At 47.1% G+C, this 57,671-nt stretch carries 52 protein-coding genes (1 of these 52 running past the window's edge); 27 read left to right on the top strand and 25 right to left on the bottom strand.

What is annotated here, in order from left to right:
* Together EJV45_RS17580 and EJV45_RS17575 are read right to left on the bottom strand one after the other, a co-directional pair.
* On the bottom strand, positions 1 to 600 hold the start of the coding sequence (locus EJV45_RS17580; protein ID WP_240755333.1) for a glycosyltransferase family 1 protein. It extends 615 nt beyond the left edge of the window; 600 of the gene's 1,215 nt are visible here — the first part of the coding sequence; its start codon is at positions 598 to 600; its stop codon lies beyond the left edge, outside the window.
* Between the two features lie 9 nt (positions 601 to 609).
* Positions 610 to 1,428 carry a 2,3,4,5-tetrahydropyridine-2,6-dicarboxylate N-succinyltransferase gene (locus EJV45_RS17575; RefSeq protein ID WP_129717828.1) on the bottom strand — a complete coding sequence of 273 codons (819 nt, stop codon included), beginning with the start codon at positions 1,426 to 1,428 and terminating at the stop codon, positions 610 to 612.
* Positions 1,429 to 1,500: 72 nt separating this feature from the next.
* Here EJV45_RS17575 and EJV45_RS17570 point away from each other — a divergent pair, with 72 nt between their 5' ends.
* A complete protein-coding gene (locus EJV45_RS17570) occupies positions 1,501 to 1,905 on the top strand; it encodes an RNA-binding S4 domain-containing protein (protein ID WP_129717826.1) in 405 nt (134 codons plus the stop codon).
* A 46-nt stretch (positions 1,906 to 1,951) separates the two neighbouring features.
* Here the strand turns inward: EJV45_RS17570 and EJV45_RS17565 are convergent, their stop codons facing one another.
* The 3 genes from EJV45_RS17565 to EJV45_RS17555 form a co-directional block, all read right to left on the bottom strand.
* On the bottom strand, positions 1,952 to 2,704 hold the full coding sequence (locus EJV45_RS17565) for an EcsC family protein (protein ID WP_129717824.1): 753 nt from the start codon (positions 2,702 to 2,704) through the stop codon (positions 1,952 to 1,954).
* 293 nt (positions 2,705 to 2,997) lie between these two features.
* The gene (locus EJV45_RS17560; RefSeq protein ID WP_129717822.1) at positions 2,998 to 3,480 is read right to left on the bottom strand and encodes a nucleoside deaminase; all 483 of its coding nucleotides are present in this window, start codon (positions 3,478 to 3,480) and stop codon (positions 2,998 to 3,000) included.
* A 66-nt stretch (positions 3,481 to 3,546) separates the two neighbouring features.
* Complete coding sequence (locus tag EJV45_RS17555) at positions 3,547 to 4,152, bottom strand: OmpH family outer membrane protein (protein WP_129717820.1); 606 nt, start codon at positions 4,150 to 4,152, stop codon at positions 3,547 to 3,549.
* A gap of 160 nt (positions 4,153 to 4,312) precedes the next feature.
* Between EJV45_RS17555 and gyrB the strand changes: the two genes are divergently transcribed.
* Positions 4,313 to 6,271, top strand: coding sequence for a DNA topoisomerase (ATP-hydrolyzing) subunit B (gyrB, locus tag EJV45_RS17550; RefSeq protein WP_129717818.1), 1,959 nt, complete (start codon positions 4,313 to 4,315; stop codon positions 6,269 to 6,271).
* A 79-nt stretch (positions 6,272 to 6,350) separates the two neighbouring features.
* On the opposite strand, the gene EJV45_RS17545 is transcribed toward gyrB, so the two are convergent.
* From EJV45_RS17545 to mdh, 3 genes are read right to left on the bottom strand one after another with little or no spacing between them, the layout of a single operon-like run.
* Positions 6,351 to 6,887 carry an SRPBCC family protein gene (locus EJV45_RS17545; RefSeq protein WP_129717816.1) on the bottom strand — a complete coding sequence of 179 codons (537 nt, stop codon included), beginning with the start codon at positions 6,885 to 6,887 and terminating at the stop codon, positions 6,351 to 6,353.
* 44 nt (positions 6,888 to 6,931) lie between these two features.
* Positions 6,932 to 7,408 carry an aspartyl protease family protein gene (locus EJV45_RS17540; RefSeq protein WP_129717813.1) on the bottom strand — a complete coding sequence of 159 codons (477 nt, stop codon included), beginning with the start codon at positions 7,406 to 7,408 and terminating at the stop codon, positions 6,932 to 6,934.
* Between the two features lie 4 nt (positions 7,409 to 7,412).
* Positions 7,413 to 8,351 carry a malate dehydrogenase gene (gene mdh / locus EJV45_RS17535; RefSeq protein WP_129717812.1) on the bottom strand — a complete coding sequence of 313 codons (939 nt, stop codon included), beginning with the start codon at positions 8,349 to 8,351 and terminating at the stop codon, positions 7,413 to 7,415.
* A gap of 148 nt (positions 8,352 to 8,499) precedes the next feature.
* Here mdh and EJV45_RS17530 point away from each other — a divergent pair, with 148 nt between their 5' ends.
* The 7 genes from EJV45_RS17530 (at position 8,500) to EJV45_RS17500 (ending at position 21,378) form a co-directional block, all read left to right on the top strand.
* Positions 8,500 to 8,955 (top strand): lipocalin family protein, encoded by a 456-nt coding sequence (locus EJV45_RS17530; RefSeq protein WP_129717810.1) that lies wholly within the window; start codon positions 8,500 to 8,502, stop codon positions 8,953 to 8,955.
* Between the two features lie 131 nt (positions 8,956 to 9,086).
* Entirely contained in the window at positions 9,087 to 13,511 is a 4,425-nt protein-coding gene (gene dnaE, locus EJV45_RS17525; protein ID WP_129717808.1) for a DNA polymerase III subunit alpha, read from the top strand.
* 71 nt (positions 13,512 to 13,582) lie between these two features.
* Positions 13,583 to 13,903 carry a thioredoxin gene (gene trxA / locus EJV45_RS17520; RefSeq protein ID WP_129717806.1) on the top strand — a complete coding sequence of 107 codons (321 nt, stop codon included), beginning with the start codon at positions 13,583 to 13,585 and terminating at the stop codon, positions 13,901 to 13,903.
* Positions 13,904 to 14,013: 110 nt separating this feature from the next.
* Positions 14,014 to 14,934 carry a DUF58 domain-containing protein gene (locus EJV45_RS17515; protein WP_129717804.1) on the top strand — a complete coding sequence of 307 codons (921 nt, stop codon included), beginning with the start codon at positions 14,014 to 14,016 and terminating at the stop codon, positions 14,932 to 14,934.
* A 96-nt stretch (positions 14,935 to 15,030) separates the two neighbouring features.
* The gene (locus EJV45_RS17510; RefSeq protein WP_129717802.1) at positions 15,031 to 16,221 is read left to right on the top strand and encodes an ROK family transcriptional regulator; all 1,191 of its coding nucleotides are present in this window, start codon (positions 15,031 to 15,033) and stop codon (positions 16,219 to 16,221) included.
* A gap of 58 nt (positions 16,222 to 16,279) precedes the next feature.
* On the top strand, positions 16,280 to 19,411 hold the full coding sequence (locus EJV45_RS17505) for a SusC/RagA family TonB-linked outer membrane protein (protein ID WP_129717801.1): 3,132 nt from the start codon (positions 16,280 to 16,282) through the stop codon (positions 19,409 to 19,411).
* A gap of 17 nt (positions 19,412 to 19,428) precedes the next feature.
* Positions 19,429 to 21,378, top strand: coding sequence for a SusD/RagB family nutrient-binding outer membrane lipoprotein (locus tag EJV45_RS17500; RefSeq protein ID WP_129717799.1), 1,950 nt, complete (start codon positions 19,429 to 19,431; stop codon positions 21,376 to 21,378).
* 48 nt (positions 21,379 to 21,426) lie between these two features.
* On the opposite strand, the gene EJV45_RS17495 is transcribed toward EJV45_RS17500, so the two are convergent.
* The 11 genes from EJV45_RS17495 to EJV45_RS17445 form a co-directional block, all read right to left on the bottom strand.
* Positions 21,427 to 22,605: an aspartate aminotransferase family protein gene (locus EJV45_RS17495; protein ID WP_129717797.1), complete on the bottom strand. Its 1,179-nt coding sequence runs from the start codon at positions 22,603 to 22,605 to the stop codon at positions 21,427 to 21,429.
* 48 nt (positions 22,606 to 22,653) lie between these two features.
* Positions 22,654 to 23,103, bottom strand: a complete 450-nt coding sequence (locus EJV45_RS17490; protein ID WP_129717795.1) for a hypothetical protein — start codon at positions 23,101 to 23,103, stop codon at positions 22,654 to 22,656.
* A gap of 10 nt (positions 23,104 to 23,113) precedes the next feature.
* Positions 23,114 to 23,746 carry a hypothetical protein gene (locus EJV45_RS17485; protein ID WP_129717793.1) on the bottom strand — a complete coding sequence of 211 codons (633 nt, stop codon included), beginning with the start codon at positions 23,744 to 23,746 and terminating at the stop codon, positions 23,114 to 23,116.
* Positions 23,747 to 23,779: 33 nt separating this feature from the next.
* Complete coding sequence (locus EJV45_RS17480; RefSeq protein ID WP_129717791.1) at positions 23,780 to 24,340, bottom strand: RNA polymerase sigma factor; 561 nt, start codon at positions 24,338 to 24,340, stop codon at positions 23,780 to 23,782.
* Positions 24,341 to 24,345: 5 nt separating this feature from the next.
* Positions 24,346 to 25,299 carry a transketolase family protein gene (locus tag EJV45_RS17475; RefSeq protein ID WP_129717789.1) on the bottom strand — a complete coding sequence of 318 codons (954 nt, stop codon included), beginning with the start codon at positions 25,297 to 25,299 and terminating at the stop codon, positions 24,346 to 24,348.
* A gap of 41 nt (positions 25,300 to 25,340) precedes the next feature.
* Positions 25,341 to 26,186, bottom strand: a complete 846-nt coding sequence (locus EJV45_RS17470; RefSeq protein WP_129717787.1) for a transketolase — start codon at positions 26,184 to 26,186, stop codon at positions 25,341 to 25,343.
* A gap of 69 nt (positions 26,187 to 26,255) precedes the next feature.
* Complete coding sequence (gene bcp, locus EJV45_RS17465; protein WP_129717785.1) at positions 26,256 to 26,723, bottom strand: thioredoxin-dependent thiol peroxidase; 468 nt, start codon at positions 26,721 to 26,723, stop codon at positions 26,256 to 26,258.
* Positions 26,724 to 26,753: 30 nt separating this feature from the next.
* The gene (locus EJV45_RS17460; protein ID WP_240755332.1) at positions 26,754 to 28,484 is read right to left on the bottom strand and encodes a M23 family metallopeptidase; all 1,731 of its coding nucleotides are present in this window, start codon (positions 28,482 to 28,484) and stop codon (positions 26,754 to 26,756) included.
* A gap of 14 nt (positions 28,485 to 28,498) precedes the next feature.
* The gene (locus EJV45_RS17455; protein ID WP_129717783.1) at positions 28,499 to 29,110 is read right to left on the bottom strand and encodes a fumarylacetoacetate hydrolase family protein; all 612 of its coding nucleotides are present in this window, start codon (positions 29,108 to 29,110) and stop codon (positions 28,499 to 28,501) included.
* Positions 29,111 to 29,230: 120 nt separating this feature from the next.
* The gene (locus EJV45_RS17450) at positions 29,231 to 29,788 is read right to left on the bottom strand and encodes a hypothetical protein (protein WP_129717781.1); all 558 of its coding nucleotides are present in this window, start codon (positions 29,786 to 29,788) and stop codon (positions 29,231 to 29,233) included.
* Between the two features lie 3 nt (positions 29,789 to 29,791).
* Positions 29,792 to 30,307: a T9SS type A sorting domain-containing protein gene (locus tag EJV45_RS17445; protein ID WP_240755331.1), complete on the bottom strand. Its 516-nt coding sequence runs from the start codon at positions 30,305 to 30,307 to the stop codon at positions 29,792 to 29,794.
* A 191-nt stretch (positions 30,308 to 30,498) separates the two neighbouring features.
* On the opposite strand from EJV45_RS17445, the gene EJV45_RS17440 reads away from it, so the two are divergent.
* Positions 30,499 to 32,451, top strand: coding sequence for a KUP/HAK/KT family potassium transporter (locus tag EJV45_RS17440; RefSeq protein ID WP_129717779.1), 1,953 nt, complete (start codon positions 30,499 to 30,501; stop codon positions 32,449 to 32,451).
* Positions 32,452 to 32,715: 264 nt separating this feature from the next.
* On the opposite strand, the gene EJV45_RS17435 is transcribed toward EJV45_RS17440, so the two are convergent.
* The 4 genes from EJV45_RS17435 to yihA form a co-directional block, all read right to left on the bottom strand.
* Entirely contained in the window at positions 32,716 to 34,662 is a 1,947-nt protein-coding gene (locus EJV45_RS17435; protein ID WP_129717777.1) for an amino acid permease, read from the bottom strand.
* A gap of 67 nt (positions 34,663 to 34,729) precedes the next feature.
* A complete protein-coding gene (locus EJV45_RS17430) occupies positions 34,730 to 36,445 on the bottom strand; it encodes a M3 family oligoendopeptidase (RefSeq protein WP_129717775.1) in 1,716 nt (571 codons plus the stop codon).
* Positions 36,446 to 36,448: 3 nt separating this feature from the next.
* On the bottom strand, positions 36,449 to 37,315 hold the full coding sequence (locus EJV45_RS17425) for a UbiA-like polyprenyltransferase (RefSeq protein WP_129718093.1): 867 nt from the start codon (positions 37,313 to 37,315) through the stop codon (positions 36,449 to 36,451).
* A gap of 34 nt (positions 37,316 to 37,349) precedes the next feature.
* Entirely contained in the window at positions 37,350 to 37,964 is a 615-nt protein-coding gene (gene yihA / locus EJV45_RS17420; protein ID WP_129717773.1) for a ribosome biogenesis GTP-binding protein YihA/YsxC, read from the bottom strand.
* A gap of 120 nt (positions 37,965 to 38,084) precedes the next feature.
* Here yihA and ubiE point away from each other — a divergent pair, with 120 nt between their 5' ends.
* The 14 genes from ubiE (at position 38,085) to EJV45_RS17350 (ending at position 51,789) form a co-directional block, all read left to right on the top strand.
* Positions 38,085 to 38,816: a bifunctional demethylmenaquinone methyltransferase/2-methoxy-6-polyprenyl-1,4-benzoquinol methylase UbiE gene (gene ubiE / locus EJV45_RS17415; protein ID WP_129717771.1), complete on the top strand. Its 732-nt coding sequence runs from the start codon at positions 38,085 to 38,087 to the stop codon at positions 38,814 to 38,816.
* Positions 38,813 to 39,556 carry an outer membrane beta-barrel protein gene (locus EJV45_RS17410; RefSeq protein ID WP_129717769.1) on the top strand — a complete coding sequence of 248 codons (744 nt, stop codon included), beginning with the start codon at positions 38,813 to 38,815 and terminating at the stop codon, positions 39,554 to 39,556. Before ubiE ends, EJV45_RS17410 begins: the two co-directional genes overlap by 4 nt.
* Positions 39,557 to 39,605: 49 nt before the next feature.
* Positions 39,606 to 40,364, top strand: a complete 759-nt coding sequence (locus tag EJV45_RS17405; RefSeq protein ID WP_129717766.1) for an SDR family NAD(P)-dependent oxidoreductase — start codon at positions 39,606 to 39,608, stop codon at positions 40,362 to 40,364.
* 76 nt (positions 40,365 to 40,440) lie between these two features.
* Complete coding sequence (locus EJV45_RS17400; protein WP_129717764.1) at positions 40,441 to 40,887, top strand: GatB/YqeY domain-containing protein; 447 nt, start codon at positions 40,441 to 40,443, stop codon at positions 40,885 to 40,887.
* Between the two features lie 150 nt (positions 40,888 to 41,037).
* A complete protein-coding gene (locus EJV45_RS17395; RefSeq protein WP_129717762.1) occupies positions 41,038 to 41,802 on the top strand; it encodes an alpha/beta fold hydrolase in 765 nt (254 codons plus the stop codon).
* Entirely contained in the window at positions 41,802 to 42,464 is a 663-nt protein-coding gene (locus EJV45_RS17390; protein WP_129717760.1) for a CBS domain-containing protein, read from the top strand. The genes EJV45_RS17395 and EJV45_RS17390 overlap by 1 nt, the downstream gene beginning before the upstream one ends.
* Positions 42,465 to 42,583: 119 nt before the next feature.
* Positions 42,584 to 43,465, top strand: coding sequence for an NAD kinase (locus EJV45_RS17385; RefSeq protein WP_129717758.1), 882 nt, complete (start codon positions 42,584 to 42,586; stop codon positions 43,463 to 43,465).
* A gap of 1 nt (position 43,466) precedes the next feature.
* Positions 43,467 to 44,285 carry a DUF6089 family protein gene (locus EJV45_RS17380; protein ID WP_165305097.1) on the top strand — a complete coding sequence of 273 codons (819 nt, stop codon included), beginning with the start codon at positions 43,467 to 43,469 and terminating at the stop codon, positions 44,283 to 44,285.
* 20 nt (positions 44,286 to 44,305) lie between these two features.
* Entirely contained in the window at positions 44,306 to 45,046 is a 741-nt protein-coding gene (locus tag EJV45_RS17375; RefSeq protein ID WP_129717754.1) for an isoprenyl transferase, read from the top strand.
* A gap of 147 nt (positions 45,047 to 45,193) precedes the next feature.
* On the top strand, positions 45,194 to 47,740 hold the full coding sequence (locus EJV45_RS17370) for an outer membrane protein assembly factor (RefSeq protein ID WP_129717752.1): 2,547 nt from the start codon (positions 45,194 to 45,196) through the stop codon (positions 47,738 to 47,740).
* Positions 47,741 to 47,760: 20 nt separating this feature from the next.
* Entirely contained in the window at positions 47,761 to 48,285 is a 525-nt protein-coding gene (locus EJV45_RS17365; RefSeq protein ID WP_129717750.1) for an OmpH family outer membrane protein, read from the top strand.
* A 47-nt stretch (positions 48,286 to 48,332) separates the two neighbouring features.
* The gene (locus EJV45_RS17360; RefSeq protein ID WP_129717748.1) at positions 48,333 to 48,923 is read left to right on the top strand and encodes an OmpH family outer membrane protein; all 591 of its coding nucleotides are present in this window, start codon (positions 48,333 to 48,335) and stop codon (positions 48,921 to 48,923) included.
* Between the two features lie 57 nt (positions 48,924 to 48,980).
* On the top strand, positions 48,981 to 49,808 hold the full coding sequence (murI, locus tag EJV45_RS17355; protein WP_129717746.1) for a glutamate racemase: 828 nt from the start codon (positions 48,981 to 48,983) through the stop codon (positions 49,806 to 49,808).
* Between the two features lie 79 nt (positions 49,809 to 49,887).
* A complete protein-coding gene (locus EJV45_RS17350) occupies positions 49,888 to 51,789 on the top strand; it encodes a class II glutamine amidotransferase (protein ID WP_129717744.1) in 1,902 nt (633 codons plus the stop codon).
* Between the two features lie 73 nt (positions 51,790 to 51,862).
* On the opposite strand, the gene EJV45_RS17345 is transcribed toward EJV45_RS17350, so the two are convergent.
* Positions 51,863 to 53,170, bottom strand: coding sequence for an MFS transporter (locus EJV45_RS17345; protein WP_129717742.1), 1,308 nt, complete (start codon positions 53,168 to 53,170; stop codon positions 51,863 to 51,865).
* 19 nt (positions 53,171 to 53,189) lie between these two features.
* Positions 53,190 to 53,813: a LysE family translocator gene (locus tag EJV45_RS17340; protein ID WP_129717740.1), complete on the bottom strand. Its 624-nt coding sequence runs from the start codon at positions 53,811 to 53,813 to the stop codon at positions 53,190 to 53,192.
* A gap of 152 nt (positions 53,814 to 53,965) precedes the next feature.
* On the opposite strand from EJV45_RS17340, the gene EJV45_RS17335 reads away from it, so the two are divergent.
* The 3 genes from EJV45_RS17335 (at position 53,966) to EJV45_RS17325 (ending at position 57,386) form a co-directional block, all read left to right on the top strand.
* Positions 53,966 to 55,579, top strand: a complete 1,614-nt coding sequence (locus EJV45_RS17335; RefSeq protein WP_129717738.1) for an MFS transporter — start codon at positions 53,966 to 53,968, stop codon at positions 55,577 to 55,579.
* 80 nt (positions 55,580 to 55,659) lie between these two features.
* The gene (locus tag EJV45_RS17330) at positions 55,660 to 56,934 is read left to right on the top strand and encodes a sugar MFS transporter (protein WP_129717736.1); all 1,275 of its coding nucleotides are present in this window, start codon (positions 55,660 to 55,662) and stop codon (positions 56,932 to 56,934) included.
* The gene (locus EJV45_RS17325; protein ID WP_129717734.1) at positions 56,931 to 57,386 is read left to right on the top strand and encodes a dCMP deaminase family protein; all 456 of its coding nucleotides are present in this window, start codon (positions 56,931 to 56,933) and stop codon (positions 57,384 to 57,386) included. Before EJV45_RS17330 ends, EJV45_RS17325 begins: the two co-directional genes overlap by 4 nt.
* The last annotated feature ends 285 nt before the right edge of the window (positions 57,387 to 57,671 follow it).

The raw sequence follows: 57,671 nt of genomic DNA, 5'->3' as shown, positions 1-57,671 counted from the left end.
GCAGCTTTGGTAGATCACTTCAACCCGGGAGGGATCAACATGATAAAATGATACGATATCGGCCTTTGTGCGTTCGCTGATCGCGATGATCTTGTCTGCATGCTGACAGGCATAGCGGCTTTTAAGTTTATAAATCAGCCTGTCTACCGGTTTATACCATTCAGGAAAACGAAGAAAGATCAGATCGTGTATCGTGACAACTGTGCGGATACGTGTTTTATTGATTCCGAAAGGTATTTCATGACTAAGACCATGAAAGACCTGCACCCGGTCACGAATCAGATCGCGAATGATCCCGAAACTTCGCCAGAAGAGACTTTTTGAACCCGGAAGCTTTAAAACGATGTTGTGCTGCGCCAGAAAGCGGGTCACGGCGTCATTGTCACTTCTTCTGTTCGTATAAACGAGGTATTTGTTCGCCGGGAAGTTTTTAGCCAGAACGCTGATCAGCCAGCGGCTGTAATTGCCGAGTCCTGTGGTATTGTTGGCGGCACGCTTTCCATCATACCCGATGATCAGGCTATTGAAACCAGAAAGTTCAGCTCCGGTTGCCGGAGCTGAACTTTCAGTAAAATGATATGAATCTGGCCGGGTTTCCACGCTGCCGGATTATACTGCTACGTTGTGATCTCTTAATGCGTTATTAAGCGAGGTCTTTTTGTCTGTAGACTCCTTGCGCTGACCAATAATAAGCGCACATGGCACCTGATATTCGCCTGCAGGGAACTTTTTCGTATAACTGCCCGGAATAACAACCGAACGGGCAGGAACCACACCTTTATATTCAACTGGCTCGGCGCCGGTTACGTCAATGATTTTTGTAGATGCCGTCAGAACCACGTTTGCCCCTAAAACAGCCTCTTTTTCAACGCGCACACCCTCTACAACAATAGCACGGGAGCCAACGAAACAATCGTCTTCAATGATGACAGGTGCCGCCTGAACAGGTTCCAGGACACCACCTATACCAACACCTCCTGAAAGGTGAACCCTTTTGCCGATCTGTGCACATGAACCGACTGTAGCCCAGGTATCGACCATGGTACCTTCATCTACATAAGCACCGATATTTACGTAAGAGGGCATCATGATCACGCCTTTCGCAAGGTACGCACCGTAACGGGCAAGGCCGTGTGGTACTACGCGAACGCCTCTATCCTTGTAATCGGTCTTCAATTCCATCTTATCATGGAATACAAACGGACCAACCTTTATTTCTTTCATCTCCCGGATAGGGAAATACAGGATAACGGCTTTTTTAATCCACTCATTAACGCCCCAAGAATTCAGTACCGGCTCAGCTACGCGGATTTCTCCCTTGTCAAGCTGCATAATGATGGTTTCTATGGCCTCGCAGTATTCACTGTATTCGAGCAGGGAACGGTCTTCCCAGGCGGCTTCAATGAGTTTCTTTAAATCTGATAACATTTCAATTTTTTTGCACAAAATAAATCAAAATTCTCTATTGCGCGGCTATTTTGTTCCGTAATTTTGAGTTTTATGGCAGAACAGGAAAAACTCAGAATAGACAAATACCTCTGGGCTATACGCATCTTCAAGACCCGCAGTCTGGCAACAGAGGCGTGCAAAGCAGGTCGGGTAAAATTGAAGGGGCAAAACATCAAACCCTCGGCAATCGTAAAAGTGGGCGACGTTTATCAGGTTTCGAAGGGGATAGAAAAGAAGGTGATCGAGGTCGTGGAACTTTCGTATAACCGTACCGACTCGCCAACGGCACTCAGCAAGTACAAAGACCTGACCCCGCCGGAAGAAACGCATGGGTTCAAATCGATGTTCCATGCGCCGGTGCTCAAACGCGATCGCGGAAGCGGCAGGCCGACCAAGAAGGATCGCCGGGAAACCGACGGCCTGATCGGCGGAATGTTTGACGAGGAAGAAGATTAAAATTTACGCAAGACCGGGAGGGATGGTCCAGCCTTGCATTCAGCCGTCAGGATTTAGCGGAGGCATGCAGCAGCTTTAACCGTTCAAAATGGCGCATGCGGTAAGCCATCATCGCTGTACGCCCCAGCTTGTTCAGCAGCCGGTAATTCACCACTGCACCCACTGCTGCTCCAACACCGGGTATCAGCTGGGCCATTTTTGCCAGGTCAATATAATCGCGGTACTCCTGCTGAAATTTTCGCCAGTCAAATTGCTCAGAATTCTCGGGTAGCAGCGTAGGGCGCGTGTCCCAGTTCTGCATGCGTGCAAAAACCTGATGTGTTCCTTCTTTGCTGGAAAATGCAAGCTGGAAAATGTGAAGAATGAACAGCCTCTCCTTGAAATCTTTGACATCATAACCATACAGCGAAGCAAGTTCAAAAAGCAGCTTGATCTTGATGCCGATCAGAATGGGGAAATCCGCCAGGCTCATCAGGAAACCGCCGGCGCCGGTTATGCCACCTTCAGCTGCGCCCGTCTTGCGATAACTCTCAATTTTCTGCTTTACCAGCGCTTCACGGTGTACCAGGCTGATCTCTTGCGGCGGATTACTGGTCGTTGTATACTTCGAGCCAAACAGTACAAGCTGTACCATCGATTTGACGGCGGTCGTTATGCCGCTATGAACCTTTTCAGGTATATATCCATTGAGTTTCTGCTGGACCTTTTTTGTTACCTGGTCATAAAGTCCGGGTTTTTTCAGCAGTTTAAACTGCCATTCCATTAGTTCCGTCCTGATTTTTTCTTCGTAGCTCATCATAATAGAAATAACGAACGCCGAAGGCTAATGTTGAAGAATTTCTGAAACCTGTTTCGGTGGAGTCAGGGTCATTCCCCACAATCATACCTTCCGACAATCATACTTGCACGAATTAGACGGTTAAAAAGAAAAAATGTTACCTGTTAACCTATTGACGGGATGATGATAAAAGTGTAGATTTAGGCTAATGATCTTCGCCGGTAATCAATACGGGCCATTAAACGGGGAAGTTATGGCCGCTGAACGCAAACAACAAACTATAGAGGTGAATGGCCGGCGGTGTGCCGGCCTTTCTAATAGTGAGGCCGGCTTTCTGCCCTTACCCATTCCTGAAAAGCCTGGTTTGCCTCGGTGCGCATCAGCTGCACGATTTCCAGCCGGCGTTCTGACATGGGTTTTTCGAGTTCCTCGTAAATAAACTGGTCATCAAAACCAATTGCGGCAGCGTCTTCTTTTGTATTTCCATAGTAGATTGTCTGGATCCGTGCCCAATAAATTGCGCCTAAACACATCGGGCATGGCTCGCAGCTTGTATAGATTACGCAGCCGCTGAGGTCGAAGGTGCCCAGTTCAGTACAGGCCAGGCGAATTGCAGCTACTTCGGCATGGGCCGTCGGATCATTCGTGCTGGTTACCTTGTTGGCACTGCGTGCCACCACCGCTCCGTCTTTTACGATCACAGCGCCAAAAGGGCCGCCCTTCAGGCTGCTTACGTTCTGTTCGGCCAGTTCAAGGGCCATTCTCATAAATTTTTCGTGGTTCAGGGTGTCTTGCATGGCTCAGCAACAACAAAAAAAATGCCCCGAATACGGGGCATTGTGTACGTTAACCGGCAAACCGGTTTATTTTTTTGCCTTTTTATAATCTTCGTTAAGGCCTTTGATCACTTCAGACGTTACGTCAAGACTTTCGTCGGCAAAAAGAATGGTTCCGTTACCGCGTGTGTAACTCATCACCATTTTGTAACCTTTGTCTTTTGCGTACTTTTTTAAATAGTCTGCAACGCGGTCGTAAAGCTTTTCGTTTTCCTGGGCCTGCTCATTCTGGAATGCTGCACCGGCATTCTGTTGATAAGCCTGCAGTTCCTGTTGTTTACGCGCAAGACGCTCTTCAGTTGCTTTGCGCTGATCTGCAGAAAGTGTTTGTGCCTGCTGCTGGTATTGCGCCACTTCGCGCTGAAAGGCCTGACCCTTTGCAGTAAGGTCTGACTGTGCATTCTTCGATTTGCCGTCAAATTTCGACTTCAGGTCTTTGTAATAGTCATATTTGTTCAGCAGTGAATCAGAGTTTACGAATACGATCTTATCTGAAGCTGAAACGGGTGCGGCACCCTCAGTTTTGGCAGTCGTAGAGGTAGTTTTAGGCGTTTCGTTTTTGCATGCAGCAAACGCAGAAATCATTGCGGCAGCGGCAAAAATACCGAACACATTCAGGGTTCTTCTTTTCATTCTCTTCAATAAATTTCAACAAATATAAAAATCAAATTCAAGTATCCGAGAAAATGCACTGAATTGTGCGAAAGGCCCTTCCAGGTCAAATAAATTATCCACATCGTAGGCCGTCTGGCGTATTTTTCGTATTTTTGATACTTATTGTTTATACACATTTATGAGCGAAGAAAAAGATCCGATGTCAACATATTCGGCAGATAATATCCAGGTTCTGGAAGGTTTGGAAGCGGTGCGAAAGCGCCCTTCGATGTATATAGGCGATACCGGAGTGAAGGGTCTGCACCACCTGGTTTATGAGGTGGTAGACAACTCGATCGATGAAGCCCTTGCCGGCTACTGTACCGACATTCTGGTTACCATTCATGAAGGCAATTCAATTACTGTAGAAGATAACGGACGCGGTATACCTACCGGCATTAACAAAAAAGAAGGCAAATCGGCCCTCGAGATCGTTATGACGGTGTTACACGCGGGTGGTAAGTTCGATAAAGACACCTACAAGGTTTCCGGCGGTTTGCACGGTGTGGGTGTAAGTTGTGTGAATGCATTATCTACACATGTAAAGACAGTTGTTCACCGCGAGGGAAAGATATTTACCCAGGAATATGAGCGCGGGAAACCGCTGTTTGACGTAAAGGAAATTGGCGTATCTGACCGTACCGGTACCATTCAGACTTTTCAGCCGGATGCAGAAATCTTTACCCAGACAACTGAATACAAATATGACACACTTGCAGCGCGTCTGCGGGAGCTGGCGTTTTTGAACAAAGGTATCAGGCTTACGCTGACAGATGAACGTGAAAAAACCGAAGAGGGTGCGTTTCTTTCTGAGACGTTTTTCTCTGAGGGCGGTCTGCGCGAATTTGTTAAATTCCTGGACGGCACGAGGGTTCCGATCATTCCTGAGCCGATCTATGTAGAGGGCATGCGTCAGGGAATTCCTGTTGAGCTTGCGCTTCAATACAACGACAGCTATAGCGAAAACGTTCACTCGTATGTGAACAACATCAATACGCATGAAGGGGGTACGCATATCGCAGGTTTCCGCCGCGGTTTAACGCGTACATTAAAAACCTATGCAGACAAGTCAGGGCTTTTAAAGAACCTTAAAATCGAGATCACCGGCGATGACTTCCGCGAAGGGCTTACCGCTGTTGTATCTGTTAAAGTAGCAGAACCGCAGTTTGAGGGACAGACCAAAACCAAACTTGGCAACTCTGAAGTGATGGGTGCTGTAGACGTGGCGGTTGGTGAAGCGCTTGGTGCCTATCTGGAAGAGAACCCTAAAGAAGCCAAGATGATCGTACAGAAGGTTGTTCTGGCCGCCACTGCACGTGCCGCTGCAAGGAAAGCGCGTGAAATGGTTCAACGCAAAAGCGTGATGGGTGGTTCGGGCCTTCCGGGAAAACTTGCTGACTGTTCTGACAGCGATCCTGAGCGTTGCGAAATTTTTCTGGTCGAAGGTGATTCAGCGGGTGGTACCGCCAAGCAGGGGCGTGACCGTAATGTACAGGCCATTCTTCCGCTTAAAGGAAAGATTCTGAATGTGGAGAAAGCGATGGAACATAAGATCTATGAAAATGATGAGATCAAAAATATGTTTACCGCGCTTGGTGTAAGTATAGGTACACCTGAAGATGATAAGGCGCTGAACTTAGACAAACTTCGTTATCATAAGATCATTATCATGACGGATGCGGATATCGATGGCTCGCACATCACGACGCTGATCCTGACCTTCTTCTTCCGTTATATGAAACAGCTCATCGAAGCCGGTTACGTATACATCGCTTCGCCACCGCTTTACCTGGTTAAAAAAGGTAAGGAGCAGGAGTACTGCTGGAATGATGACCAGCGTGATGCTGCCATTCAGCGTCTTAAAGGTGCAGGCAAAGAAGACAGTGTACACGTACAGCGTTACAAAGGTCTTGGTGAGATGAACGCAGAACAGCTTTGGGAAACCACCCTGAATCCGGCGACCCGTACGCTGATGCAGGCCACTATTGAAAGCGCTGCAGAATGCGATCATACCTTCTCAATGCTGATGGGCGATGAAGTAGCACCGCGCCGTGAATTTATCGAGAGAAACGCTAAATACGCAAAGATCGACGCATAGCCGTTTGAATCATAAAATAAGAAAGGTTGCCACCGCTAGGAGGCAACCTTTTCTTTTAATCCGACTGTGGCGCAGCATGCTACAGTTTAACCGATTCTGATTTTTCTTTGAGCGACTGAAGTCCGCTTTCAAAGTCTTTACCAATCATGCCGTCCATCATCAGGGACATCCACTTGCTTGCTGTTCCCGAACACTCACCAGACATGGTCCATGTAACCCTGGTGCCTGATCCTGCCGGTGTGAGATCAAAACGCGTGTCTGATTCATTTTCAAAGGGTTTGATAAACCTGAGGTGGATGTTGGTTACTTTGTTCGGTGTAACTTCCGTAATCTTCATCTCCCCGCTGCCGGTTTCTTTTCCCTCCCAGGCATAGGTGTGGCCGGGTCTGGCGGTTTCACCGGATACGGTAACCTTTGCCGTCGGTTCCATTTTTGCCCAGGGATTCCATTGCCTGAAATTGTTAAAGTTGGCAATGTTCTGATATACGACGCTATCTGCCGCTTTTATTTCAGCGCTGCGGCTTACACTGTAAGTTGAGGGAAGCAGAAGTCCGCCGAGAAAAAAGATAATCGCCAGTACGGCGAGAATCGCCACAATAATTTTTAGAGCCTTCATAACAGTTGTTTTGGTTAACTGAAGTTAGGCAATTATGATAATTATTAAAAGTGTAGCGCGGTATCAGTTTCAGTCCCAAAATTAACACCGGGGCCGCCGGCATTTCCCGGCAGCTGTAACGACAGCCTGAGCTTAGGATAATTGATAATTGCCTGGTATTTTGTAAGGATATCGCCTCCAAGTACCGCCACAATAGCCGGGAAGCCAAACTGAACATAAGTGTCTATGACTGATTGAAGATCCAGCGCGATAACCGGGCAGTTGGTTATTTTGAGTTTTCCTATTTTAAGTAGCGGGACTGTGGCCTGCCTTGTTGCGGTTGTGCTGAAAAGCGTCGTTGCACTTATCTCGTCTGCAGTCGCTGTATCAAGCTGGCCTGCAAGGAATGTGCTGTCAAAAACGGTGCGTGAAGCACCTGTGTCGACAACTACAAAATGTGTTTTGCCTAAAACGAAAACTTCCACCAGCAGGTGGAAGCCATCTTCGAGATTAAGAATTTTAAGGGGTGCCGACGTCCGCATGCAATCAGATCAGGTTCATCTCTGCCAGCACCTTGTTCATACCGCGCACAGCATCAGCACTCTTGTTAAGGGCGGCTTGTTCAGTATCGTTCAAAGGAAAATCGACGATCAGTTCCCAGCCATTCCTGCCGATAATTACAGGTACGCCAAGGCAGATGTCAGACTGGCCGTATTCACCTTCAAGCGCTACACAGCAGGTAAACAGTTTTTTCTCGTCGCGTACAATTGCTTCGACTAATGCGGCGCCTGCTGCACCCGGCGCGTACCATGCAGAAGTACCGATCAGCCCTGTAAGCGTTGCGCCGCCAACCATCGTGTCTGCTGCAACTTTCTGCAAGGTCTCCTCATCAAGTAATTCACTGACAGGGAGGCCCTGGTAAGTAGCAAACCGTGTCAGCGGGATCATTGTTGTGTCCCCGTGTCCACCGATCACGAAGCCTTGCAGATCGTTCGGGTTACAGCTCAGTGCCTGGCTCAGGTAGTATTTGAAACGGGAACTGTCAAGCGTTCCGCCCATGCCGATAATCCTGTTTTTCGGCAGGCCCAGAGATTTCAGCGCCAGGTAGGTCATGGTATCCATTGGGTTGCTGATCACGATAAAAATCGCATCAGGTGAGTATTTCAGTATGTTTTCGGCAACGCCTTTTACAATGCCGGCATTGATCCCGATTAATTCCTCGCGGGTCATACCTGGCTTACGCGGCAGTCCCGAAGTAATTACAACCACGCCTGATCCGGCGGTTTTACTGTAGTCGCCGGTTACACCGGTAATTTTTGTGTCGAAACCGAGGAGCGTAGCTGTCTGCATCATATCTATCGATTTGCCCTCTGCGAAACCTTCCTTAATGTCGAGCAGGACCACTTCTTCTGCAAGTTCTTTTCTTGCAATGTTGTCTGCGCATGTTGCGCCGACCGCTCCGGCACCCACAACGGTTACTTTCATATCAGCTAATTTTATGGTGATCGATTATCATTTGATTCCTGCCTAAGGTATACATTCGGCCTTGCTTAAAAAAATGCTTTTTAAAACTTTATAGCTGACAATATCGTTTTGTTTCTGAACCTGAAAATTCTGTAACCAAGACCTTTTAATGGAAAATGCACCTGTTGAGCGTGTGGATGTTGTAGCTTTTGCCGGCAGATGGTACACACTGTATTCAATTCCTTCTTTTTTTGACTCGCACTGGCGCCGTACGGTGCATACACATGTCATTCATCCGGATGGATATTACGCGGTATTTTCGACCTACCAGGTGCAGGGGGAAACGCAGCGAAAATACCTGCGCAGTAAATTAAGGATTATTCGGGGAAGCAACAATGCCCGCCTGAAATCGACTTTTTTCTGGCCGCTCACAACAGACTACTGGATCATTGAGCGGGCCGATGATTACAGTTATGTGGTTATCGGGCACCCCCGAAACAAACACCTTTCAATCCTGAGCCGCCAGCCTTCGCTCGACCGGGACCTGCTGCAGCAAATCGTAGCGCGCTGCAAACAGCGGGGCTATGATACGCGGAAACTGGCTTCGCAAGGGTTTAGCTCCTAGGCACTGGCTGTACGCACGGGCGTTGTCCATGGACTATGATTCTGTTGATAATTTACTGACAAAGCCACGCAGCATATTCCGTACTTTTGGAAAACCGCATCACTTTCTTTTGCGGGTTCTGTAAATAGCCTATGTACCTTATTTTTGATACCGAGACGACGGGTTTGCCGCGTAACTGGAACGCGCCTGTAACCGATACGGACAATTGGCCCCGGTGTATCCAGATTGCCTGGCAGCTGCACGATGAGATGGGCAGGCTGGTCGAGCACCAGGATTATCTGGTCAGGCCTGATGGTTTCAATATTCCCTATGATGCTGAACGTATCCACGGTATATCCACAGAACTTGCCGAAGCCGAAGGAATTCCGCTAGCTGATGTACTGGAAAAATTTTCGGCTGCTTTGCAGAAAGCAAAATTTCTGGTAGGTCAGAATCTGAACTTTGATATCAATATCATGGGCTGCGAGTTTTACCGCGCGGGAGCGGAAAACCTCATGCAGGATATGCCTGTACTCGATACCTGTACGGAAACGACGGCAGAACTGCTCAAACTTCCCGGCGGACGGGGCGGCAGGTTCAAGCTGCCAAACTTGACCGAACTGCACCAGTACCTGTTTGGTGAACCGTTTGCCGAAGCTCACAATGCCACAGCCGATGTTGAGGCAACGACACGTTGTTTTCTTGAGCTGATAAAAAAGGGTGTTTTCAAACCTGACGAGCTTCTTACGGATACAAATTACATCCAGGCGTTCAGGGAACACAATCCGGATGTAATCAAACCGATAGGCTTGAAGGCGGTCAACCTGAAAGCTGCCTCAGAGGCTTTACGACGCAAACAGGCAGCAGAAGCGGGTGGTACAATTACGACAGCACCGGCTGTAAGCGCAGAAACCCTGCAGGAAGCTGCCTTTGTACACTTGCATAACCACACTCAGTTTTCGGTTCTGCAGTCTACTATCAGTGTTCCTGATCTTGTGAAGGCAGCTGTAGCACAGAAAATGCCGGCCGTTGCCATGACCGACAATGCGAATATGATGGGTGCTTTCCATTTCGTAAGCCACGCCCTGAACCATAACAAGGCAGCGGAAGCTAAGAACAAAGAGGCCATTGAGCGTGGAGAAGCGGCCACCGAAGTCATTCTTAAGCCAATTGTTGGTTGTCAGTTTTACGTCTGCGATAATCACCTGGACAAAACGCGCAAAGATGATGGGTTTCAGGTCGTTTTCCTGGCTAAGAATAAAAAGGGCTATCACAACCTGGCTAAAATGTCGTCTGTGGCGTACACAAAGGGCTTTTATTACGTTCCGCGAATAGACAGGAATGTTGTGGAGCAATACAAGGAGGACTTGATCGTACTATCAGGAAACTTGTATGGTGAGGTGCCGAACAAGGTGCTCAACATGGGTGAAAAACAGGCGGAAGATGCACTGTTATGGTGGAAATCGCAGTTTGGGGCTGACTTTTATATTGAGCTGATGCGGCATGGACAGGAAGATGAAGATCGTGTAAATGCGGTGCTTGTTAACCTGGCTAAAAAGCATGCAGTCAAACTTGTCGCAACCAATAATACCTATTATCTCCAGAAAAAAGATGCCAATGCGCATGACATTTTGCTTTGTGTAAAGGATGGGGAAAAACAGGCCACACCAATTGGCCGGGGCCGGGGTTACCGTTATGGTCTGCCCAACCAGGAGTACTATTTCAAATCGGCAGAAGAAATGAAAAAAATCTTTGCCGATACCCCGGAAGCAATTGTCAATATCCAGGAAGTAATCGATAAAATTGAAATCTATAAGCTGGCACGTGAGGTACTTCTTCCAAAATTTGGTATCCCGGAAGAATTCCTGGTTGCGGAAGATGAGCATGACGGCGGCAAGCGCGGTGAAAACAAATATCTCCGTTACCTCACCTATGAAGGGGCGAAACGCAGATACCCCGAAATTACGCCCTCTATCGCCGAACGCCTTGATTTTGAGCTGCAGACCATTGAGAAAACAGGTTACCCCGGGTACTTTTTGATTGTTCAGGATTTTATTGCAGAAGCCCGGAAACTTGATGTTTCGGTCGGACCGGGCCGCGGGTCGGCTGCGGGTTCTGCCGTAGCTTATTGTCTGGGTATCACCAATATTGATCCAATTAAGTATGACCTGCTTTTCGAACGTTTCCTGAATCCTGACAGGGTATCCATGCCCGATATTGATATCGACTTTGATGATGAAGGGCGTGGCCGGGTAATGGACTATGTAATCAGAAAATATGGTTCAAACCAGGTGGCACAGATCATTACCTACGGTACCATGGCTGCCAAGTCATCTATCCGCGACACGGCACGGGTACTTGATCTGCCGCTGTTTGAGGCTGATAAAATTGCCAAGCTCATTCCCAACATGAAGCTTGCGAAGATCTTCAATCTTGAAGAGAAGGCGTTAAAGGAATCGCTTCGGCCTGATGAGTACGAACGGGTTGTGGAACTAAAAAACCTTGCAGGTTCGGGCAATCTGGGCGGCGAAACCATTCAACAGGCAAAAGTTCTCGAGGGCTCGGTGCGCAATACCGGTATACATGCCTGTGGGGTGATCATTACGCCAGATGACATCACCAACTTTGTCCCGGTATCTACGGCGAAGGACTCTGACCTGTTTGTTACGCAGTTTGATAACTCGGTCGTTGAGAGTGCCGGTCTGCTCAAAATGGACTTTTTGGGTTTGAAAACCCTCACCCTGATCAAGGATACCGTTAAGCTTGTCAAACAGCGGTTCAACATTGACCTGGATCCCGATAGTTTTCCGATTGATGACGTGAAGACGTACGAGCTTTTCCAGCGGGGCGAAACCATCGGTATTTTCCAGTATGAGTCGCCCGGCATGCAGAAATACATGAAAGAGCTGAAGCCGACCGTTTTTGATGACCTTATCGCCATGAACGCCTTATACCGGCCGGGGCCCATGGAGTATATTCCCAGTTTCGTACGCCGGAAGAATGGTGAAGAGGAGATCAGCTATGACCTGGATGCCTGCGAAGAGTACCTGAAAGAAACCTACGGCATTACCGTTTACCAGGAGCAGGTGATGCTCTTGTCGCAAAAACTTGCCGGTTTTACAAAAGGTGAGGCTGACGTTTTGCGGAAGGCTATGGGTAAAAAACAAAAAGACGTTCTGGATAAGATGAAACCGAAGTTTGTCTCGCAGGCCGCAGAAAAAGGACATGCCCCAGCTACGCTTGAAAAGATCTGGAAAGACTGGGAAGCGTTCGCATCTTACGCGTTCAACAAGTCTCACTCCACCTGCTACGCATGGATCGCTTATCAGACTGCTTATCTGAAAGCACATTATCCGGCTGAATACATGGCTGCGGTACTTTCCAATAACATGAGCGACATTAAACAGGTTGCCTTTTTTATGGAAGAGTGCAAACAGATGGGTGTAAAGGTTCTTGGTCCGGATGTGAATGAGTCTGATATCAAATTTTCTGTTAACCCGCAGGGCGAAGTTCGCTTCGGTCTGTCTGGCGTAAAGGGAGTAGGAGAAAAGGCGGTTGAAAGCATTATAGAAGAACGGCAGATCAAGGGGAACTATGCGTCCATTTATGATTTTGCCAAACGTTCCAACACACGCATTGTAAACAAAAAAGCCTACGAAAGTTTTGTGTACAGCGGCGCATTTGACGCTTTTGGTTTTCACCGCGCCCAATACTTTCATCTTGGCCCGAACGACAAAATGAACGGTATTGAGAAGCTGATCAAATACGCGAACGACTTTATCAATAATGAGAGCACATCGCAGGCTTCCCTTTTTGGGGGATCAAAAGCGGATATGATTCTTGAGCCGCCATTGCCTGTAGCAAATGAATGGAGTCTGATAGACAGGCTTAAATATGAAAAAGATGCCATCGGTATCTTTTTATCCGGTCACCCGCTGGATAACTATCGCCTTGAGCTTGATAAATTTTGTACACACAGTGTCAGACAGCTGGTAGTTGCCAACAAGGTAAAAATGGGTGATACCAACGAGGAGGTGCTGGCTGAATTTGAAAAGATCCGTAACCGCGAGCTTTGTGTTGGCGGCCTGGTGGCATCAGCCTCGCAGCGTGTAACCAAGACAGGGAAGCCGTTTGGAACTTTTATGTTTGAAGACTATAATGACAGTGCCGAACTGGCTTTATTTGGTGAGGATTTTATAAAATTTAAGTCCTTTCTTACCGAAGGATACTTTCTGCAGATCAGGGGCCGTATGACCGAACGTTTTGGTAAAGCCGGCGACTGGGAGTTCAAGGTAACTTCGATGAATCTCTTGTCTGATCTGCGTGATAAGCTGGCGAAGTCAATCACCCTGCAGATCTCAATAGACCGGCTAACCGAAGAGCTCATGCAGCAGGTCGAAGTACTAATTGCGGATAACACCAGGAATACAGACCAGCAGAACTGTAAACTGAGTTTTGCCGTCTTTGATGCCGAAAAAGGCGTTAAAGTCGAGCTGCCTTCAAAGTCTTTGCGTGTTAATCCAAACAATGAGTTCCTTGAAAAGGTTAAGTTACTTGCAGATTATACATTGAACTAATGTCATATTGACATATTGCTGCGGCTGGCATTACAATTGAATACTATATTTGAAATAAAAACAGTTAGATTATGGCTTTAGAAATAACAGATGCGAACTTCGAGGAAGTTGTATTAAAATCAGATAAACCGGTATTGGTCGATTTTTGGGCTGAATGGTGCGGACCTTGCCGTATGGTTGGGCCTGTTGTTGAAGAAATTTCGAAAGAATATGACGGGAAAGCGATCGTAGGTAAAGTTAATGTTGATAACAATCCGCAGATCTCTACCCAGTTTGGAATCAGGAATATTCCCGCACTTTTATACTTCAAAGACGGTCAGGTTGTCGACAAACAAATCGGAGCAGTGCCTAAATCGATCCTTGCAGACAAGCTTAACAAACAACTTGTTTAACGTTTAATACGTTATCGCAGTCACAATACATATGCCCGGCCTCTTTCAGAGAGGCCGGGTTTTTTGTGACCTTTCATTTTATAAGGCTCTGGCTTTTTTTACCTTTAGTTATGGACAACAACGGGCTGCATACTGAACATGCAAATTATTCTAATCTTGAGTTACTTGCGCGGCAGGTCGTAGAAGGTTTTATAACCGGGTTGCACAAAAGCCCTTTTCACGGTTTTTCAGTAGAATTTGCAGAACACCGGCTTTACAATCCGGGAGATAACATAAAGAATATAGACTGGAAGTTATACGCCCGTACCGGAAAACTGTTTAGTAAGCGGTATGAGGAAGAAACGAACCTGCGCTGCCAGTTTGTTCTCGATATCTCGTCTTCCATGTATTTCCCGGAGGGAAAGGAAAATAAACTGCGTTTCTCGGTTCAGGCTATTGCATCACTTATCTATCTGCTCAGGCGTCAGCGTGATGCGTTCGGCTTGAGTTGTTTCAGCGAGCAACTTGCTTTACATACACCCGCCCGCTCCACTGTTCAGCATCAGAAGATGTTATTCAACGAACTGGAGAAACTGCTCGAACACCCTGCCGGGGCGCTGAAGACTCAATTGTCAACAGCGCTGCACCAAATTTCAGAGTCTATACATAAACGCTCTCTGGTTATCATTTTCAGTGATCTGCTCAACACCGTGCGCGATGCGAGCGCTCAGGATGCTTTCTTTAGTGCGCTTCAGCACCTGAAATTTAACAGACACGAAGTGGTAGTTTTTAATGTAATGGACCGAAAACACGAAGTCGATTTTGGCTTCGATGATCGTCCTTACGAATTTCATGATCTTGAAACCGGGGAGCGCACCAGAGTAAATGCGGGGAAAGTCCGTAAATTTTACCGGGATCAGATGGCTGGCTGGTTACACCAGCTTGAATTAAAATGCGCGCAGTACCGGATAGACCTTGTCGACGCAGATGTTGAGAAGGGGTACTATCCAGTCCTGGAGGCCTATCTCATAAAAAGACAGCGGATGTATTGATCAATAATTTTTATGTTCCCTGATCTTTATATTTTTTTTAATAAGTTCTTGTAAGTTTGATAATATTATAGTTATGTTTGTTTTAACCAAACGAACATGTCAGTTATTATCGAAAAAAATAGACAGCTCAAGCGAGAGCTTATTGTTCATCTGTATCATCATGAGTCCCTGTCGCTGAATGAGCTTAGTAAGCTTACCGGCAAAAGTCTGCCCTTAATCACCTCTGCTGTTAATGAACTTGTCTCTGAAGGTTATGTCATAGACAAAGGGCTGGCGCCATCAAGCGGAGGCCGCAGACCTGTTAAATTTTTTCTCAATCCCGAAAAGAACCGGTATATCGTGGCCGTTGCCATTGATCAGATGTTAAGCAGGCTGGTTATATACGATTTATTTAATACAGTAAAGTTTCCGGAGCAAACGGCAGAGATAAACCTAGCCGGCAATGATGAAAGCCTTAACGAGCTTCATCATTTTATAGATAGGGGGATCAAGGCATCGGGAATTGTTCCTGAAGAAATACTGGGAATCGGGATTGGTATGCCTGGTTTTGTAGATATCGAAAAGGGTGTCAATTATTCGTTTTTCCCAACGGGTACAGCTCAGGGGTTAAGAGATTATCTGGAGATGATGCTGGGGCTGCCGGTTATGATCGACAATGACTCTTCACTTATCGCGCTGGCAGAATTCAATTTTGGTGCTGGCCGGAACGAAAGCGATATTCTTGTTGTGAACATTGGCTGGGGAACTGGTTTGGGCATGATCCTGAACGGAAGTATCTTCAGGGGGTCGACGGGCTTTGCGGGCGAGTTCAGCCATATACCATTGTCAGACAGCAATAATCTCTGTTCCTGCGGCAAGCGGGGCTGCCTGGAAGTTGAAACCTCACTGCTGGTTATGGTTCACAATGCAAGGGCTAAACTTGCGGAGGGGGCTGAATCGAAACTTCAGGAACTTTTTGGAAATGGTGAGAAGTCTGACGGCGACCATTTCCTGGAGGCTGCCCGGGCGGGCGACCCTCTGGCGGTTTCCATCCTTTCTGATGCCGCCTTTTTATTGGGCAAGGGAATTTCCACGCTGATCCACATTCTGAATCCAAGAAAGATCATTTTAAGCGGGCGCGGTGCGGTTGCAGGTAAGATATTTCTGCCGCCCATTCATCAGGCTATTAATGAATTTTGTATTCCAAGGCTCGCTGAACAAACACAGGTATCTGTTTCTGCCATAGCGGAAAACGCAGAGCTGGTTGGTGCGGCAAACCTCGTTATCGAAAACTGTGAATTTAATTAAACCAAAATAAACGAGAATCAGGAGTAAACTATCGCAACACTAACTAAACAAATCAATTATGACTAAACACCTACTAAAAATAATGGGACTATGTGTGGTCGCCTTATTTTGGAGCCTGAACTTGCTTGCGCAAGACAGCCGGACGCTCACCGGGAAGGTAACGGATGAGCAGGGGCAGGGCATCCCGGCAGCAAACATTGCGGTAAAAGGCCGCGGAACGGGCACCAATACCGACGCTAATGGTAATTTCAGTATCAGCGCAAGGACAGGGGATGTGCTGGTAATCAGCTATATCGGATATACTTCGCGGGAGGTAACCGTTGGCAGCTCCGCCACCATAAATGTGACCATGCAAACTGCGAGCAATGAGCTTTCTGAGGTCGTTGTTACAGCGCTCGGTATAAAGCGTGAAAAAAAATCACTTGGCTATGCGGTTCAGGAAATCAAAGGTTCTACACTTGTTGAAGCCCGCGAGCCCAATCTTACCAATGCGCTATCAGGCAAGGTGGCCGGATTACAGGTAGCCAGGTCAAGCAATGGACCTGCAGGGTCTTCGAAAATTATCTTACGCGGTAACAACTCTTTAACAGGCAGCAACCAACCATTGATCGTTGTCGACGGTACGCCTATTAATAACTTTACAGGTGCAGTGAATAACGATTTCTGGAATCCGACACAAGATATGGGGAACGGGCTGTCAGATATCAACGCGGAAGATATTGCGACTATTTCGGTCCTGAAAGGTCCGTCTGCAGCTGCCCTGTATGGGACCCGTGCAGGAAATGGTGTAATCTTAATCACCACGAAAACCGGATCAGCGCAGAAGGGTCTTGGCATAACAGTTTCTTCCTCATTTGGCGTACAGGACATCTTTATGAAACCTGAATTGCAGAATACATATGGACAGGGCACTAACAACATCTTCGATAACCGCTCGACATTAAGTTGGGGACCACGCATAGAAGGCCAGACGGTAGACAATTGGGATGGTCGCAAGGTTGCACTGACGGCATATGATAATATCGAAAACTTTCTGAATCAGGGTATTTCGTCAAACCAAAGCGTAGCGTTCTCGCAAGCATTCGACAGAACCACAGTTTACACTTCTTTCAACCGGCTTGATGACAAGAGTATGATTCCGGGTGTCAAATATAACAGGACTAATCTCCTGGCACGCGCGACTACAAAATTCGGTAAAAACGAGCGCTGGTCTACCGACACCAAAATTCAATACAGCAATGCGAATGCTACCAACCGCCCGATTGCTGGTAACCGTACAGACAACCCTTTCTACGGAACATTTTTGTTTCCAAGATCGCTTGATATTACTGAGTTCTCTTCAGCGATTGACCCGGTGACAAGAAATATGATCTGGTATGGTGACCCCGGTCCGCTTAACCCTTACTGGACCCAGCGTTATAATACAAACCAGGACATCCGTGATCGTTTCCTGATGAACGGCTCATTGAGATATCAGTTTACTGACTGGTTGAATGCTGAAATCAAGGGTGGAGCTGACATATATACCACCAATTCTGAAGGGAAACTTTTTGGCGGAAGTCCGCTAACTACAACCGGACGATATAACGTGGGAAAGGACACCTTTACAGAAACCAACTTCAGCACGTTAATCTCGGCTTCAAAAGATAATCTATTTGGTAAGTTTGGCGGCGCCGTAACGCTGGGCGGCAACCTTATGAATCAGAAGGGCAGCGGCCTGAGCAGTGCGTCAGGTGAATTAAATGCCAGAGACCTCTTTTTCCTGAATAACGGTAAAAATAATCCGACGGTTGCACAATCTTTTTCAAGCAGACGGATTAATTCGGTCTATGGCTCGGTACAGGTTAACTATGACGGTTATATCTATATTGACGGGACACTGCGGAATGACTGGAGCTCGACCCTGAGTCCGGAAAACCGCTCGTTCTCTTACCCGGCTTTGAGTTTGTCTTATATCGTTACTGAAATGGTAACTAAAAACGGCGGTACTTTACCCTCATGGTTAAGTTATGGTAAGCTCAGAGCATCTGTTGCAAGTGTAGGTAACGACTTGGGTCCGTATCAATTATTAAACACCTACAATATCGGAAAAGATCCAAATGGCAACACCACCGCTTCAAGAAACGGTACACTGTATGATATCAACGTGAAAAATGAACTTATTGCGGCGTGGGAAGTCGGTGCAGAAGTACGATTATTTAAAAGCCGGGTTGGACTCGACTTTGCATGGTACCGGAAAAATGCAACAAATCAGCTTTTAGATCTTCCTTTGGATCCATTGAGTGGCTACTCATTCCGCAAGGTTAATGCAGGTAACATTCAAAACCAGGGATATGAGATCGTGGCTGATGCACGTATTTTCGAGAACCCTAACTCATTCAACTGGAATCTGTCAGCCAACTTCTCGCATAACAATAATACAATTACCGAACTCTATCAGGACGTAAAGGTGTATGGCCTCGGAAATTATGACGACCTGAACGTACGTGCAGTGGAGCGAGGCAGTTACGGCGAAATCTGGGGAAGCCAGTTTCTGCGGGTAAAGGATGCCTCCAGCCCACATTTTGGTAAATTGGTTCTTACGGATACTGGTCTGCCTCAAAGGGACAATAGCGGAAGTGTGAAGTTAGGAGACCAGCAAGCTTACGGGTTGTTGGGCGTAACGAACTCATTCTCGTACAAAGGAATAGGACTTTCCTTCCTGGTTGATGCGCGTTTTGGCGGTGAAATTTTCTCAGCCACGAACGTCGGTTTGCAAAGGGCCGGAACAGCTGCTGTTACAGCGCCAAACGGTTTGAGGGAAAATATTCTTGTTGACGGAGTTGTGCTGAATACAGCGACCAACCAGTATGTCCAAAACACACGGAGCGTCTCTCCTCAGTTGTATTGGGGTCAGGTTGCAGGAACAGGTAACCTGGGTATCATCGAGGCAAACGTGTATGACGCGTCGAACATCCGTCTTCGTAATGTCGAGTTGACCTACGCTCTGCCTGCAAAACTGCTTGGTAATGCGCCAATCCGGGCTGCACGTATCGGGGTTTCATGTAACAACGTTTGGATGATCAAAAGTCACCTTAACGGCGTAGACCCGGAATCGGTATACAATACGGCAACGAATGCCACAGGTTATGAAAACGCCAGTGCACCTACAACGCGCAGCTTCTTATTTAATTTAACTTTAGGCTTTTAATCTTAACAGCTAGTAAGATGAAAACATTATTTAATAAACCGGCACTTTGGTTATTGGCCAGTGCTATATTCGTTTCTTCGTGTAAAAAATTTGACGAAATAAACGAGAGTCCGATTGCAGCAAATGGTGACCAGGTTCAGGTCGAATACTTTATAAACAATTCCATTATCGGCGCACAGATGAATCCTGATGTAGCTGAACGTTCATTCGTTTTGTATTGGAAAACTGCGGGGCATCAGCACAGTGTTACAGCTATTTCTGGTGGTACCAATGATGACGGGTGGACTTCAGCCTATTATAATCAGGTTTCAGAGTGGTTAAACCATGTTAACTCAGGCATTCAGCTCGCAGAGTCGAAAATTGCGAGCGGTGATAGCCGTGCTCACCTAAAAAATTTGCTTCAGGTTGGAAGGATATGGCGTGCCTACCTGATCGCAGAAATGTCGGATAACTTCGGACCGGTACCTATCAATGCTTTCAAGGGAACGAATCCGGAATTTGCGGATGTGAAATCGGTATATTATTACCTTTTTACCGAGCTCAAAGATGCTTCTTCGAAACTGGACCTGACTGTTGCAAACCCAACCGGATTGTCCAATCACGATCCGGCCTATGGATACGATTATACCCGATGGAAGAAGTTTGCACACTCTCTTTGGATGCGTTATGCTATGCGCCTGTCAGAGGTAGATGCTACCAAAGCTAAATCTGAGTTCGAAACCGCTGCGGCAAGTCTATCCAACATCATTACAACAAAAGCTGACATGTTCCAGGTGAAAGAGCGTGACGGGTGGGACCCGCTCACAGGAGTAATGAGCCGTTCCTGGAATACTCAACTAATTTCAGCTTCTTTCAATAATGCGTGTCTGGGCCTTGGCGGGATTAAATCAGCAGACCAGCTTGGCGCCTCATTCCAGTCAGCCATCAAACCTGCAGGTTATATAGGTCTTAAGCTAGACGATCACTTTTCTACAAAAACGAACGATCCGTCTGCTGGATACTGGCTTGATGGTCTGCCGAATACCATCGACCCGAGGGCTTATAAAGCGTTTATCATTCCTGGCGATGTGAGCAACCCTGCTTTCGCAGATAACGGAAACGACTCAAAAAATACAAAACGTAATCTGGTTAATGCTACAGGCGGTGTAGTGAAAGAGATTGAGGCAAAGAATACCTGGAACGCCAGGGCTGCGGGAGACTGGGGCGCTAAGGGAACAATGAACCAGGTGGTTACTTACGAAGGCACTATGCCACGTATGAGCCGCCGTTTCAGACAAAGCAAGAGTTACCGTATCTTTTTTGCGCCGTGGGAAACATACTTCCTGTTGGCCGAGGCGGCCGAACGGGGGTGGACAGTTCCAATTTCAGGCAAAGCGGCATATGAGGCCGGTATCGCTCTGAGTTTCAAATTCTGGGATAAAGACTGGGATGATTCAGCTGCGGCTTATGAAGCAGGTAACATCTCCAATTTTACAGCTGCTTACCTGACTTCTACAGATTACAATCGTCTTGGAACCTCTGTGAATTGGGACCACACAACTGAGCCGCCTGCAGGCCGGGCAGTTACATTCAAAAACGGATATACGGGAGCCGATGGAAGCGGAACGATGATCTATCCGAAAAATGATCTTTATAAAAATGGGACGGTTAAAAATGACCGTCTGACTAAGATCATTACGCAGAAGTTCATCGCAGCCTTCCCTTGGATGCCGTTGGAAGCGTGGAGCGATCACCGCAGATTGGGCTTGCCTTTCTTCGAGAATCCGGTAACCGAAAATAATCTGCCGAACTTACCTGCATTAAATTCTTCGAATTTTATGACAAGCAATGTCGCTTTCTTCCCTCAAAGGTTAAGATACCCTTCCGGCCTTCAGAATTCGAATGCTGCCGGATACGGTCAGGCTAAAACAGCGCTCGGCACAGGCGGAGATGCGGTTGTAACCCCGCTCTGGTGGGCCAAAAAATAGTTAGTGAAAATGTAAATCAGATCGGTCGCCCCGCAAGGGCGACCTTTTTTATGCGATGTTCTTCAGAATAATCCCGCAGGCTTCCCTGATTTCTTCTTCTGAAATGATAAGCGGTGGTGCCACCCGCATGGAATTGCTGCAATGCAAAAACCAGTCGGTAACTAGTCCATCCGCAATACAGGCATCGATGATGCGTTTGTTCGTTTCAAAACTGTCGAACTCGACAGCCAGCATCAGGCCAAGACCACGAACGCCTGATATAGCCGGGTGCCTCAATAATTCCTTAAATATTTGTCCTTTTGCCTCAACGTCTGCTATCAGGTTTTCACGCTGCAGAATGTTAAATGTAGCAAGCCCCGCGGCGCAGCAGACCGGGTGACCACCGAATGTGGTAATATGACCCAGAATAGGGCGCTCAGTAAATACACTCATGATCTCCTGCGATGATACAAAGGCACCAATCGGCATGCCTCCGCCAATACCTTTGGCCAACAGCAGCACATCGGGAATAATGTCAAAATGTTCAAAGGCAAACATTTTCCCGGTCCGGCCAAAGCCGCACTGAATTTCATCCAGAACAAGCAGCGCGCCGGTTTCCGTACAGCGGGTCCGCAAGGCCTGCAGCCAGTCTGCATCCGGTACGCGGATACCCGCCTCGCCCTGTACGGTTTCAACAAAAACCGCGGCCGTTCCCGTGCTGATTCTGGTCAGGTCTTCATGGTTATTGAAACGGATCGTTCCTGTACCCGGTAAAAGCGGACGATACGCACGTTTAAAATCTTCATCACCGATCAGGCTGAGCGCGCCCTGTGTGCTGCCATGATAGGCATTCCGGCAGGCCAGGATTTCCCGCCGGCCTGTAAACCTTTTGGCAAGTTTCATTGCTCCCTCGGTGGCTTCAGCGCCCGAGTTTACAAAATAAGTACAGCTTAAAGAGGGTGGAAGGGCTGAAGCTAATGCTGCCGCAAATGCTACCTGTGGGGTCTGAACAAACTCACCGTACACCATCAGGTGCATATAGGTTTCGGCCTGCTTCTGAACAGCAGCAACAACTTCCTGATGACAGTGCCCGACATTACTGACCCCTATCCCTGCAATAAGGTCCATATATCGCTTGCCTGAAACGTCATAGAGATACATCCCAGAAGCTCTTTCAAACTCTAAAAGAAGGGGCTCCCTGGTGGTTTGGGCATTGTGCTGCAGAAAAAGCTGTCGTTGGGTAAGCATGCAGCAAAAGTAGGCTTTTTCGGCTAGACACCGAAGTACACCCCGTCGCTAGTTGTTCATTTTGCCTTCACGGAAGCGCGTCAGCAATTCACGTTTGAAAGTTTCCTGTGCACGGTAAAACTTACCGATAACCTTAAGCGGAAGGCTTGATTTCAATTTACCGTAATATTTTTTCTCCAGGTTCAGTTCACGCTGTTTTAAAGCAAATTCGCTCGTTATAAGCGACTGGATCTGGGCGTCACTTAACGCGTCGATATCGGTAATTTTGCGAAAACTGATCATTTTCTGAAAGCGTTCTTTTCTGAGGGCATTCTGTTCGTTCTGCCATTCATTATAAATCGGCCAGAATACTTTTGCATCTTCAGGCGAAAGATCAAGCTTCTGAGTCAGATAGGCAACCTTGAAAGATTCTATTTCGGCTCCGCGTTTGCCGCCCGGCCCCTGTGCAAAGCTGAGAAACGGGAAAAGCAGAATGGCTATGATGATGTATTGCTTCATTTTTCTTGTTTTATAGCGCAGAGATGAGATCGTTTTGTGAGTAGTGATTAAGAATATAGTTCTCTACTTCTTCCTGGGTCGGCGATGCATTTAAATCAGACGCTTTTTCTTCCTGGACATGCTCCACGACCATATTTTCATCTATATCATAAAGGTACTGGTCTGCGACAGGCGTATTGGTGTGTACAATACTTGCTTCGGCAGTATTCTTCTTTGGCTGCTCAGCCTGCTTATAAAATAAGCCAACACCCGCAAGCAGCACGACACATGCTGCGGTACCGTATTTCAATGCAGCAGGCCACAATTTTTTTAAGGTCGCTTGCGGCCTCACAGATGCGTTTAGCCGCTCGCCCAGCGTATCAAAATAATTTTGAGGCACATCAAACCCATAATGCCCGGTCTGCTTCGCCTCTTCGATCAGCACTCTTGTCCTGATCTGTAAATTCATCTGGTCGAAATAATCCGGCGGAGCCTCAAAACCTTTCTCCGTACCCCCTAACTCCTCTATATTGATTCTTGAGCGAATCTGGCTCCCCAGTTCTTCAAAATAACCATCAGGCACACGAAAAGGTGCAGCCTTACCGGTATGCATCAGCTTATTAGCCGTTCTCATCAATTCACTATCGTCAAATTCTTGAAGCATGATACTACATTGATGCAATTGAGTGCAAAAGGTTTAAAACGTGATATCGTCATTTAGCAAAAAAGCCTCAATTTTTTTTACCGCGATATGGAATGACGCTTTAAGTGCGCCGACCGAGGTGCCGAGAACGGCTGATATTTCCTCGTACTTCATCTCGTCAAAATATTTCATGTTGAAGATCAGCCGCTGCTTGTCTGGCAGTGTAAGCAGGGCCTTTTGAAGCTTCAGCTGCGCCTTGTCCCCATTAAAATAAGAGGCCGCTGTTAAATGCTCTGCGAGTTCAACAGAGTTGTCTTCAAGAGAAACGTTGTTACGCTGTTTCTTTTTATTCAGAAAAGTGATGGATTCGTTGCTGGCAATGCGGTAGATCCAGGTATATAACTGGGCATCGCTTCTAAAGCCGGAAAGATTTTTCCAGACCTTTATAAATACTTCCTGCACTAGATCGTCGGCGTCATCATGATCGATAACGATGCGACGGATATGCCAGTAAATCTTCTGCTGGTATTTTTGTAAAAGCAGGTTGAAGGCTTCATTTCGTGTCTGCGTTTCTGCAAACTTTCGCAGAATGTCTGCGTCTTCAACCTGCTTCATTCAGTCTATTTTCTCTCGAGTACGCGCTGAACAGCTTTTACGATGTCTTTATCGGTAAGGCCGTATTTTTCCATCAATTGATTTGGTGTACCGCTTTCACCAAACGAATCGTTCACAGCAACAAATTCCTGTGGTGTAGGCTGCGTGGTTGCCAATAAACGGGCTACGCTTTCACCTAGTCCGCCATATTTATTGTGTTCTTCTGCGGTAACTACACAACCGGTTTTCTGAACCGACTTTAAGATCGCCTCTTCATCCAGCGGTTTGATGGTATGGATATTAATGATCTCGGCATCAATGCCCATTTCAGCAAGCTGCTCACCTGCTTCAATGGCTTCCCAGACCAGGTGTCCGGTTGCAATGATTGTAACATCTTTGCCTTCGTTCACCATCCACGCTTTACCGATCTCAAACTTCTGGTCCGGATCAGTGAAAACGGGAACGGTTGGCCGGCCGAAACGCAGGTAAACGGGACCTTCGTAATCAGCAATAGCAATCGTTGCTGCTTTGGTCTGGTTATAATCGCATGGGTTGATGACGACCATGCCGGGAAGCATTTTCATCAGGCCGATATCTTCCAGGATCTGGTGCGTTGCACCGTCTTCGCCAAGTGTCAGGCCCGCATGCGATGCGCAAATTTTAACGTTTTTGTTTGAATAGGCTACCGACTGTCTGATCTGGTCGTAAACCCGTCCTGTAGAGAAATTAGCAAAAGTTCCTGTATAAGGAATTTTGCCGCCAATAGTCATACCGGCTGCTATACCGATCATGTTGGCCTCTGCGATGCCCACTTGTGTAAAGCGCTCCGGGAAATCTTTAATAAAAGCTTCCATCTTTAGCGAGCCCACAAGGTCGGCACAAAGTGCAACGACATTTTCATTTTTTTTACCTGCTTCATGCAGGCCGGCGCCAAAACCCGAACGTGTATCTTTTTTCTCTGTGTATGTGTATTTCTTCATTTCTGTAAAGCTGAAAGCCTGTTGCGGTGTGAACGCAAGGACTAATAATCTCCCAATGTTTCTTTTAACTGGTCAAGTGCAAGTTTTAACTGCTCATCATTCGGGGCAACACCGTGCCATTTGTGTGAGCCCATCATAAAGTCTACACCATAGCCCATCTGGGTGCTCATCAGGTTCAGAATCGGCTTACCTTTACCGGTTAATGAAACCGCATATTGAAGCGTTTTTACGATCTCTTCCATGCTGTTTCCGTTTGATACAATGACGTGCCATCCAAATGCTTCAAATTTTGCCTGGAGGTTGTCAAGAGACAGAACTTTTTCGGTTGGCCCGTCGATCTGCTGACCGTTGAAGTCGACCGTACAGATCAGGTTATCTACTTTGTTGAACGGTGCAAACATAGCTGCTTCCCAGTTTTGTCCTTCCTGGAGTTCGCCATCACCATGCAGACTGAATACGATCGCCTTGTCATTGTTCAGTTTTTTAGCGAGTGCTGCGCCAATGGCTACAGACATACCCTGGCCAAGAGAGCCTGATGCAATGCGTACACCGGGCAGGTGCTCATGCGTTGTCGGGTGGCCCTGAAGACGGCTGTCCAGTTTCCTGAAGGTAGCCAGCTCACTTGCTTCAAAATAACCGGCACGGGCAAGTGTACTGTACCAAACCGGGGAAATATGACCGTTAGACAGGAAAAAAAGGTCTTCACCTTTTCCATCCATCGTAAAATCGGTCGAGTGGTGCATCACCTCGAAGTAAAGGGCGGTGAAAAAGTCAGCGCAACCTAAAGAGCCTCCCGGGTGGCCCGACTGACAGCCGTGAACCATTCTGACGATATCTCTGCGTATCTGGGAGGCAATTTCTTCAAGCTCTTCTGTGGTATGTTTCATTTAAGTTTTTTTGATTATTTTCAGGAAAAACAAATATAGTGTTTTAAAGGATTCTGAGGCAGCGAATTGCTATTTGCCTTCAAGCAGCTCAAGAACCTGGCCGCTCGCGTTTTCATTATTCACCTTGCGGATGATATGTTTGATCAGTCCGTCGGACCCGATAATAAAGGTGGTGCGGTTTGTTCCCATATATTTTTTACCGTACATGTTTTTCTCTCCCCAGACACCGTAGGCATTTACGATCTTCTGGTCGGTGTCTACGATCAAAGGAAAAGGCAGGCTATGTTTTGTAGCGAATTTGCGGTGCGATTTTTCATCGTCAACACTTACGCCGATCACAGCAATGTCTTTGGCAAGCAGCGACTGGTAATTGTCCCTGAAATTACAGGCTTCGGCCGTACATCCGGGTGTGTCATCTTTCGGATAGAAATAAAGAACTACGGTCTTTCCTGTATAATCGCTTAATGCGACCTGCTTTCCATCCTGGTCGGTGCTGCTGAATGCGGGGGCCTGCTGCCCTTCTTTAAGTTCGCTCATGATTTTTTTTATTAATTAAGGTTTTCAGAACTACCGGCTAAAGTTAACGCGGTATCTGCGTACATTATCTTTCATATCTGCAACAGCCAGTTCAAGGGTATGTTTTCCCGGTGTTACGTTTTCGTCGAACCGGTACCAGAGCGAAGCCGTTTTGGTATCGAATTCAAAAAGGACCCATTTGCCGTCAATATATCCGTTAAAACTTTTGATGCCTGATAAATTGTCGCTGATCTTAAAACTGATTCTGGCCACGCCTGACATACTTTTGCCTTCGGCGATGTTAACCGGAGCGATACGGGGCGCTATCGTGTCTACGGCAATGTAAAAGCTGCCGAAGTTTCTGGGTGATGCTTTCACAAAACCGTTCTCGAAAACGCCACCCTGCGAAGCGCCCCCGGTACTAACGATCAAGGCTTTTTCCCGTAAAGGATACAGGCTGCTGTCGGCACGGATGGCAAGTTCAAAACCGGTATGCAGTGGCGTATAGCGATTGTGCACCTGATGTACAGCTGAATAGGCTCCCTTCGGCAGGCGCGGCAGCACTTTGTAGCTGAAGCTGATATCATCATACAACGAACCTTTTGGGACCGTAATGCGAACGTCTGAGGTATTAAGTTCATTTTTGTTCCGCCAGCTGAACTGCCTGCCGTCTTCAGCGGGCGGCTGTTCAACAAAATTTTCGTCGCTGGCCTGCACATTAAACTGAAGCGTCGTTTGATTTCCTTTCGCGTCTGTAATCAGGTATTTCAACCGGTGCAGCCGGCCGTCGTCAAAGACAATGCGCCCGTTGTTGGCTACGTTGCTGTAAATCTTGAGAGGGTTGCCCGGATCGACGAAACTCTTCTGAATACTGCGGCGCTGATTCAGGTAAGTGGGGTAGTCGATGTGCGAGTTGATGCCTTTGCTGTTGGCAAAACTAAAGCGCTCAAGAGAAGATGTATAAACCGGGACATCGTCTAAAAACAATTGTATCGAGTAAACACCGTTCGTGCCCGATGCACCGTTATGTTTATCTGTCGTGATGATGCCGAAACCTACTTCGCCGCTTAATCTGATCGTATTGACCTGGTTAAGTTTGTAATTACCGACGCCCCCGCTCAGCTGGAAATACTGTTTCGGTGTCGATTCATTGAATGGCTTTCCGTTTAGCCGGTACACGTATAAAGCTGACAAAACAGGGGGGATGTTGTCAGGTATGTCAATACCGAAAAGCTGCGGGTTGATCGTCTCTTCCGTCTTGCTGTCGCGCACTTCGAAATGCAGGTGTGGTCCGCCCGAGCCGCCCGTATTGCCCGAATAAGCAATCACTTCGCCCTTTCTTACGGGAAGCAGATCTGCCTTTGGGAACTCATCGAGCTCATAACTTTTTTTGCTGTACTGAAGGGCCTTTACTTCCCGGGCAACCTTTGGAGCAAAGCGCTGCAGGTGCCCGTATACGGTCGTGTACCCGTTAGGATGAACAAGGTAGAGCGCAAGGCCAAAACCGCTGTTTTGTACACGCAGACGCGAGATGTAACCGTCTGCGACTGCATACACGGGGTATCCTTCACGTTGGTTGGTGCGAAAGTCGGCCCCCGAATGAAAGTGATTGGACCGCAGTTCGCCGAACGACCCGGCAAGCGCCGGCGGGCGGATGTCTAAGGGCATCCGGAAATCGGTGAGCGGATATTTATTATTACTGAACACCTGTTGCGCGTGTACGCGTTGCGTGGTCGCGCCAAACAGGGCAAGGATGAGTATGCTGCTAAAAGTATGCTTCATGAAGGAGAGATCTGCTATTTTACTGCAAAGTTTAGTAGTTCATGGCCCATTAACCGGCCTTTCAGTTGGTCGCCGGCCTGCACGCGGCCCACACCTGCAGGGGTGCCAGTAAAAATGAGATCACCTTTTTTCATTGTGATATATTTTGATACGAATGAAATGATCTGCTCAAACGAAAATAAAAGCAGGCTGGTATCGCCGTGCTGCCTGATCTCGCCATTTACCTCCAGTTCAAACTGCAGCTGGTAAAGATCTGAGAATTCTGTCTTTGGAAGAAAGCGGCTTACGGGCGCTGAATTGTCAAAGGCCTTGGCCAGTTCCCAGGGCAGGCCTTTTTCTTTATGTTTGCTTTGCAGGTCGCGTGCGGTAAAATCAACACCGAGGCCAATCTCGTCATAATAGGATGAGGCAAACTTTTCTGCAATGTGTTTCCCCTCCTTGCATACTTTCAGCACGACCTCCAGTTCATAATGCACATCGTCTGAAAAGTCGGGTAAATAAAACGGACGGTTGTCTTTCAGTACGGCGGTATCTGGTTTAAGGAAAATTACAGGGACTGTTGGAACGGGGTTATTGAGCTCGCGGGCGTGCTCGGCATAGTTGCGGCCTATGGCAATGATCTTCATGGCGTGTCAGACAAATAATAAGAGTCAATGATTCGAAACGCCGTAAAATAGCGCTTTTAGCTGAAAAATGAGGTCTCCCGTATGACAAAACAACCTTGGGGGGTATATGGGTCGAGCAACTTATTTTAAAACGGGAAGCGCGCCTGCCAGCGCAGCTTGCTGATAGGCAATTGAATAGAAATTAAGTTCGCGTGCAATGCGTTCAGGCAAAGTGTGTTCGCGAATTTTCACTTTTGCGAGCGCGGGATTAATCGCATGAAACGGCAGACGCAATAAATTGATCATACCGTTTAAGACGCCCGTGCTTACATGGCCCGCCAGCTGCTGACCCGGAGTTGGATCTTCCTGACCATCCTTTCTTTTCCGGGGTCCGTTAGGCTGTGTTTCATACGCCTCCTCATTCATGGGGTCATAAGTCAGGACCCGTTTTGAGCGAAATGCTTTTTTCTGCTCCCGGATAATGATCTTCGTTATTCCGGCCACCGGAACGGAAACCAGCCCCGATCGGGTTTGCAGAACCACCGTGCTGGTGTCGATCTTTTGCAGTACGCCGGTAAGCCTGTGCCGGGTAGTTTTTACGGTTATATGGTAGGCCTTCAGAGACTGGGCTTTCAGATAAAATGATGATAGAACGAATAGCGCTGTGAGGATCCGGCTTAGCAAATAAGCGAGACGCATGCTTTAGAGGACAGAGATGCGTTTAACGACATTCTCATTGCCCGCAACAATGCGTAGAAAGTAAATACCGGGATTAAGACGGCTTGGAATGGTGTAACTTTTGGTCTGCTCGCCAGATGACACACGCTCGTTGGAAAGCGTAACGATTTCATTGCCCAGCACATCCATTATTTTTACTGATACGATGCTCTCTTTTTCCAGGCGATAAACCAGGTTTACCTGGGCGTCGACAGGATTAGGAGATACCTTGATCACAGTAAGTAATTTATCCTGTTTCGGGCTTTGCTGGGTTTTTGAAGATAAGGAACCCGCGCCAAAAGAGATGTTGCCACCGGTAAAAGATTTATATGGGGTTATGTTTGCCTTGATTTCCGGGGCCTTCACAGCCTTTTTACCTTTATTGCGAAGTGCGGTGCGAATACTGTCCTGCTGTGCATATGTGCCAAAAGACATAGCGAATACCAGGAAGAAAATTCCCGGGAGGGTAATGCGGAGCGCTATTTTATAGAGTCTTGACATTATAGGTTTGCGGCATAAAAGTATATATAAAAAACAAAGAAATTAAACTTTTTGTTCATTCCCTGAATATTTAACACAATTTAACAAGCTTCCTTACGTTGCGGCGAAAAACACCTGCGTTTCCAATTGTCAGACAATTGTTTGCGGAAGTAATTAAATAGGCTAATTTTGTCGCGTCATATCAACGAAAAGTGTCGAGTCATAAGAATTTAAACACACTAACGGCCGCCGGCCTCCTCATCAGTTTAGGAATTGTTTACGGCGACATCGGTACATCACCCCTTTACACCCTCAAAGCCATCTTCAACAGCGTAAAAGGTAATGGAGGAGACATCACACCCGATGTGGTACTCGGATCACTTTCCTGTATCATCTGGACGCTCACACTACAAACCACAATCAAATATGTGGTTGTTACACTGCGCGCTGATAACAAAGGTGAGGGTGGTATCTTCTCCCTTTACTCGCTGGTAAGAAAAAAAGCGCGGTGGCTGGTCATCCCGGCTATTGTTGGTGGCTGCGCCATGCTGGCAGACGGGATCATTACACCCAGTATCACAGTTACATCTGCGGTCGAAGGGCTGCAGGTCAAATTTCCGCAGGTTCAGGTTATCCCGATCGTGCTGGCTATTATTGTGTTACTATTTGTAATCCAGCAGTTTGGAACAAACCTGGTTGGGAAACTATTCGGGCCGATTATGTTTCTTTGGTTTTCGGTTCTCGGGGTGCTTGGCGCGATCTATGTTTTTCAGGATCCGACCATTCTAAAAGCGCTCAGTCCTTACTATGCCGTACACCTGCTGGTAACCAACCCGATGGCCCTGATTATTCTGGGTGGTGTCTTTCTGTGTACCACAGGTGCCGAGGCGTTATATTCCGACCTGGGGCACTGCGGACGCAAAAACATCCGCATCAGCTGGATATTTGTCAAGGCAACACTCATTATCAACTACCTGGGGCAAGGCGTCTGGATGATGCACCATTCGGGCAACTACGATCGTGTTAATCCGTTTTTTGAAATCGTACCTGATAATTATGTCGTGGCAATCGTTATCCTGGCCACCATGGCGGCGGTTATTGCCAGCCAGGCGATGATTACCGGCTCTTTCACCCTGATTTCGGAAGCCGTACGACTGAATCTCTGGCCGAAAATTAAGATCAATTATCCAAGCGACCAGAAGGGACAGCTCTATGTACCTTCAATCAATTGGTTGCTTTTTGTAGGTTGTGTAATCATTGTGCTTACCCTGCAGGAGTCTGAAAAGATGGAAGGCGCTTATGGCCTGGCTATCAACCTGACCTTCCTGATGACTACGATCCTGGTAGCTACCTACATGCGCCGGAAAAAAATTCCAGTATACATTATAGCGATCTTTGTGATCATTTACGGGGTAATTGAATTGACTTTCCTGGTTGGTAACGTAGCGAAGTTCCTGCACGGTGGTTGGGTAACCGTATTGATCGGCTCATTGCTGTTCAGCGTAATGTGGACCTGGTACGCGGCGCGCAAGATCAAAAACCGCTTTGTAAAGTATGTTGAAATTGAAGATTATTACCCGATCATAAGCGAACTGAGCGAAGATACAAGCGTGCCTAAGTTCTCTTCGCAGCTGGTTTACCTGACCAGCGCAAACTTTAAAACGGAGATCGAATCAAAAATTATCTATTCAATTATTCAAAAGGAGCCTAAGCGGGCAGATATTTACTGGCTGGTGCACGTTGATGTAATGGACGAGCCCTATACGACAGATTACAAGGTTGAATTTCTCATTCCGGGAAAACTGATCAGAATCGATTTCAGGCTTGGTTTCAGAATCGAACAGCGGGTAAACCTGCTTTACCGTAAGGTTGTTGAAGAGCTTGTGAAAAATGGTGAGGTTGACATCACAAGCCAGTACACATCTTTGAACCGGCATAAAATTGCAGGCGATTTCAGGTTCGTTATACTCGAAAAACACCTGTCGAGATTTAATAAGCTTGGGTTCTATGAACGTTCTATCATGGATTACTACTTCATCCTGAAACGGATGAGCCTTTCCGAAGAACGCAGTTTCGGCCTCGACAGCAGTTATGTAGATGTGGAAAAGGTTCCTTTGATTTTTGTGACGCCAGACGATATACACCTGAACAGGCTTCCGGTTTAAAAATGTGCTAAAATAATAAAGGCTCCTGGGGATGGAGCCTTTGTTTGTAAAACAAACTATAGGGATAACTAGGAGGGACACTTCCAAAGGTCTTTCAAGACCTGCTCCTTCATTCCGCTCACACTTTTCATCCCGTTCAGGAGACTATATGTAAATATAACCTATTAATTCTTAAGCCTCCAAGTTTTTTACAAAATTCTTTTAATCAGCCATGTAGACAGAATTCGCCGGCGGTCGGAAACCCGGCCCTCACGTTCTGATTTTTCAGGCTGCCTCGCGCAGTTTGCTGTGACGGTAACCATACATAAAGTAGATGACCAGACCGATTACAAGCCAGATGCCGAAACCGATCCAGTTGGAGATGCCTAACTCACACATCATATACAAACAGCTGATGAGGCCTAAGACCGGAATCAGCGACAGTTTGTGTGTCACACAGAGTACAGCAATCACGACGCAGATCACAAGAAAGATCCACATAGGTATTTTGTGTTTGAAAAGCGCCCAACCGGCTTCGTATTTTTTCTCCTGGCTGATTTTGCTTTGGTTGATAAACGCGGCATACCGGTCTGCTTTCAGGTCGGTCAGGTAAGCTACTGCATCAATATTCCCTTTCGGAAGGATTACCGGCGCTACGAAGGTGCTGATCTCCCTGCGTACCGTTGCAAGCTCTACAGAATCAAGTGAGGTTACAAAGGTTACCGGCTCGTTCACCTTCGCCTCATTCGTCAGGAATGATAATGTTTCCGGTTTGTACCGGGTGAAGGCCAGGACCGCTAGAACAACCATGGCTACCGGGATGATGTAGCGGCTGTTCACGTAGGGGATTCTGAAACGCCCGCGTTTAACATCGGGGCGGTTTTGCAGAACCAGCACGCCCGCACATACCAGCACGAAAGCGAACAATGTACCGATAGAACAAAGGTCAGTTACAATGGTCAGGTTCATAAACAGGGATGGTACAGCGACCACGAAACCAACTACAATAGTGGCAAATGATGGGGTTTTGTGTAGAGGATGTATACGCGAAAATGCTTTGGGAAGCAGGCCGTCGCGGCTCATGCTCATCCAGATACGCGGCTGACCAAGCTGAAACACCAGTAACACGCTGGCCATAGCAAAAATAGCACTTACCGCAATGATGCCACTCATGAGTTTGAGGTCGATCTTGTCAAATACATAGGCCAGCGGATCACCTACAGCAAGGCCTTTATAATTGACAATTCCTGTCAGAACCAGCGCGATAGCGACGTATAAAACCGTGCAGATAATAATGGCCCACATCATTCCCCGGGGAAGATCACGCTGCGGATCCCGGCATTCTTCTGCGGTTGTTGAGATTGCATCGAAACCGATATAGGCGAAAAATACAGCAGACACCCCCTTAAGGATACCAGACACACCATTGGGCGCAAATGGATTCCAGTTGGCGGTATCAACATAAAAAATGCCGACAGAAATAACCAGCAGAATGACCGCCAGTTTCACGACCACCATGGCATTGCTTGCATTTCTCGATTCTTTCATGCCCCTGTAAACAAGCCAGGTTATAAAGATGATAATGCCTAATGCGGGCAGGTCTGCAACAAAATGGAAGCCGCCCAGGGTTGGTGCGGTAATCCAGGCATTATTGGCCAGTGCTGTAGCATCGTCCAGGTTGTTCAGACTGGTGCCGGCCTTTTGCAGTGCCTCTGCGTGCAGATGCCCGTTGTAGGCGGTCAGGTAATCCATCGTCATCCAGTCCGGCAGATGGATCCCGTTAATGTTAAACGCGGGTATATTTATCGACGACAGGAGGCCGGTAAAGTAATCAGACCAGGAGATAGCCACCGTTATATTACCCACGGCATATTCCATGATAAGCGACCAGCCGATAATCCAGGCTACGAGTTCGCCGAAAGCAACGTATGAATAGGTATAGGCGCTGCCCGAAACGGGAACCATCGATGCAAACTCGGCGTAGGCAAAGGCGGCGAAACTACAGGCTATGGCGGTAAAAATAAACAGAAAGATCACGGCAGGTCCGCCGTCTGCACTGGCTTTTCCAATGGTGCTGAAAATACCGGCACCAATAATGGCAGCGATGCCAAAAGCTGTCAAATCGCGTACGCCGAGTGTTTTCTTCAGGCTATGGTCATGCTCACCATAACCCTTTTGCGCATCCAGCAGGATCTTATCGATCGATTTTTTTCTGAATAATGTTTTGAACATCCGTGTCCAATAAGTTTAGTTTGTCAAACTTAGCCATTTAAATGTTAAATGGCGTTCTACATCCGGGCTAACCCAGTTTTTCCAATTCGTCTTTTACAAACGCCGCCAGTTTCTGTACGTAATCGGCACTGAAATCGAATTTAATCCCGGCAGTTTCATAAATTTCATTCATCGGGCGGGTATAACCGAGTGAAAGTGCCGCCAGATATTGCTCCAATGCCTGTTCTGGCGTTTCCTTGTAATTCTTCCATACCGCAATCGCACCAAGTTGTGCAATACCATACTCAATGTAATAGAACGGTACTTCGAACAGGTGCAGCTGTTTCTGCCACGCATTGCCAAACTCGGTCTCAAGGCCATTCCAGTGGGCGAAACCTGCTCCAAACCGGCTGTAAATCTGTTTAAATGCTTCGTCGCGGTCTGCGGCATTATGGTCAGGATTAGTATAGATCCAGTGCTGAAACTGGTCAATCACAGCTACCCAGGGCAGGGTTTTCAACACATCGGCCAGTTGTTCGCGCCTGGCCCGAAGCAGATCTTCTTCCTTGTCGAAATAAACGTCCCAGTTATCCATAGACAAGAGCTCCATGCTCATCGATGCCAGTTCGGCCACTTCAGAAGGGCAGTGTTTAAAATCATTCAGCTCCAGACCGGCTGTTAAAAAAGTATGTACAGCATGTCCGCCTTCATGTACCATTGTGGTCAGATCGCGGAACGAGTTTGCCGAATTCATAAAAATAAACGGAGCTCCGGTTTCAGCCAGGGGATAATTATACCCTCCTGGCGCCTTACCTTTCCGGCTTTCTACATCAAACAGGTTGTTGGCCTTCATAACCGCAAGCTTTTCGCCAAGGCGGCTGTCGATTTTGTTAAAGCAGGCAATGCTTTTATCTATCAGTTCTGTACCGTTGTTAAAGGGTTTCAATGCGGGCTTTCCGCTGGTGCTCACATCCATATCCCAGGGGCGCAATTCGGCAATGCCAAGCGCGTTGCTGCGGTCTTCGGCCAGCTTTTGTAAAATCGGGACGATTTCTTTTTCAATGGCTTCATGAAAATCGTAACAATCTTTCGGTGTATAGTCAAAACGGCCGAGTGCCTGGAACATGTAATCCCTGTAATTCTCAAACCCGGCGTTCAGAGCAACCTGGTGCCTTAGCTTTACCAGTTCGTCGAACAGCTGATTGAGTTCATCTTTGTCAATCAGCCTGCGCTGTTGAATTGTTTCCCAGGCCAGCTGGCGCCGTTCCCGGTCAGGATCTTTCAGGAAATTGGCTGCCTGCTCAAGCGTATACTCTTCGCCGCGAATCTGAACGCTCATGGCGCCGGTTATCGACTGGTATTTTTGCTGGGTAACCTGTAATGTTGTAAACAGAGGTATGTTCTCTTCCCGGTAAAGCTCCAGTGCCTTCCTGATTCCCCGCAGGTAGACAAAATATTTGTCCTGGTCAAGCTCTGCTACATAGGGGCTTTCTGTAAGTTTGATATTTAACTGATTGCTCAGCGGTGCAATCTTCGGTTCAATTTCTGTTGCGAAATACTGGAAATCCTGAACAAGCGTCTCATTTGCCGTGTCGCAGGTCATCCTGATATACCGCCAGGCAAAATCCTCTTCCAGCGCAGCTTCAAGCTCGCTTCTGTTCCTGAGCCAGCTTTCAAGTTCACCGGCGCTTTCGACCGGCCTTTCCAGTAATTCTGTGAACAGGGGCTCAAGATTTTCCCATTTTATCTGCAGGTCTGCAGGAACCCATTCTCGGGTGCTTTTGTCGATATTAAGATTACTCATGTATTATATATTGGGATAGGTTCTGATAAATGTATCAATTAGAAAACATACGGCAAATATTACCGAAGCGATTCCGTTTGTCGTTGCGAAGGCCCGGTTTACCTTGCTGATGTCGTCCGGTTTAACCAACAGGTGCTGATAGACCAGCATTGCACAGAAAAATATGAGCCCGATGTAATAAACGGGACCAAACGTGCTGAAAAATAAGGGCGCAATGACACAACAGGCCGACAGAACGTGTAAGGCTACAGAGACCTGAAGCGCCCGCCGGCGGCCCAGCAGCGATGGAATTGAGTGCAGCTTAGCCTGTTTGTCGAAGTCTTCGTCCTGCAATGCATAGATAATGTCAAATCCGCCGGTCCAGAAAAGCACGGTAAATGAATAAAGCAGCGGTACAAGGTCAAACTTGCCTGTAACAGCGATATAGGCACCAATGGGCGCAAGGGCCAGGCCGAGACCCAAAACCAGGTGGCATAAGGCCGTAAACCGTTTAGTATAACTATAAAAGAGAACAACGAAGAGGGCAACAGGAGCAAGGTAAAAGCAAAGCGGATTGATAAACCATGTAGCCGCCATAAACAGCATACAATTCAGTACGACAAACAGGAAAGCCTCACGCGCTGAGACGCGGCCGGCAGGAATGTCGCGGTCTGCGGTTCTCGGGTTTTTCGCGTCAATATCCCGGTCCAGATAGCGGTTAAATGCCATGGCTGCGTTCCTGGCAAAGACCATACAAAGTACAACCAGCAGCAACTTGATCCAGGAGAACGGCGCATCGGTACGGCTTACCCCAAGAAAAAAACCGATGAGTGCAAAGGGCATTGCGAAAATCGAGTGTGCAAAAAGTACGAGCGAAAAATATTTTTTCATCATTAATTTCTCGAAATGGAAACTTACAAAAGTATCAGGAAAGGGTTGGCAACACAAAATCTTTGTTCACCTCGTCGATAAAGGCCAGTAGTTCTTCCCGGCCATCGCCCTTTTCTGCCGATGTTACAAAAGCAGGCGGCACTTCTTCAAACCAGGCAGAAAGCGCCTTTCTGAATTTTGCCACATTCTGGTCGGTTTTCCCGGCGCCCTGTTTGTCGGCTTTTGTAAATACCAATGCAAAGGGCAACCCGCATTCGCCAAGCCAGTAGCAGAAATCCAGATCAATCTGCTGGGGTTCATGACGGCTGTCTATCAGAACCATGACGCATTGCAGGCTCTCGCGTTTCGTCAGGTAATTCCGGATAAACTTTTCCCAGGCCTCGCGACTAGATTTTGAAACTTTTGCATAACCATAGCCGGGTAAATCGACAATATACCAGCTGTCATTCACCAGAAAATGGTTAATCAGTTGCGTTTTGCCCGGACGCTGCGAGGTCTTGGCCAGGCCGTGCTGACCAACCAGCCGGTTTATCAAGGAAGACTTGCCCACATTTGAGCGCCCGATAAAAGCATATTCTGGCTTGTCTGCTACAGGTAGGGCTGAAACCTTCGTGTTGCTGCAAACAAATACCGCCGTTTTTATAACCATGCTGCAAAGGTAGGCAAAAGTTAGCTGTCAATCCCTGACAGATCTTTAGGCGGGTCTTTGCTTGCGGGAAAATCCCCGCATGGGTACTAAGCGCCGAATTCATTATCTTTGCTGCTCACCATGAGTCAACACATAACACCCTACCAGGTCGATAATGCCAGCAAAAAAGAGCAGGTTGCCGACATGTTTAATAATATCTCCGGAACCTATGATTTTCTAAATCATTTCCTTTCTCTGGGTATAGATATTATCTGGCGCAAAAAAGCGATCCGCGAACTGAAAGCTATTCAACCGCGGCTGATGCTTGACGTGGCAACCGGAACCGGAGATTTTGCCCTTGAGGCTATCGCTATACTAAAGCCGGAAAAGATTATTGGCGTTGATATATCTGAAGGTATGCTGGAGGTAGCAAAAAAGAAGATCGCTGCAAAAAATATCGGTTCAGTGTTTTCTGTACAGCTCGGCGATTCTGAAGGGCTGCATTTCGAAGACGACCATTTTGACGCCATTACCGTTGCATATGGGGTGCGCAATTTTGAAAATCTGGAAAAAGGACTGGCAGACATGTACCGCGTGTTGAAGCCGGGCGGCAAAATCGTGGTGCTCGAGTTTTCCAAACCATCCGTATTCCCGGTTAAGCAGCTTTATAACTTTTACTTCAGACACATTACGCCTTTTTTCGGTCGGCTGTTTTCAAAAGACAGCCGCGCTTATTCATATCTTCCCGAGTCTGTAGCAGCTTTTCCTGACGGTCCGCAGTTTACTGCGCTTATGGATAAAGTTGGTTTTGCCCAGAGCCGGCATCGCAGGCTTACCTTTGGTATCAGCTCTATTTATACCGGCATCAAATGAAACGCATTACATTCCTTCTTCTGTTAACGTTATACAGCACGCTGGCTGCGGCGCAGAAGTGGGGCGGCGGTGTGGATGAAGAACCTGTACATTTTGGCTTCAACTTTCAGTATATCACATCAGAATATAAGGTGATGAAAAAGGCGGGCTGGCGCGATGCGTATTTTGACAAGACCTTGAATGATAATGTTACCGACTCCTTAAACGCCATCTACGGACGCTCATCGCCTGGATTTGGGATCGGTTTTGTGGTAAATTACCGGCTTGGCAGTATGTTCGACGTCAGGATGACCCCATCGCTGGTTTTCAATGACAGGTTGTTGAACTATGTTTACAAGGAACCGGCAGTTGTTAATACCAGTTTCTCCAGCATACAGCAGCGCGTGCAAACCACGGTGGTCGATATTCCTCTGGGCGTAAAGCTGAAATCAGACAAGATCGGTAACTTCAGGGCATACGTACTCGGCGGACTTAAATATTCTTTGGACATTACGCCGGGCAAGAAGACGAACGATGATGACAAGGCGCCTATTAATAAATTATTAAAAAACCAGCGCAGCTACCTCTCATATGAGGCCGGAATCGGCTTTGATATTTATTTCGAATACTTCAAAATGTCGCCTGAGCTTAAATTATCCCAGAGCCTGAATGATGTTTTAAAGCACGAGGATCATCCTTACGCCACTCCGATAGACCGGCTGATGCTGCGTAATGTCACATTTAGTTTATATTTCGAATAGCAGGCCGCTCAGAAAATAGTTTACCTTTGTGAGGTAAAAAAACTATTCCATGCCTAAAATAGCCCTGATTACCGGTGCAACTTCCGGCATTGGTGAGGCTTGTGCCCACCAGTTCGCAAAAGAGGGATACCGCCTGATCCTGCTGGCCAGACGTGAAGAACGGCTCGAGCAAATTGCCGGAAATCTTGCAGATAAATATGCGGCACACGTGATATACCGTGTTGCCGATGTACGCAATAAACTGCAGGTTGAAGCTGCGCTGGATTCCCTGGATGCAGAAGACCGTATGGTAGACGTTCTCGTAAATAACGCAGGTCTGAGCCAGGGCCTGGACCCTATTGACCGCGGTAACACCGATGACTGGGAGAACATGATTGACACCAATGTGAAAGGGCTCCTGTATGTTAGCCGCATTGTTTCGGCCTGGATGGCAGAGAATAAGCGGGGGCACATTATCAATATAGGTTCTATAGCGGGTAAAGAAGTATACCCTAATGGCAATGTATACTGTGCAACTAAACATGCGGTAGATGCACTCAGCAAAGGTATGCGCATTGACCTGCTTCCACATGGCATCCGGGTCACGGTTATCCAACCCGGTATGGTCGAAACCGAGTTTTCTATTGTTCGTTTTAAGGGTGATGAAGAAAAGGCAAAAAAAGTCTACGAGGGACTGGAGCCACTTTTGGCAGACGACATCGCAGATGCTGTCTGGTATGCGGCAAGCCGGCCGGCCCATGTGAATATCAATGACCTGCTCATTATGCCTGCAGCGCAGGCTACGGCAACCATTGTAAACAGAAAATAAACAACCCGCAACGCCGGGATCAAACAAAAATCAACCAACGGCGGTTCTTCAGAAGCCGTCTTTAAAATTTATCTGCATGATTTCAGAAAATATAGACCAGGAGATTAAAAAAGCCATGCTGGCAAAAAATGACGCCGAACTGCGCGGCCTGCGGGCCATCAAAGCTGCATTGCTGCTTGCAAAAACGGAAAAAGGCGCCGCAGAGACGCTTGATGAAGAAGCCGAACTGAAAATCTTACAACGACTCATTAAACAACGAAGAGAGTCTGCAGATATTTACAGGCAGCAGGGTCGGGAAGACCTGTTCACAGTAGAAGAAGAAGAAATCGGGGTTATTAATCGTTTCCTGCCAAAACAACTGGATGCAGCAGAAGTTGAAGCAATCATTGCATCGGTCATTCTGCAGACAGGCGCCTCGTCAATGAAAGATATGGGGCGCGTAATGGGCCTGGCAAACAAAGAACTGGCAGGTAAGGCTGACGGAAAACTGATTGCCGAACTTGTTAAAAAACAGCTGAGTTAGTCAGTTGATCTTTTTTTGTTTTCGGTACGAAATCGGCTTTGAATTGTTTGTCAGGCCGTTTTTCGTTTGCTGATTGAAATTTATTTGTTATTTTGCCCGTATATAAACATTACTCTGCTAACTTAGTAGCAGCTTACCTAGCACCCATATATGAAATACGAAGTAATTGAAGCGGACGGTTTTAAATACATAGAAGCAGGAGAGGGGGAGACCTTGTTGTTACTTCATGGCCTTATGGGTGAACTGAGTAACTGGGCGTCGACAATCGACTATTTCAAAGAACGTTATAACGTGATTGTTCCGATTCTTCCACTCTACGAGCTGCCGATCCTGACACTGGGTGTAAAGAGCATATCTAAATACGTTCACAAGTTTATCAAGTACAAAAAGCTTGGACAGGTCGTGCTGGTCGGAAACTCACTGGGTGGTCATGTCGGTCTGGTTTTTACCGTTGCACACCAGGAAAAAGTAAAAGCTCTTGTTCTTACGGGCAGTTCCGGTTTGTACGAAAACTCTTTTGGCGGGTCGTTTCCGCGGCGCGAGAGCTATGATTATATCCGCGAAAAGGTAGAATTTACATTCCACAGCCCTGAGGTAGCCACAAAAGAACTTGTCGATGAAGTTTTTAAAACTATCAACGACCGGTCAAGGGTTTTGCGCATTCTTACAATAGCCAAGTCTGCTATCAGGCATAACATGGCCAAAGAATTACCGAAAATTACCATCCCGGTATCGCTGATCTGGGGGAAAAACGACCGGGTTACACCACCCGATGTTGCGGAAGAGTTTCATGAGTTGCTGCCAAATTCAGAATTAAACTGGATTGATGAGTGCGGACATGCACCGATGATGGAGCACCCTGCACAATTTAATGTTTTGCTTGAAAAATTTTTAGCGCGCATATTACTTAAATAATGAATGCTTCAGAGATCATATCAGATGCCATCCCGCCGCTCAAAACTTCAGATTCAGCGCAGAAAGCGCTGGACCGGATGACCGACTTTAAGGTCAGCCATATGCCTGTAGTGAACAGCGAACAATTTTTGGGATTGTTATCTGAAGATGATCTTTTTGAAGTGCAGGATCTCGATGTGCCGATTGGTAGCCTTTCGCTGTCGTTGATTAACCCCTTCGTTTACCAAGATGCGCATGTGTACGATGTTGTGCGGATGTTTCATCAGCGTCAGCTTTCGCTCGTGCCTGTGCTGGATATGCAGAAAAATTATCTGGGTGTTGTTTCGGTTCATGCTATACTCGAGTATGTGTCTCAGACTTACGCCGTAAGCGAACCGGGAGGAATTATCGTGCTGGGTATCAGCAACAGGAGCAATTCACTATCGCACATGGCTCAGATCGTTGAAGCAGATAATGCACAGATCTTATCGTCTTATGTACAGGCATTTCCCGATTCGACCCGGCTGGAGGTAACATTGAAAATAAATAAAATGGAATTGTCTTCAATCCTGGCTTCGTTTGAACGCTATAACTATGAAGTATTGGGTGTGCACAACAACAGCGACAGCGAAAATGGAAGCCGTGACCGGTACGATTCGCTGATGAATTACCTCAATGTATAGCATTCCGGCTGAAAATCCTATTTTTGCTCATCCGGCTGCACTTTAGCCCAGTAAGAACCCTTAGAGCGGCAGGGCAACGGCAATGTTTTTTATTTACATCTTACTAACCGCCCCGGGGAATGACAATTGCCATATACGGAAGAGATTTTAACGAAAGCGTGCTCCCTTACATTCAGGAAGTACTTGATGCGCTTGAGGAATTTGGAGTCAAACCCTTCATTTACACCAATTTTCACGCCTTCCTGAAAGGGAAAATCACCTTGCCGCAAGGTACGGGCACTTTTCAGAACCACCATGAGTTGAAAGACTGCGCAGAGATCCTGCTGAGCCTGGGGGGAGACGGTACATTGCTCGACACGCTGTCGCTGGTACGCGATTCAGGTATTCCCGTAATCGGCATTAACTTTGGCCGCCTGGGATTTCTGGCCAGTATCAATAAAACCGAGATACGCAACGCTATTCATGCTCTGGTAAACCGGGAATACAGCATCGATCAGCGTGGATTACTGCTGCTCGAATCAAAAGAAGGTCTGTTTGGCGATGAAAACTTCGCGCTTAATGACATCACCATTCACCGGCGCGATAATTCGGCCATGATGATTATTCATGCCTTTATGAACGATGAGTTTGTCAATTCTTACTGGGCAGACGGGCTGATCATTGCTACGCCGACCGGTTCAACGGCCTATTCACTGAGCTGCGGCGGACCTATCATCCACCCAAGCGCACAGAGTATGGTCATTACACCCATTGCGCCGCACAACCTGAACGTACGTCCACTTATTCTGCCAGACCATTTTAACCTTTCTTTTGAGGTGGAGTTACGAAGTGCCAAGTTCCTGGTCTCCTGCGATTCAAGAACGGTTACCGTAGACCGCTCGGTAAAGGTCGGTATCAGCAAAGCCGGCTTTCAGCTTAATCTTGTCAGGCTGAACAATGAAACCTATTTGTCTACACTCAGGAATAAATTGCTGTGGGGCATTGATACGCGTAATTACTAACATGAGTCATACCCGATACATCATTTATGTATTTGCCTGCTTTTTTTTGACGGGCAGCCGCACCTATGCACAGCAGCCCTTTCCTGACACGGTCTGGGAACTGGGTTTAAGCGGCGGCGCGGCCACATATATGGGCGATTTAAATCCTTCAAATCCTGTCAGGATAAGCGGACCTTCAGCCGGCCTTTACGGGAAAATTCACTTCGACTCCCACTTTGGCCTGCGCGCCCAGTATAGCTACGGCTCTGTCGGTGCAAAAGATGCACAGTCGTCAAATGAGCAGTTCAGGGCAAGAAACCTGAGTTTCAGAACGCCTTTGCATGAAGCCGCAGTTCTGCTTGATTTCAACTTCATGGACTATTTCTCGGGCGGGGGGCGGCAGTACATGAGCCCGTATATTTTTGCGGGAGCAGCCGTAACCGCATTTAACCCCTCTGCTACCTACCAGGGTACAAAGTATCAGCTTGCCGGTTACCGGACCGAAGGCCAGGATGATCCGTACAACAGATTTGCGGTATCCATTCCGTTCGGAGCAGGTTTCAGGTATAATTTCAGAGGTAACTGGAGCGTTTTCTCAGAGATAGGGTACCGCAGCAGCACAAGCGATTATCTTGACGATGTAAGTGGCGCTTATGCCCGCTTTGCAGACGATGTGCCGGCCTTACGGAAGGCACTCGCCGACCGGTCTGCCGAATTGCCGGGCGGCGTTCGAAACGTTGCCGGGAGCCAGCGCGGTGATTTTAGAAAAAGAGACACATATATGTTTGTTGGTATTGGCATATCTTTTACCTTTGTGCCTCAAAATTGCTATCGCTTTTAAGCTGATTTTGATATAGATAGATGGGATTTAAAGAACAAATTAACCGGTCTAACGTACCGCAGCACATCGCAATTATAATGGATGGCAACGGGCGCTGGGCAAAAAATCAGGGCAAGTTCAGGGCATTTGGTCATGAAAGCGGTGTGTTGTCTGTTAAAGACATCGTTGAAGGCTGCGTTGAAGTCGGCGTAAAATACCTGACCCTGTATACTTTTTCTACCGAGAACTGGAATCGTCCGGCGGAAGAGGTGCAGGCTCTGATGGAGTTGCTTGTATCTACCATCAGAAACGAAACACCTACCCTGAATAAAAATAACGTTCGTCTGAACGCCATTGGCGATATTTCCTCATTGCCGCAAAGATGTATCGATGACCTGGAGGCCGCACGCGCAGAAACTGCCGGAAACGATGCATGTACGTTGAACCTGGCGCTGAGCTACAGTTCCAAGTGGGAAATTCTCGATGCAGTAAAACGCATTGCTGCCCGTGTTCAGGAAGGCACGCTTGATACTGCGGCAATCGACGACCAGTTTTTTTCTTCCTGTCTGAACACCGCCGGGCAGCCTGATCCTGAACTTATGATCCGTACCGGAGGTGAGCACCGCATCAGTAATTTCCTGTTGTGGCAGCTGGCTTACACGGAACTTTATTTTACTGATATGTTGTGGCCCGACTTCAGAAAAGAAGATCTTTTTGAAGCCATTGTAGACTATCAGAAAAGAGAGCGGAGATTCGGAAAAATCAGTGAACAATTGAACTAATTTTTCTTTTAACACTTTTTAACAAGCCTTTAAGTTAACTTAGCAGCACTTTTAGAGATTAGAATAACAGTGCCCCGACTGGTGAGTGTACCAAACAAAATGAATCCCGCAGGATGCCAGTCGCCCAAAAAAAAGAATGTATTCTTAATGAAAAAAATATATCAATTCGTCTTTTTACTGCTGATCAGTTCGTCGGCTTTTGCCCAATTTCCAAAAACGAATCCTGCGCCGCCGTCTCTTAAGATCAATGGTTCTGACCTGGATTATTTCAGCCCGAAAGAGTACATCATCGGCGGAACAACAATTTCCGGCACACAGTATCTTGATAAAGAGGTACTCATCACTTTATCCAAGCTTAACAAAGGCGACCGGATCGTACTCCCCGGCGAGGCGACAGCCAATGCTATTAAAAACCTTTGGGCACAAGGCCTTTTTGACGATGTACAACTAAGCATAGAACGCATTACCGGCGATTCTGTTTTTTTTGATATCACGGTAGTTGAACGGCCACGGCTTAGTTCAATTGACCTGAAGGGGCTTCGCAAATCTGAACGTACCGCAATCAGTGAAAAACTAAACGAATCAGGTAAAATCATTAACGACAACCTTTACAACACCACCCGCAGGACCATTACAAATTACCTGCTTGAAAAAGGGTTTTTCTTTACCAAGGTCGAGTTTAAAACACGCAAAGACTCCGCACAGGACAATTCGCAAATTCTCGAAGCCTGGGTAGACAAAGGGCACCGTGTAAAGGTCCATGAAATCCGGTTTACCGGCAATAAAGATTTCAGTTCAGCAAAACTGAGAAAGTACCTGAAAAAAACAAAGCAGCAGGCATTCTATAAAGTTTTTGGTTCAGGTAAGTTCAGCAAGGAGAAATACGAAGAGGACAAGCTGAAAATGATCGCCAAGATGCATGCGAAGGGTTACCGCGATGCGGAAATTCTGAAAGACAGCATCTATCGTTATAATGACAAGTCTGTGGGTATCAAAATCGATCTTCACGAGGGTCCAAAATATTACTTTGGTAATATCTCCTTTGTTGGAAATGCGAAATACCCGACCAAGTTCTTACAGCAGGTGCTCGCGATCAAGAAAGGCGAAGTCTTCAGTGAGGAGAAACTTGAAAAGAAACTGAACAACGATCCGAACAACGGAGACATCAACAGCCTTTATACGGATGATGGTTACCTAACCTTTAACGCGGAACCGGTGCAGACCAAAGTATATGGCGATACAGTAGATCTTGAGATCAGGCTCGTTGAGGGGCAGCAGTTCACCAACAACCGGATCATTCTGAAAGGAAATACCATTACAAATGACCGCGTGGTGATGCGCCAGATACGGACTAAACCGGGCGAGAAGTTTAAAAAGAATGACCTGATCCGTACCGTGCGTGAGATTGGTGCTCTTGGTAACTTCGACGAGGCAAAAACGGTTCCTGTACCTAAGCCTAATCCTGCAGACGGTACGGTTGACATCGAGTACAGCGTGGAAGAGAAGCCATCTGACCAGATCGAACTTTCGGGTGGTTTTGGCGCAGGCCGGATTATCGGTACACTGGGTCTTACGTTCAATAACTTCTCGCTTCGCAACATCTTTAATATTAACGCTTACAAACCGCTGCCAAAAGGCGATGGACAAAAGCTTAGCATCCGCGGCCAAACAAATGGTAAATTCTACCAGTCATACAGCTTCTCGTTTTCTGAGCCCTGGTTGGGTGGAGATAAGCCTGTCAGTTTTGGTATAAGCGGTTTTACCTCTTTGTCTAACTACAGCTACGGCTTGAATACAAGTGCAGATGCGCAGCAAAGAATCCGCCTGAACGGTGTTACAGTAAGTATCGGTAAGGTTCTAAACTGGCCTGATAACTACTTCCAGATTACGCATGCATTAAACCTGCAGCAGTTCATTCTGAATAACTATCCGGGTTACAAGTTCAGCACTGGTACATCTTACAACCTGAACCTTCAGGAGGTTTTAAGCCGCGACTCACGTGACTCACCGATCTTCCCGAAATCAGGTAGTTACCTGCGGTTCACACTTCAGTTAACGCCGCCGTATTCATTGATGAATAAAGTAAACTACGCTACCGCATCAGATAAGGAGCGTTACAAGTTCTCTGAATATCACAAATGGAAATTTGAAGCGCAGTGGTTCCAGCGTGTTGTAGGTAACCTGGTTATCAAAGCACAGGCACAATTCGGTTTCCTTGGGCAGTATAACAGTGCAGTCGGGCAATCGCCGTTCGAGCGTTTCAAACTGGGTGGCGATGGTATGATGGGCTTCGACTTCCTGCAGGGATCTGAGATCATCGCTATGCGTGGTTATGCAAATAATGCGGTTATCCCACTTGGAGCGAACGTGGCGCAAGCGCAGCAGTCGGGTAGCCCGATCTTTAACAAATACGTACTTGAGCTGCGTTACCCTGTAATTGATACCGAGCAGGCTAAAGCTTTTGTTGTAGCATTTGCTGAAGGCGGTAACACCTGGGACAGGTTCAGAGACTTTAATCCGTTCAATGTCAGAAGATCAGCAGGTATTGGTGCTAAAATATTTTTACCGATATTTGGTCTTCTGGGTATTGATTATGGCTATGGCTTTGATAAAATTCCAGGAATCTCAGCGGCAAACAATTATGGAAGGCAAGGCTTTACCTTCAGCATTGCGCAGCAGCTGGGTGGATTTTAACACTTAACATACAAATGAAAATGAAAAAATATCTTTTAGGCTTATTCCTGCTCGTGCTCGCGCATACCGCGTCTGCACAGCGTTTTGCCTATGTAGATACTGAATACATTCTTGGCCACATGCCCGAATACAAGTCGGCGCTGAACCAGATGGAGACGGTAACTAAAGAATGGCAAAAACAGGTGGATGCAAATTTCACCGAGATTGACAAAATGTACAAGGCTTACCAGGCAGACCAGGTATTGCTTACCGATGAAATGCGCAAACGCCGTGAAAACGAAATCATCGAAAAAGAGAAACAGGCTAAAGAATACCAGCGAATCAAGTTCGGTCCGGAAGGCGACCTGTTTCAACTGCGCACCAAGCTGCTGAAACCTGTACAGGAAAAAGTGTCGAACATGGTCCGCACCCTGGCACGCACAAAAAACCTTGACTTTGTATTTGATAAAGGCAATGATGCAAGCATGATTTATGCTAGCAGCAGTTTCGATATCAGCAACGAGGTTGTTACCAAACTAGGTTATAAACCTGGTCAAAGACAATAAACCAACCATAAACACGTAAATAAAACAATTAAAGAAAAATAAAAGTGATGAGAAAGTTGATTAACGTATTTTTTGTAGCAGGAGGATTGGTGCTTGCAGGCAATGTGGCTAGCGCTCAGCAAAAAATCGCGCACTTGAATTCTGAAGAGATCTTTGCGACGCTTCCGGAAGCAAAAACAGCTCAGACTACCCTCGAAACCCTGGGTAAACAAAAACAAGCAGAAATCACCAAAATGACGACTGAGTTTCAGACCAAACTGAAAGCAGCTCAGGACAAAGAAAGAACCTTAAGTGAAGCCAATAAAGAAACGGTGACTAAAGAGTTGCAAAGCGCAAATCTTGAACTTCAGGAACTTCAGAAACGCATTACTGATGCAAATCAGAAAGCTGATCAGGAACTGCGTCAAAAACAGGCAGACCTGCTGAACCCAATGCGTATCAAAATTGATAATGCGATTAAAACGGTTGCAAAAGAAAAAGGCCTGTCTTATGTGTTTGATACTTCAGACCAGGGTGCCGGAAACAATGTTGTTTTCTGGGACGGTGGTGATGACATTACCGGAGCAGTAAAAACTAAACTGGGAATCTCTGCAACAGCGAAACCAGCAGCAGCGGCTCCTGCAGCAACGAAAAAATAATTCAGGACTGTTGTTCTAAGAAAGGCGGAATTATTTCCGCCTTTTTTGTATACCAAAATGAAGGGACCAATAGGCATATTTGATTCAGGTTACGGTGGTCTTACCGTTTTCAAATCGATCGTGGAGCGGCTGCCGCAATATGATTATCTTTATTTTGGCGATAATGGCCGTGCACCCTATGGTGACCGCTCTTTCGAAACCGTTTATCAGTATACCTGGGAGTGTGTTCGGTGGATGTTCGAACAGGGCTGTCCGCTGGTCATTCTGGCCTGCAATACGGCTTCGGCAAAAGCGCTGCGCAGTATACAGCAGAAAGAACTTTTGCAGAACTATCCTGACAACCGCGTGCTTGGGGTGATCAGGCCAACGGCCGAAACCATAGGCGCGTTTACGCAGACAGGCCATGTTGGTGTGTTGGGTACACGCGGCACCGTACGCTCGGAATCCTATCCGATTGAAATTGCCAAGTTTTTCCCTGAGGTCAGCGTCAGCCAGCAAAGCTGTCCGTTATGGGTGCCGTTGATAGAAAATAATGAGCATGAGTCGGCCGGCGCAGATTACTTCGTAAAGAAGTATCTGGATGAACTGCTTTCGGGGCGGCCGGATATTGATACGCTACTGCTCGCCTGCACGCATTATCCGCTGCTCGTATCGAAGATACGAAGGTATTTACCTGCGGGAATTTCTGTAATTTCCCAGGGTGCAATAGTGGCTTCCAGCCTCGAGGAGTATCTCAATCGCCACCCCGAAATGGCAGCGAGGGTGGCAACCGGAGAGCGGCGTGAGTTTTTTACCAGCGGCGATGCAGCATCGTTCGAAGAACACGCCTCGGCCTTCTTCGGAAGTGCTATAGAGGCACGCGCAGTCGGCGGCTTTCAAAAGTGATTTTATAGCATAAAAGTTTACATTTTTCTGTGGCTTACGGCCATGAAAAACCCTACATTTGCGCCTTGAAACTTCTTTCATGAGCGATCAGATCAAACACGAATGCGGAATTGCTTTCATCCGCTTGTTAAAACCTCTCTCATTCTACCGCGAAAAATACGGCACTGCACTTTACGGATTAAACAAACTGTATCTTCTTATGGAGAAGCAGCACAACCGTGGGCAGGACGGGGCGGGAATTGCGACCATTAAGCTGGATGTGAAGCCGGGGAACCGGTACATCAGCAGGTACCGGTCTATGGCATCAAATGCGGTTGCCGATATCTTTGAATATGTGCAGAACAAATTTGTAGATATTCAAAATAACACACCCGAGTTGATGCAGGATACCGAATGGCTTAAAAATAACGTAAGTTTTATCGGTGAGGTACTCATGGGGCACCTGCGATACGGTACGCATGGCAAAAACAGTATCGAAAACTGCCATCCTTTTCTTCGTCAGAACAACTGGATGACCCGTAACCTGGTCATTGCAGGGAATTTTAACATGACAAATGTTGACGAACTGCTTGAGCAGCTCTATGAACTTGGGCAGCATCCCAAAGAAAAAGCTGATACGGTAACCGTATTAGAAAAGATCGGTCACTTTCTTGATGATGAAAACCAGGACCTCTTTGACCAGTACAAAAAGGAAGGCCTGAGCAATGTCGAAATTACGCAAAAGATTTCCGATAACCTGAACATTGGTAACATTCTTCGCCGTTCGGCAAAAACCTGGGATGGTGGTTATACCATTTGCGGTATTGTAGGCAATGGTGACGCTTTCATTATGCGCGACCCGTCAGGCATCCGCCCGGCTTACTACTACGCCGATGATGAAATTGTTGTTGCCGCATCCGAGCGTCCTGCCCTGCAGACGGCATTTAACATTCAGTACAAGAACGTAAAAGAAATTCAACCCGGGCATGCGCTCATTGTTAAAAAAGATGGAAGTGTGAGTGAGGAGATGTTCCGTGAGCCGACCGAAAAGCTGTCCTGTTCATTTGAGCGGATTTATTTTTCGCGCGGCAGCGATGCGGAGATCTACCGTGAACGCAAGCACCTGGGAAAACTCCTTGTCGATGAAATACTCCAGACGGTAAAACATGATATTGAAAATACGGTATTTTCGTTTATACCGAACACCGCAGAAGTAGCCTTCTTTGGTATGGTAGAAGGTGTACATCAGTACATCCGGGACCTTCAAAAGAAGACACTGCTCGAAAATAAGGAGCAGCTGAGCGATGAGCAGCTTGATAAATTGTTATCTATCACCCCCAGGGTGGAAAAGCTGGCAATTAAAGACGTCAAACTGCGAACCTTTATTACCCAGGATGCAGACCGCGGGGAGATGGTAGCTCATGTGTACGATTCGACGTACGGCGTTATCCGCAACCATACAGATACACTGGTGGCGATAGATGACTCGATTGTAAGGGGGACAACACTTAAACAAAGTATCATTAAAATCATAGACCGCCTGCATCCGAAAAAAATCATTATTGTATCATCGGCGCCGCAGATCCGTTATCCTGACTGTTATGGTATCGACATGTCGCGAATGGGGCAGTTTGTTGCGTTTGAGGCTGCGATCCAGCTGCTGGTTGAGCGTGGCATGGAGCATGTGATCGAAGAAGTTTATCAAAAATGTAAAGCTTCGATCTTGCTGCCGAAGGAAGAAATTGTGAATCACGTAAAAGATATCTACCGGCCATTCAGTCGCGAGGAGATTTCGGCGCAGATTGCGAAAATCATTACGCCAAAAGATACGGTTGCCGAAGTCGAGGTGATTTATCAGTCGCTTGAAAACTTGCATACCGCTTGTCCGAATCACCGGGGCGACTGGTACTTTTCAGGCAACTACCCAACACCGGGCGGCAATAAGGTTGTGAACAAAGCTTTTGTTAACTGGCGCGAAGGAATTAATCAGCGGGCATACTAGTCTGCCTGATTTTAAACTCGGGACCTGCATTACTTATGTATTGCAGGTCTTTTTTTTGAGCGATCTGCCCGCGTTACGCCTCAGTTTCCAGCCGTGTGTGTTTTTTCGTGTCAGCCATTTTCAGGTATACGAGAAGTGAAACAAAGATGCAGGCCGTTATGTACCAGTAGAAATAGTGCTCATGGCCGGAACGTTTGAAGTACAGGGCCAGGTATTCGGCAGAGCCGCCAAAAACAGCTACGGTAAGTGCATATGGCAAGCCCACGCCAAGTGCCCGGATGCGGGCCGGAAACAGCTCGGCCTTTACCACGGCATTGATACTGGTGTAACCGCTTACAATAATGAGGGAAAGCATGAGAATAATAAACGCTTCGCCGTTCGAGGAGGCCCTGCTCAGGCCGGTTAATAAGGGAACTGTAAAAAGCGTGCCTGAAATCCCGAAGCCAATAAGAAGTGGTTTGCGACCAATTCGGTCAGATAAGGCACCAAAGACCGGCTGAAGCAATGCAAAGGCAAGTAAACTGAGAAACGATAACAGGGTTGCATCGCCTTTTGTCATGCCGACCGTATTGACCAGGAATTTTTGCATGTAGGTGGTATACGTATAAAATGCCAGCGTGCCCCCAAGCGTAAGCCCTACAACGGTAAGTACCTCCCGTGGATGACTTAGCAATACCTGCAAGCTCCCGCGCTTGTTCTTGTCGCTGGATTTTGCCGATTCAAACGCCTGCGTCTCGTGCAATGTGCTTCGCAGAAACAAAGCGACTACAGAAAGTACAGCCCCTATAAAAAAGGGAATGCGCCACCCCCAGTTATGGAGCTGGTCTTCGCTGAGCACAAGTTTCTGAAGCACAAGCTGAATTCCAAGTGCAATGAGCTGTCCGCCGATCAACGTTACATACTGAAAACTTGAATAGAAACCCCGGTGCCTGCTGCTGGCCATTTCACTGAGGTAGGTTGCTGAGACTCCGTATTCACCGCCTACGCTAAGCCCCTGTAACAGGCGTGCCAGCAACAGCAAAACCGGTGCTGCCAGACCGATGCTCTGGTAAGTGGGGGTAAAGCAAATAAGGAGTGAGCCGAAAGACATGAGCAGCACAGACATGGTCATAGATCTTTTTCTGCCGAAGCGGTCGGCCATGGAGCCAAAGATCCAGCTGCCGAGCGGACGCATGAGAAAACCCAGCGCAAAAACGCCGGCCGTGTTGAGCAACTGTACGGTTGAGTCGCCCTGCGGAAAAAAAGCGCCGGAAAAATAGATGGCAAATGCAGAATAAGCGTACCAGTCGTACCATTCTACAAGGTTACCAACAGAGCCACCCAGAATGGCACGGATCCGTCGCTGCTTACCTGTATGGCCAGTGTCTTCGGTCGTTTTCATATTGGCCCAAAAGAATAAATTAATGATACTTAATGAAAACCTGGACAAGCAGCCTGATCGCAAAGATCAGAATAACGATACCCGCAATTTTGTTCAGGTTTTGAATGGTTTTCTCTTTAATCCGGTACCGCAGTTTGGAAGCATAATAAGTTTTGATCGTGTCGACACTGAGTTGCGTTACCATCGCTACCACGAAAAAGAGCACTTTTTCATTCATTTCATAGTGGAGCTGCGCTGAAACGATACCGCCGACCATAAGCCAGAACATCAGGGTTGTGGGCGATAGCAGACACATCAGAAAACCTTTAAGAATATAGCCGCGCTTACGCACCTTGATCAGTTCTGAAAGGTCGTAGTTTACTTTTACTTTTTTAAGCACGTAATACAGGCCTATGCCAAACAAAAATGCCCCGCCAACCAGGCCCAGGTACTTATTATAGTCTGAGTTGTAATCAACAAAGGTGGAGCTGAAGATTGTGAGGGAAATAAAGATGATGTCGCTGAGTACTACACCAATGGCAAGCGAAACACCAGCCTTGAAGCCTTTCTCTATACTTGTTTTGATCATGGAGAAGAAAACAGGTCCGGTGAGGAAGGAGAACAAAATCCCCGCTCCGATACCTTGCAGTGCCGCTTCGAACATGCTGCAATTATATTAAAATTAAACCAAAATCCCAGATTTTATCGGCGCAGCCTAATTCTTCTTTGCTCTGCCTGCAACCGAGATAATACTTCAATAAGTATTAATTTTTACTTATGTTTAGCCCGCAAAAAACTAATTATCAAAAACCACTAATGGAACAAACGTCACAAAAGAATTATGGAACTGCACTGTACACAATTATCACGGTGTTCTTCTTCTGGGGATTTGTAGCAGCATCAAATGGCATTTTTATACCCTTCTGTAAAGAGCACTTTGATTTAACGCAGTTCGAATCGCAATTAATCGATTTTACCTTTTATGGCGGCTATTTTATTGGTTCCCTGATCCTGTATTTTGCTTCGCAAGCCAGCCGTATAGATATATTAAATAAGGTTGGTTACAAAAAAGGCATAATCTTCGGCCTGGTTTTGTCTGCCATTGGCGCATTACTTATGATTCCGGCGGTTGGCTCGGGTTCGTTTATGTTTATCCTCTTTGCCTTTTTTGTCATTGCCCTTGGCTTTTCCCTTCAGCAAACGGCAGCAAACCCTTTCGTTGTGGCGCTTGGCGACCCGGCGGGAGGTACACACCGTCTTAATCTTGCCGGTGGTATAAACAACTTCGGTGGTCTGATGGGACCGGTAATTGTCAGTGTTGTGCTGTTCGGCACGGCGAGCGATGCTGTACCTAAAGTTGTCGAGATTTCGTCGATTAATACGCTGTATTATATTCTTTCCGGGCTGTTTCTTGCCGTAGCTATCTTTTATTCGGTAACAAAACTCCCCAACGTAACAAGCAATGAAACGATGGAGAACAGCCCGAAACCAAATGGTCCGCTCGTCGTCATGATTATCGGCTTCCTTATGGTAGCCGCTGCAGGCCCGCTTGCGGAAGCAACCAACATCAGTTCATCAATTTTTGTTTATTCATCCCTGGTCATTACCCTGGGTGCCCTGCTGTTTGCGTACTTCGTGAAAAAAGACAGCGCAAGCCTGCCGAAATGGGGTGCGATGCGTTACCCGCAGCTTATACTGGGTATGCTCGCTATCTTTATGTATGTAGGTACCGAAGTAACGATACAAAGTAACCTGGGCGCCCTGCTCGCGGAGCCAAATTTTGGTTCAATGACCAACTCGGCCATTAAACCTTACATTTCACTGTATTGGGGAAGTATGATGATTGGCCGCTGGACCGGTGCGATCAGCGCGTTTAACCTCACTAAATCGACACGAACTATCCTGACTATTGTTGTTCCGTTTATCGCTTTTGGCGTGATCCTGCTAGTCAATCATGCAACCGGAACAGATGTGGGTAATCTCTATGCTTATGCAATCAGCATTGCCGTTATGATTGCTGCCTTTATGATCGGGCAGGAAAAACCGGCCAGGACGCTGGCTATTTTTGGTAGCCTGGGCGCAATTGCCATGCTGATCGGGTTGTTCACCGAAGGACAGGTGGCTATCTTTGCATTTGTGAGCGGCGGTCTCTGCTGCTCAATCATGTGGCCTTCTATTTTTGCCCTGTCTATTACCGGCCTTGGTAAATATACCAGCCAGGGTTCTGCATTTCTGATCATGATGATCCTGGGCGGTTCAATTATTCCGCCTATTCAGGGAGAACTTGCCGACAGCATCGGTATTCATAGCTCGTATATTGTACCGGTAGTCGGATTCCTGTATCTGATCTACTTTGCATGGAAAGTAAGCGCTGAACTTACCAAACAAGGTATAGACATTGAAAAGATCGAAGCCGAAGGCGGACATTAATAAGTTTTACGAAACCCGGGAGCGCATCCCGGGTTTTTTTTAACCACCATTGCAAACCAACCAAACCAACCAACCAAACTATGGAGATCAAACCTCAGAACAACTACGTCAGGCAGATGGTCATTATCTGCGCGCTATTTTTCGTATTTGGATTTGTAACCTGGCTGAATGGCACACTCATTCCATTTCTGCAGATTGCCTGCGATCTGCATGAAAAACAGGCCCTGTTCGTAACCTTTGCTTTTTACATGGCCTATTTTTTTCTGGCTATCCCTTCATCGGCTATTTTGAAAAAGACCGGGTTCAAAAACGGAATGGCGCTCGGCCTTTTTGTGATGGCAATCGGTTCGCTCATCTTCATCCCTGCTGCGCAGCAACGGGCCTTCGGCTTGTTTCTGACAGGCTTATTTGTTCAGGGTGCGGGCCTGGCATTGTTGCAAACAGCCTCAAACCCCTATGCTGCGATCATCGGACCGAATGAAAGTGCCGCACAGCGTATCAGTATTATGGGCATTTGTAATAAAATTGCCGGAGCCATTAGCCCGCTGGTATTAAGCGCCATTGTGCTGAATAACGCAACTGCCATCGAAGAGAAAATTAAGGTGGCCGCAGGTGAGGCCGAGCGTACGGCATTGCTTGATGAACTGGCTGCAAAGGTGATCATGCCCTATATTGTCATGGCGGTAGTGCTTGTAATTCTCGCCTTCCTGATCAAAAAGTCGTCACTTCCTGAGATCGATACGGATCGGGAAGAGGCGGTCGAGGGCAAAGAGGCGGCGCCAAAGGGCAGCGTATTCGGGCATCCGCACCTGGTGCTTGGCGTGATCTGTCTGTTCCTGTATGTTGGTGTTGAGGTGATGGCTGGCGACGTAATTGGTAATTACGGCAGGGCCATGGGTATGAGCCTGGATACGACAAAATACTTTACAACATTTACGCTTATTTCCATGCTGGTCGGCTATGTGATCGGCATCTTCACCATTCCGCGTTACATCAGTCAGCAGACAAGTTTGCGGATAGCAGCCATACTTGGTTTGGTATTTACCGCGGGCGCTTTTTTAACAGAGGGCTATACGGCGGTGACTTTCATTGCGCTGCTGGGGCTGGCAAACGCGCCTATGTGGCCGGCTATTTTTCCACTCGCCATTAATAAGCTGGGGAGGTTTACAAAGATCGGCTCCGCACTGCTTGTAATGGGTATCGCCGGTGGTGCGATCATGCCCCAGATCTACGCACAGCTGAAGTCAGGTTTTGGAATTGCCAATAACGTTGCTTTCCTTGTCACCATGCTTCCTTGTTATCTTTACATTTTATATTATTCCATTGCCGGCTATAAGGTCGGTTTAAAGAAATGACGAAACCTAGTTTTGACCATATTTTTATGAACCTTGCTACCGAACTGGCGGCCCGTTCGCATTGTGTACGGGCGCACGTTGGTGCGGTTCTGACCAAAGACACGCGCATCATTTCAATCGGATACAATGGTCCGCCGGCGGGCACGCATAATTGTGATGAGGAATGGCCGGACACCGGTTGTCAGCGCGATTCCAAAGGCAGTTGCTCGCTCGCCCTGCATGCCGAGGAGAACGCGATTTTGTATGCCGCAAAAAATGGTGCCAAGATCGAAGGATCAACGTTGTATACCACACTGTCTCCGTGTATTGCCTGCGCAAGGCTTATCCTGTCGTCCGGAATCAGAACGGTGTATTTTAAATATTCATACGCGGCGTATAAAGGCCTTGACAGCGATGAGGGCGTAGACTTTCTACGGAAGTTCGGTGTCGAGGTTATTCTGCTCGAGTCATGACCTCCGGGTCATTGTTGTCCAGTAAAATTGGCTGAATGAAATAAGATCCTTCTGAACAGTTTCAAAACAGTATTTGCCTTAGTCTTCTGAATTAAGCCCCCCCTGTATTTTATGTCTGCGGGTTTTACGTACAGGCGGTAGTTTTGATGACGGTTTTGCCTGCTTACTGCCACTGATAGGTGCGGACCGGCCTTGTATCTTCTCGCCGCAGAAAAGTATTAAAAAGTCTTGCACTGTTTTCAGGAGGTTGGGAAGAACCAAGGAGGGGAATCAGCCCGAAACAGA

Origin of the sequence: Pedobacter sp. SYP-B3415 (genome assembly GCF_004138205.1) — a bacterium.
GTDB lineage: Bacteria > Bacteroidota > Bacteroidia > Sphingobacteriales > Sphingobacteriaceae > Pedobacter.
This window is presented reverse-complemented; position numbering and strand designations above follow the sequence as displayed.

Excerpts from the sequence above, each read along its gene's own strand:
- EJV45_RS17405 (WP_129717766.1), top strand. The coding sequence starts at position 39,606 with ATGCCTAAAATAGCCCTGATTACCGGTGCAACTTCCGGCATTGGTGAG.
- EJV45_RS17395 (WP_129717762.1), top strand. The coding sequence starts at position 41,038 with ATGAAATACGAAGTAATTGAAGCGGACGGTTTTAAATACATAGAAGCA.
- murI (WP_129717746.1), top strand. The coding sequence starts at position 48,981 with ATGAAGGGACCAATAGGCATATTTGATTCAGGTTACGGTGGTCTTACC.
- dnaE (WP_129717808.1), top strand. The coding sequence starts at position 9,087 with ATGTACCTTATTTTTGATACCGAGACGACGGGTTTGCCGCGTAACTGG.
- EJV45_RS17460 (WP_240755332.1), bottom strand. The coding sequence starts at position 28,484 with ATGAAGCATACTTTTAGCAGCATACTCATCCTTGCCCTGTTTGGCGCG.
- EJV45_RS17390 (WP_129717760.1), top strand. The coding sequence starts at position 41,802 with ATGAATGCTTCAGAGATCATATCAGATGCCATCCCGCCGCTCAAAACT.
- yihA (WP_129717773.1), bottom strand. The coding sequence starts at position 37,964 with ATGGTTATAAAAACGGCGGTATTTGTTTGCAGCAACACGAAGGTTTCA.
- EJV45_RS17505 (WP_129717801.1), top strand. The coding sequence starts at position 16,280 with ATGACTAAACACCTACTAAAAATAATGGGACTATGTGTGGTCGCCTTA.
- trxA (WP_129717806.1), top strand. The coding sequence starts at position 13,583 with ATGGCTTTAGAAATAACAGATGCGAACTTCGAGGAAGTTGTATTAAAA.
- EJV45_RS17510 (WP_129717802.1), top strand. The coding sequence starts at position 15,031 with ATGTCAGTTATTATCGAAAAAAATAGACAGCTCAAGCGAGAGCTTATT.
- EJV45_RS17445 (WP_240755331.1), bottom strand. The coding sequence starts at position 30,307 with ATGTCAAGACTCTATAAAATAGCGCTCCGCATTACCCTCCCGGGAATT.
- EJV45_RS17435 (WP_129717777.1), bottom strand. The coding sequence starts at position 34,662 with ATGTTCAAAACATTATTCAGAAAAAAATCGATCGATAAGATCCTGCTG.
- gyrB (WP_129717818.1), top strand. The coding sequence starts at position 4,313 with ATGAGCGAAGAAAAAGATCCGATGTCAACATATTCGGCAGATAATATC.
- EJV45_RS17500 (WP_129717799.1), top strand. The coding sequence starts at position 19,429 with ATGAAAACATTATTTAATAAACCGGCACTTTGGTTATTGGCCAGTGCT.
- EJV45_RS17530 (WP_129717810.1), top strand. The coding sequence starts at position 8,500 with ATGGAAAATGCACCTGTTGAGCGTGTGGATGTTGTAGCTTTTGCCGGC.
- EJV45_RS17555 (WP_129717820.1), bottom strand. The coding sequence starts at position 4,152 with ATGAAAAGAAGAACCCTGAATGTGTTCGGTATTTTTGCCGCTGCCGCA.
- EJV45_RS17455 (WP_129717783.1), bottom strand. The coding sequence starts at position 29,110 with ATGAAGATCATTGCCATAGGCCGCAACTATGCCGAGCACGCCCGCGAG.
- EJV45_RS17340 (WP_129717740.1), bottom strand. The coding sequence starts at position 53,813 with ATGTTCGAAGCGGCACTGCAAGGTATCGGAGCGGGGATTTTGTTCTCC.
- EJV45_RS17540 (WP_129717813.1), bottom strand. The coding sequence starts at position 7,408 with ATGCGGACGTCGGCACCCCTTAAAATTCTTAATCTCGAAGATGGCTTC.
- EJV45_RS17490 (WP_129717795.1), bottom strand. The coding sequence starts at position 23,103 with ATGAAGCAATACATCATCATAGCCATTCTGCTTTTCCCGTTTCTCAGC.
- EJV45_RS17575 (WP_129717828.1), bottom strand. The coding sequence starts at position 1,428 with ATGTTATCAGATTTAAAGAAACTCATTGAAGCCGCCTGGGAAGACCGT.
- ubiE (WP_129717771.1), top strand. The coding sequence starts at position 38,085 with ATGAGTCAACACATAACACCCTACCAGGTCGATAATGCCAGCAAAAAA.
- bcp (WP_129717785.1), bottom strand. The coding sequence starts at position 26,723 with ATGAGCGAACTTAAAGAAGGGCAGCAGGCCCCCGCATTCAGCAGCACC.
- EJV45_RS17400 (WP_129717764.1), top strand. The coding sequence starts at position 40,441 with ATGATTTCAGAAAATATAGACCAGGAGATTAAAAAAGCCATGCTGGCA.
- EJV45_RS17545 (WP_129717816.1), bottom strand. The coding sequence starts at position 6,887 with ATGAAGGCTCTAAAAATTATTGTGGCGATTCTCGCCGTACTGGCGATT.
- EJV45_RS17425 (WP_129718093.1), bottom strand. The coding sequence starts at position 37,315 with ATGAAAAAATATTTTTCGCTCGTACTTTTTGCACACTCGATTTTCGCA.
- EJV45_RS17515 (WP_129717804.1), top strand. The coding sequence starts at position 14,014 with ATGGACAACAACGGGCTGCATACTGAACATGCAAATTATTCTAATCTT.
- EJV45_RS17480 (WP_129717791.1), bottom strand. The coding sequence starts at position 24,340 with ATGAAGCAGGTTGAAGACGCAGACATTCTGCGAAAGTTTGCAGAAACG.
- mdh (WP_129717812.1), bottom strand. The coding sequence starts at position 8,351 with ATGAAAGTAACCGTTGTGGGTGCCGGAGCGGTCGGCGCAACATGCGCA.
- EJV45_RS17450 (WP_129717781.1), bottom strand. The coding sequence starts at position 29,788 with ATGCGTCTCGCTTATTTGCTAAGCCGGATCCTCACAGCGCTATTCGTT.
- EJV45_RS17345 (WP_129717742.1), bottom strand. The coding sequence starts at position 53,170 with ATGAAAACGACCGAAGACACTGGCCATACAGGTAAGCAGCGACGGATC.
- EJV45_RS17495 (WP_129717797.1), bottom strand. The coding sequence starts at position 22,605 with ATGCTTACCCAACGACAGCTTTTTCTGCAGCACAATGCCCAAACCACC.
- EJV45_RS17570 (WP_129717826.1), top strand. The coding sequence starts at position 1,501 with ATGGCAGAACAGGAAAAACTCAGAATAGACAAATACCTCTGGGCTATA.
- EJV45_RS17330 (WP_129717736.1), top strand. The coding sequence starts at position 55,660 with ATGGAGATCAAACCTCAGAACAACTACGTCAGGCAGATGGTCATTATC.
- EJV45_RS17470 (WP_129717787.1), bottom strand. The coding sequence starts at position 26,186 with ATGAAACATACCACAGAAGAGCTTGAAGAAATTGCCTCCCAGATACGC.
- EJV45_RS17350 (WP_129717744.1), top strand. The coding sequence starts at position 49,888 with ATGAGCGATCAGATCAAACACGAATGCGGAATTGCTTTCATCCGCTTG.
- EJV45_RS17385 (WP_129717758.1), top strand. The coding sequence starts at position 42,584 with ATGACAATTGCCATATACGGAAGAGATTTTAACGAAAGCGTGCTCCCT.
- EJV45_RS17360 (WP_129717748.1), top strand. The coding sequence starts at position 48,333 with ATGAGAAAGTTGATTAACGTATTTTTTGTAGCAGGAGGATTGGTGCTT.
- EJV45_RS17565 (WP_129717824.1), bottom strand. The coding sequence starts at position 2,704 with ATGATGAGCTACGAAGAAAAAATCAGGACGGAACTAATGGAATGGCAG.
- EJV45_RS17335 (WP_129717738.1), top strand. The coding sequence starts at position 53,966 with ATGGAACAAACGTCACAAAAGAATTATGGAACTGCACTGTACACAATT.
- EJV45_RS17380 (WP_165305097.1), top strand. The coding sequence starts at position 43,467 with ATGAGTCATACCCGATACATCATTTATGTATTTGCCTGCTTTTTTTTG.
- EJV45_RS17365 (WP_129717750.1), top strand. The coding sequence starts at position 47,761 with ATGAAAAAATATCTTTTAGGCTTATTCCTGCTCGTGCTCGCGCATACC.
- EJV45_RS17560 (WP_129717822.1), bottom strand. The coding sequence starts at position 3,480 with ATGCAAGACACCCTGAACCACGAAAAATTTATGAGAATGGCCCTTGAA.
- EJV45_RS17370 (WP_129717752.1), top strand. The coding sequence starts at position 45,194 with ATGAAAAAAATATATCAATTCGTCTTTTTACTGCTGATCAGTTCGTCG.
- EJV45_RS17430 (WP_129717775.1), bottom strand. The coding sequence starts at position 36,445 with ATGAGTAATCTTAATATCGACAAAAGCACCCGAGAATGGGTTCCTGCA.
- EJV45_RS17325 (WP_129717734.1), top strand. The coding sequence starts at position 56,931 with ATGACGAAACCTAGTTTTGACCATATTTTTATGAACCTTGCTACCGAA.
- EJV45_RS17410 (WP_129717769.1), top strand. The coding sequence starts at position 38,813 with ATGAAACGCATTACATTCCTTCTTCTGTTAACGTTATACAGCACGCTG.
- EJV45_RS17375 (WP_129717754.1), top strand. The coding sequence starts at position 44,306 with ATGGGATTTAAAGAACAAATTAACCGGTCTAACGTACCGCAGCACATC.
- EJV45_RS17485 (WP_129717793.1), bottom strand. The coding sequence starts at position 23,746 with ATGCTTCAAGAATTTGACGATAGTGAATTGATGAGAACGGCTAATAAG.
- EJV45_RS17475 (WP_129717789.1), bottom strand. The coding sequence starts at position 25,299 with ATGAAGAAATACACATACACAGAGAAAAAAGATACACGTTCGGGTTTT.